Annotated in this window: 47 protein-coding genes, 2 tRNA genes and 1 pseudogene (2 of these 50 cut by a window edge); 29 read left to right on the top strand and 21 right to left on the bottom strand. The window is 71.4% G+C overall.

Annotation, left to right across the window (positions count from 1 at the left end; genetic code table 11):
* Together AC5WS8_RS06205 and AC5WS8_RS06200 are read right to left on the bottom strand one after the other, a co-directional pair.
* A protein-coding gene (locus AC5WS8_RS06205) for an ROK family transcriptional regulator (protein ID WP_496102257.1) crosses the window boundary here: on the bottom strand, positions 1-127 show its 5' portion. It extends 1085 nt beyond the left edge of the window; the window shows 127 of its 1212 coding nt (coding positions 1-127); its start codon is at positions 125-127; its stop codon lies off the left edge, out of view.
* A 267-nt stretch (positions 128-394) separates the two neighbouring features.
* On the bottom strand, positions 395-1492 hold the full coding sequence (locus AC5WS8_RS06200; protein ID WP_496102256.1) for a mechanosensitive ion channel family protein: 1098 nt from the start codon (positions 1490-1492) through the stop codon (positions 395-397).
* 322 nt (positions 1493-1814) lie between these two features.
* Between AC5WS8_RS06200 and AC5WS8_RS06195 the strand changes: the two genes are divergently transcribed.
* Complete coding sequence (locus AC5WS8_RS06195; protein ID WP_103845270.1) at positions 1815-2351, top strand: HNH endonuclease; 537 nt, start codon at positions 1815-1817, stop codon at positions 2349-2351.
* Positions 2352-2430: 79 nt separating this feature from the next.
* Here AC5WS8_RS06195 and AC5WS8_RS06190 read toward each other — a convergent pair whose 3' ends face one another.
* From AC5WS8_RS06190 to AC5WS8_RS06180, 3 genes are read right to left on the bottom strand one after another with little or no spacing between them, the layout of a single operon-like run.
* The gene (locus AC5WS8_RS06190; RefSeq protein WP_496102255.1) at positions 2431-3771 is read right to left on the bottom strand and encodes an FtsX-like permease family protein; all 1341 of its coding nucleotides are present in this window, start codon (positions 3769-3771) and stop codon (positions 2431-2433) included.
* Positions 3768-4454, bottom strand: a complete 687-nt coding sequence (locus AC5WS8_RS06185) for an ABC transporter ATP-binding protein (protein WP_496102254.1) — start codon at positions 4452-4454, stop codon at positions 3768-3770. Before AC5WS8_RS06185 ends, AC5WS8_RS06190 begins: the two co-directional genes overlap by 4 nt.
* On the bottom strand, positions 4451-4984 hold the full coding sequence (locus AC5WS8_RS06180; RefSeq protein WP_496102253.1) for a PadR family transcriptional regulator: 534 nt from the start codon (positions 4982-4984) through the stop codon (positions 4451-4453). The genes AC5WS8_RS06185 and AC5WS8_RS06180 overlap by 4 nt, the downstream gene beginning before the upstream one ends.
* Positions 4985-5218: 234 nt before the next feature.
* On the opposite strand from AC5WS8_RS06180, the gene AC5WS8_RS06175 reads away from it, so the two are divergent.
* The 3 genes from AC5WS8_RS06175 to AC5WS8_RS06165 all read left to right on the top strand — a co-directional run bounded on the left by AC5WS8_RS06175 (position 5219) and on the right by AC5WS8_RS06165 (position 7985).
* Positions 5219-5458, top strand: coding sequence for a hypothetical protein (locus tag AC5WS8_RS06175; protein ID WP_496102252.1), 240 nt, complete (start codon positions 5219-5221; stop codon positions 5456-5458).
* Positions 5459-7534 (top strand): 4-alpha-glucanotransferase, encoded by a 2076-nt coding sequence (gene malQ, locus AC5WS8_RS06170; RefSeq protein ID WP_496102251.1) that lies wholly within the window; start codon positions 5459-5461, stop codon positions 7532-7534.
* 211 nt (positions 7535-7745) lie between these two features.
* A complete protein-coding gene (locus tag AC5WS8_RS06165) occupies positions 7746-7985 on the top strand; it encodes a hypothetical protein (protein WP_496102250.1) in 240 nt (79 codons plus the stop codon).
* A gap of 110 nt (positions 7986-8095) precedes the next feature.
* Here AC5WS8_RS06165 and AC5WS8_RS06160 read toward each other — a convergent pair whose 3' ends face one another.
* A complete protein-coding gene (locus AC5WS8_RS06160) occupies positions 8096-8668 on the bottom strand; it encodes a TetR/AcrR family transcriptional regulator (RefSeq protein ID WP_496102249.1) in 573 nt (190 codons plus the stop codon).
* Between the two features lie 114 nt (positions 8669-8782).
* On the opposite strand from AC5WS8_RS06160, the gene AC5WS8_RS06155 reads away from it, so the two are divergent.
* Positions 8783-10258, top strand: a complete 1476-nt coding sequence (locus tag AC5WS8_RS06155; protein WP_496102248.1) for an FAD-dependent monooxygenase — start codon at positions 8783-8785, stop codon at positions 10256-10258.
* 76 nt (positions 10259-10334) lie between these two features.
* Here the strand turns inward: AC5WS8_RS06155 and pepN (AC5WS8_RS06150) are convergent, their stop codons facing one another.
* The 4 genes from pepN (AC5WS8_RS06150) to AC5WS8_RS06135 all read right to left on the bottom strand — a co-directional run bounded on the left by pepN (AC5WS8_RS06150) (position 10335) and on the right by AC5WS8_RS06135 (position 18735).
* Positions 10335-12950, bottom strand: coding sequence for an aminopeptidase N (gene pepN / locus AC5WS8_RS06150; protein ID WP_496102247.1), 2616 nt, complete (start codon positions 12948-12950; stop codon positions 10335-10337).
* Positions 12951-13088: 138 nt separating this feature from the next.
* Positions 13089-14105, bottom strand: a complete 1017-nt coding sequence (locus AC5WS8_RS06145) for an aspartate-semialdehyde dehydrogenase (RefSeq protein ID WP_496102246.1) — start codon at positions 14103-14105, stop codon at positions 13089-13091.
* Between the two features lie 333 nt (positions 14106-14438).
* Positions 14439-17738: a S8 family serine peptidase gene (locus AC5WS8_RS06140; RefSeq protein ID WP_496102245.1), complete on the bottom strand. Its 3300-nt coding sequence runs from the start codon at positions 17736-17738 to the stop codon at positions 14439-14441.
* A gap of 430 nt (positions 17739-18168) precedes the next feature.
* Positions 18169-18735, bottom strand: coding sequence for a GNAT family N-acetyltransferase (locus AC5WS8_RS06135; protein WP_496102244.1), 567 nt, complete (start codon positions 18733-18735; stop codon positions 18169-18171).
* Positions 18736-18970: 235 nt separating this feature from the next.
* Between AC5WS8_RS06135 and AC5WS8_RS06130 the strand changes: the two genes are divergently transcribed.
* Positions 18971-20200, top strand: a complete 1230-nt coding sequence (locus AC5WS8_RS06130; RefSeq protein ID WP_496102418.1) for a glycosyltransferase — start codon at positions 18971-18973, stop codon at positions 20198-20200.
* A gap of 87 nt (positions 20201-20287) precedes the next feature.
* Here the strand turns inward: AC5WS8_RS06130 and AC5WS8_RS06125 are convergent, their stop codons facing one another.
* Both AC5WS8_RS06125 and pepN (AC5WS8_RS06120) read right to left on the bottom strand, forming a co-directional pair.
* Positions 20288-21340, bottom strand: coding sequence for a hypothetical protein (locus AC5WS8_RS06125; protein ID WP_496102243.1), 1053 nt, complete (start codon positions 21338-21340; stop codon positions 20288-20290).
* Between the two features lie 202 nt (positions 21341-21542).
* Positions 21543-24128 carry an aminopeptidase N gene (pepN, locus tag AC5WS8_RS06120; RefSeq protein ID WP_496102242.1) on the bottom strand — a complete coding sequence of 862 codons (2586 nt, stop codon included), beginning with the start codon at positions 24126-24128 and terminating at the stop codon, positions 21543-21545.
* 160 nt (positions 24129-24288) lie between these two features.
* On the opposite strand from pepN (AC5WS8_RS06120), the gene AC5WS8_RS06115 reads away from it, so the two are divergent.
* The gene (locus tag AC5WS8_RS06115) at positions 24289-24951 is read left to right on the top strand and encodes a mycothiol-dependent nitroreductase Rv2466c family protein (protein ID WP_496102241.1); all 663 of its coding nucleotides are present in this window, start codon (positions 24289-24291) and stop codon (positions 24949-24951) included.
* Between the two features lie 83 nt (positions 24952-25034).
* Here AC5WS8_RS06115 and AC5WS8_RS06110 read toward each other — a convergent pair whose 3' ends face one another.
* From AC5WS8_RS06110 to AC5WS8_RS06100, 3 genes are all read right to left on the bottom strand, one after another.
* Positions 25035-25265, bottom strand: a complete 231-nt coding sequence (locus AC5WS8_RS06110) for a hypothetical protein (protein WP_496102240.1) — start codon at positions 25263-25265, stop codon at positions 25035-25037.
* Entirely contained in the window at positions 25262-26290 is a 1029-nt protein-coding gene (locus tag AC5WS8_RS06105) for an NAD(P)-dependent oxidoreductase (protein WP_496102239.1), read from the bottom strand. Before AC5WS8_RS06105 ends, AC5WS8_RS06110 begins: the two co-directional genes overlap by 4 nt.
* Before the next feature lie 137 nt (positions 26291-26427).
* Entirely contained in the window at positions 26428-27807 is a 1380-nt protein-coding gene (locus tag AC5WS8_RS06100) for an amino acid permease (protein WP_496102238.1), read from the bottom strand.
* 575 nt (positions 27808-28382) lie between these two features.
* Here AC5WS8_RS06100 and AC5WS8_RS06095 point away from each other — a divergent pair.
* Positions 28383-28961, top strand: coding sequence for a biotin transporter BioY (locus tag AC5WS8_RS06095; RefSeq protein WP_496102237.1), 579 nt, complete (start codon positions 28383-28385; stop codon positions 28959-28961).
* A gap of 275 nt (positions 28962-29236) precedes the next feature.
* On the opposite strand, the gene AC5WS8_RS06090 is transcribed toward AC5WS8_RS06095, so the two are convergent.
* The gene (locus AC5WS8_RS06090) at positions 29237-30706 is read right to left on the bottom strand and encodes an amino acid permease (protein ID WP_496102236.1); all 1470 of its coding nucleotides are present in this window, start codon (positions 30704-30706) and stop codon (positions 29237-29239) included.
* Between the two features lie 255 nt (positions 30707-30961).
* On the opposite strand from AC5WS8_RS06090, the gene AC5WS8_RS06085 reads away from it, so the two are divergent.
* Together AC5WS8_RS06085 and AC5WS8_RS06080 are read left to right on the top strand one after the other, a co-directional pair.
* Positions 30962-31447 carry a ribose-5-phosphate isomerase gene (locus AC5WS8_RS06085; protein ID WP_496102235.1) on the top strand — a complete coding sequence of 162 codons (486 nt, stop codon included), beginning with the start codon at positions 30962-30964 and terminating at the stop codon, positions 31445-31447.
* A 79-nt stretch (positions 31448-31526) separates the two neighbouring features.
* Positions 31527-32336 carry an Fpg/Nei family DNA glycosylase gene (locus AC5WS8_RS06080; RefSeq protein WP_496102234.1) on the top strand — a complete coding sequence of 270 codons (810 nt, stop codon included), beginning with the start codon at positions 31527-31529 and terminating at the stop codon, positions 32334-32336.
* Here the strand turns inward: AC5WS8_RS06080 and AC5WS8_RS06075 are convergent.
* Positions 32336-32644 (bottom strand): annotated as a pseudogene (locus AC5WS8_RS06075) (sterol carrier protein domain-containing protein); the annotation flags it as partial. The gene AC5WS8_RS06080 and the pseudogene AC5WS8_RS06075 sit on opposite strands and share 1 nt — an antisense overlap.
* A 288-nt stretch (positions 32645-32932) precedes the next feature.
* Between AC5WS8_RS06075 and AC5WS8_RS06070 the strand changes: the two are divergent.
* Both AC5WS8_RS06070 and AC5WS8_RS06065 read left to right on the top strand, forming a co-directional pair.
* Positions 32933-34111: a SpoIIE family protein phosphatase gene (locus AC5WS8_RS06070; protein ID WP_496102233.1), complete on the top strand. Its 1179-nt coding sequence runs from the start codon at positions 32933-32935 to the stop codon at positions 34109-34111.
* Between the two features lie 29 nt (positions 34112-34140).
* Positions 34141-34593, top strand: coding sequence for an HD domain-containing protein (locus tag AC5WS8_RS06065; RefSeq protein WP_496102232.1), 453 nt, complete (start codon positions 34141-34143; stop codon positions 34591-34593).
* A 147-nt stretch (positions 34594-34740) separates the two neighbouring features.
* On the opposite strand, the gene AC5WS8_RS06060 is transcribed toward AC5WS8_RS06065, so the two are convergent.
* The gene (locus AC5WS8_RS06060) at positions 34741-35163 is read right to left on the bottom strand and encodes a hypothetical protein (RefSeq protein ID WP_496102231.1); all 423 of its coding nucleotides are present in this window, start codon (positions 35161-35163) and stop codon (positions 34741-34743) included.
* A 449-nt stretch (positions 35164-35612) separates the two neighbouring features.
* Here AC5WS8_RS06060 and AC5WS8_RS06055 point away from each other — a divergent pair, with 449 nt between their 5' ends.
* Positions 35613-35807 (top strand): hypothetical protein, encoded by a 195-nt coding sequence (locus tag AC5WS8_RS06055; RefSeq protein WP_496102230.1) that lies wholly within the window; start codon positions 35613-35615, stop codon positions 35805-35807.
* 119 nt (positions 35808-35926) lie between these two features.
* Here AC5WS8_RS06055 and AC5WS8_RS06050 read toward each other — a convergent pair whose 3' ends face one another.
* Both AC5WS8_RS06050 and AC5WS8_RS06045 read right to left on the bottom strand, forming a co-directional pair.
* The gene (locus AC5WS8_RS06050; RefSeq protein ID WP_496102229.1) at positions 35927-36667 is read right to left on the bottom strand and encodes an SDR family NAD(P)-dependent oxidoreductase; all 741 of its coding nucleotides are present in this window, start codon (positions 36665-36667) and stop codon (positions 35927-35929) included.
* A gap of 194 nt (positions 36668-36861) precedes the next feature.
* A tRNA-Gly gene (locus tag AC5WS8_RS06045) sits at positions 36862-36932 on the bottom strand.
* Positions 36933-37084: 152 nt separating this feature from the next.
* Between AC5WS8_RS06045 and AC5WS8_RS06040 the strand changes: the two genes are divergently transcribed.
* From AC5WS8_RS06040 to clpX, 5 genes are all read left to right on the top strand, one after another.
* Positions 37085-37161, top strand: a tRNA-Pro gene (locus AC5WS8_RS06040).
* A 208-nt stretch (positions 37162-37369) separates the two neighbouring features.
* The gene (gene tig, locus AC5WS8_RS06035) at positions 37370-38758 is read left to right on the top strand and encodes a trigger factor (protein ID WP_496102228.1); all 1389 of its coding nucleotides are present in this window, start codon (positions 37370-37372) and stop codon (positions 38756-38758) included.
* Between the two features lie 471 nt (positions 38759-39229).
* Positions 39230-39841 (top strand): ATP-dependent Clp protease proteolytic subunit, encoded by a 612-nt coding sequence (locus tag AC5WS8_RS06030; protein WP_200417786.1) that lies wholly within the window; start codon positions 39230-39232, stop codon positions 39839-39841.
* Positions 39842-40176: 335 nt separating this feature from the next.
* A complete protein-coding gene (locus tag AC5WS8_RS06025) occupies positions 40177-40857 on the top strand; it encodes an ATP-dependent Clp protease proteolytic subunit (RefSeq protein ID WP_496102227.1) in 681 nt (226 codons plus the stop codon).
* Positions 40858-41049: 192 nt separating this feature from the next.
* The gene (gene clpX, locus AC5WS8_RS06020; RefSeq protein WP_496102226.1) at positions 41050-42336 is read left to right on the top strand and encodes an ATP-dependent Clp protease ATP-binding subunit ClpX; all 1287 of its coding nucleotides are present in this window, start codon (positions 41050-41052) and stop codon (positions 42334-42336) included.
* 74 nt (positions 42337-42410) lie between these two features.
* Here clpX and AC5WS8_RS06015 read toward each other — a convergent pair whose 3' ends face one another.
* Positions 42411-43469, bottom strand: a complete 1059-nt coding sequence (locus tag AC5WS8_RS06015) for a hypothetical protein (protein ID WP_496102225.1) — start codon at positions 43467-43469, stop codon at positions 42411-42413.
* A gap of 138 nt (positions 43470-43607) precedes the next feature.
* On the opposite strand from AC5WS8_RS06015, the gene AC5WS8_RS06010 reads away from it, so the two are divergent.
* The 11 genes from AC5WS8_RS06010 to AC5WS8_RS05960 all read left to right on the top strand — a co-directional run.
* Positions 43608-46232, top strand: coding sequence for a valine--tRNA ligase (locus AC5WS8_RS06010; protein WP_496102224.1), 2625 nt, complete (start codon positions 43608-43610; stop codon positions 46230-46232).
* A 208-nt stretch (positions 46233-46440) separates the two neighbouring features.
* Entirely contained in the window at positions 46441-47949 is a 1509-nt protein-coding gene (folC, locus tag AC5WS8_RS06005) for a bifunctional tetrahydrofolate synthase/dihydrofolate synthase (RefSeq protein WP_496102223.1), read from the top strand.
* A gap of 6 nt (positions 47950-47955) precedes the next feature.
* Positions 47956-48306: a DUF4233 domain-containing protein gene (locus AC5WS8_RS06000; RefSeq protein WP_496102222.1), complete on the top strand. Its 351-nt coding sequence runs from the start codon at positions 47956-47958 to the stop codon at positions 48304-48306.
* Between the two features lie 161 nt (positions 48307-48467).
* Complete coding sequence (gene ndk / locus AC5WS8_RS05995; protein WP_496102221.1) at positions 48468-48881, top strand: nucleoside-diphosphate kinase; 414 nt, start codon at positions 48468-48470, stop codon at positions 48879-48881.
* 342 nt (positions 48882-49223) lie between these two features.
* Positions 49224-50243, top strand: a complete 1020-nt coding sequence (locus AC5WS8_RS05990) for a rod shape-determining protein (RefSeq protein ID WP_234515679.1) — start codon at positions 49224-49226, stop codon at positions 50241-50243.
* Between the two features lie 155 nt (positions 50244-50398).
* Positions 50399-51337 carry a rod shape-determining protein MreC gene (gene mreC / locus AC5WS8_RS05985; RefSeq protein ID WP_496102220.1) on the top strand — a complete coding sequence of 313 codons (939 nt, stop codon included), beginning with the start codon at positions 50399-50401 and terminating at the stop codon, positions 51335-51337.
* A gap of 10 nt (positions 51338-51347) precedes the next feature.
* Positions 51348-52016, top strand: coding sequence for a rod shape-determining protein MreD (mreD, locus tag AC5WS8_RS05980; RefSeq protein ID WP_496102219.1), 669 nt, complete (start codon positions 51348-51350; stop codon positions 52014-52016).
* A 68-nt stretch (positions 52017-52084) separates the two neighbouring features.
* Positions 52085-54337 (top strand): penicillin-binding protein 2, encoded by a 2253-nt coding sequence (gene mrdA / locus AC5WS8_RS05975; protein ID WP_496102218.1) that lies wholly within the window; start codon positions 52085-52087, stop codon positions 54335-54337.
* On the top strand, positions 54334-55533 hold the full coding sequence (gene rodA, locus AC5WS8_RS05970) for a rod shape-determining protein RodA (protein ID WP_496102217.1): 1200 nt from the start codon (positions 54334-54336) through the stop codon (positions 55531-55533). The genes mrdA and rodA overlap by 4 nt, the downstream gene beginning before the upstream one ends.
* Before the next feature lie 204 nt (positions 55534-55737).
* Positions 55738-57237, top strand: coding sequence for a CYTH and CHAD domain-containing protein (locus AC5WS8_RS05965; protein ID WP_496102216.1), 1500 nt, complete (start codon positions 55738-55740; stop codon positions 57235-57237).
* Between the two features lie 130 nt (positions 57238-57367).
* Positions 57368-57671: the 5' portion of a TIGR03960 family B12-binding radical SAM protein gene (locus tag AC5WS8_RS05960; protein ID WP_496102215.1), read on the top strand. 1667 nt of this gene lie beyond the right edge of the window; only the first 304 of its 1971 coding nucleotides appear in the window; its start codon is at positions 57368-57370; the stop codon falls past the right edge of the window.

Genomic DNA, 57671 nt, shown 5'->3' with positions numbered 1-57671 from the left:
GGCCGGTGAGCTTGCCGATGCGGGTGCGGGTGAGCGGGCCGTGCTCCAGGAGCAGGTGCAGGGCGGCGCGGTCGTTCATGGCGCGCAGAACGCTCGGTGTGCCCGGCGTGCCGGCGGATCCTGCCATGCGTGTCGCCACCTGCCTTTCGACGGCCCAGCTTCGCAGCCGGGGCGCGGGGAAGTCCACCGACTGATCGCTCGACCCGCGATCTGTTAGGAAGGTTTCCTATCGATGGCAGGAAGGTAGGCCCGTGCCCACGTGGGCGTCAATACCGGCCACCGGCGGGCAACCGACTCGTTACCGGCGTCAGCCCTCCGGGAACGGGACGGTGTCCAGGGTGGGGGGCGGCGCCCGACACCCGGACGCCGCCTCCTCGTACGACCGCGGAACCCGCTACTTCGCTGCCGGACGCGGCGGCGAGACGGGGGACGCCGCCGCCGACTGCGGGGAGTCCGGGTTGGGGTGGGTCGAGGGGGGTGCCACCGGGGCCGCGAGGCCGGCTGGTTGCTCCTGCTGCGTGAGGGTGGTGGGCTGGCCGCCCACGATGCGGATGCCCGCCTGGTCGAAGGCCTGCTTGACGCGCCAGCGCAGCTCCCGCTCCACCGCCCGGGCCTTGCCCGGCATGGTCTTCGCCGAGAGGCGGACCACCATGGAGTCGATCAGCACGCTGTCCAGTCCGAGCACCTCGACCGGGCCCCAGAGGATCTCGTTCCAGGGCTCCTCCTTGCTCATCCGCTCGGCCGCCGCGTCCAGGACCGCCTTCACCCGGTCCAGGTTCTCGCTCGAGCGGACGGTGACGTCCACCCCGGCCGTCGCCCAGCCCTGCGAGAGGTTGCCGATGCGCTTGACCTCGCCGTTGCGGACGTACCAGATCTCGCCGTCGGCACCGCGCAGCTTCGTCACGCGCAGGCCCACCTCTATCACCTCGCCGGAGGCCACCCCCGCGTCGATGGTGTCGCCGACGCCGTACTGGTCCTCCAGGATCATGAAGACGCCGGAGAGGAAGTCCGTGACCAGGTTGCGGGCACCGAAACCGACCGCCACGCCGGCGACACCCGCCGAGGCCAGCAGCGGGGCCAGGTCGATCTGGAAGGTCGACAGCACCATCAGTGCCGCGGTGCCCATGATCAGGAAGCTCGCCGCCGAACGCAGCACCGATCCGATCGCCGCCGCACGCTGCCGGCGCCGCTCGGCGTTGACCAGCAGGCCGCCCAGTGCCATGCCGTTCGTCGACTCGGTGGTGCGGTTCATGCGGTCGATGAGCTGGGTGATCGCACGCCGTACCACCACTCTCAGCACCGCCGCGATCACCAGGATCAGGATGACCCTGAGGCCGATCGCGAGCCACGTGGACCAGTTCTTCTCGACCCAGCTCGCGGCGTGGTTCGCGCTCTCCTGGGCGTCCTGGAACGTGGGAACCGCCGGAGCCGTCGACTTCTTGGGGGACGGAGCCGGTGAGGCGCCGGCGGCCAGCAGGGCGGGCAGGGACACGTCGGGTTACCTCCTGTGCGTCCGCCTCCGGTGGAGCGGTCAAGGTCGTCGAGGTCACAGAAAGGTCACCGGACGGCAGAGGCACCACACTAACGGGGCATCGTGTGGGGATCATGGCGATGTTCCGTGGAGAGACCGTGTCACCTGGGGGTTCACCAGGTGAAGCAGGGGGGCGCGCGGCGGGCGGCGCACCGGGTGTGGTCGAAAACACTCCCAGCCCGTTACCGGGACATGGTGGCGCTTCCACCAGCCATGAGGGGAGACTGGCTCTCAGATCGTCCCGGCGCGAGCCACGCGCCGCCGGCGTACAAGGAGGGCATCCGTGCCGCACGTCCTGGTCCTCAACGCGTCGTACGAGCCGCTCGGCGTCGTACCGCTCCGCCGCGCGCTCATCCTCGTCCTCGAGAACAAGGCTGTCTGCCTCGAGGAGTCCGGCGCCTACATGCACAGCGCGACCGTCACTGTCCCCGCACCCAGCGTGGTCCGGCTCAAGCGATTCGTACGGGTTCCCTACCGGGGGCCCGTTCCTCTCACCCGTCGCGCGCTCTTCGCCCGCGACGGCGGCCGGTGCATGTACTGCGGTGGCGTCGCAACCAGCGTCGACCACGTCATCCCGCGCAGCCGCGGTGGTCAGCACGTCTGGGACAACGTGGTGGCCTCGTGCCGCCGTTGCAACCACGTCAAGGCCGACCGCCACCTCGTCGAGCTGGGCTGGCGGCTGCGCCACAAACCCGCCCCGCCGACCGGCCTGGCCTGGCGCATCATCGGCACCGGCCATAGGGACCCGCGCTGGCTGCCATACCTGCAGCCGTACGGCGCGGACGACGCCTTGGCCCGGATCGACGGCATCTCAGCCTGACGATCCGGGCCTTCGTGTTCCCCGAGGCGGCCGCTCGGGGCCCGGTTCCGGGAGTCCTCTGCGCCCCCGGGGCCGGCCGTCAGGCCTGCCGCAGTTCGCCCGGGTGCACCGAGCGGCGCAGCAGGGGCAGTGATGTCGCGGCCGACAGGAGGCACGCCGCGTAGACCGCCACCGGTACCAGCAGCGACGGCAGCGGGACGGACGCGCCCGACCCCGACACCAGTGCCGCGTACCAGGCGCCGATCGCCATGCCGCCCGCACCCGCGAGGACCACCGCCGGGGCCAGCGGCAGCGCGGTCTCCAGGAGCAGCGCTCGCGCCAGCACGGAGGCCGGCACTCCGGCGCCCACCTGTGCGGCCAGGCCCCGGCGCCGGGTGGCCACGGACTCGGCGGTGCCCACGGCCAGTGCGGACAGCGTGATCGCGAGGGCGACCAGCACGGCGGCACCCGTCAGGTCGATACCGGTGGTGTAGAAGGACAGGTCCTCGGCCGGGGTGATGTGGTGCAGGCTGTTCAAGAGCACCTGGCGCACGCCCACGAACCCGGTGCCCACGACGGTGACCAGCAGCACCGCCGCATGCGTACGGGCCGCGGCCCACGGGTCGTCGCGCAGCCGTTCCGCCGCGATCAGCACCGCCGGGCTACCGGTCCGCTCCGCCAGCAGCCGGCCCGTGCGCCGCGCGGTGGCGCCGCTGAGCCAGACGGCGCCCATACCGGTGAGCACCACCACGGCGAACACCAGTCCGGGAGCCGTGGCGAACCCGCCGGACTCGCCCGGTACCAGGAGCAGCCCCGCCACCAGCAGCACCACCAGCGCCGCCACCAGGTACGCCACGACCGGCCCCCGTGACGCGGGCGGGCGCACCCGCCGTACCCGGCCCAGCGGTTCGGCGACCACACGGCGCAGCGCGACCACGCTCACCAGCACACCCAGCACCGGCACGGCCGTCGCGACCACCAAGAACGCCGCCCAGACCACGGCCGGGGTCCCCCGCCACAGGCGCAGCAGGAGGAGGACGGAGAACAGCGTGGCCAGAGCCGAGCCCGCCACGCAGGCCGGTCCTGTCTCCAGGGCGGCGATCCGGCGCACCCGGTCCGGTTCGGCCCCCGCCAGCCGCAGTGCGGCCAGCCGCCGGTCGCGGTGCACGGCCCCGATGCGGGCGCACTGCCCGAGGAAGCCCAGCACCGGCACGAGCAGCAGGAGCAGCGTGAACACGATGCCCCTGCGCTCGCCGGGGCCGTTCAGCAGTCCGCTCGCGAGCGGGATCCGGTGGTACCCGCGCAGCGCGGCGACCGCGACGGCGGCCAGCGCGAAGGCGGTGGCGAGCCCGGCTCCCGCCGCGGTGAGCAGCACCCGCCGCCATTCCCGCCGGTCGGACCCACGGGTCAGCAGCCAGGCCAGTCGGAGGTCCACGCTCAACGCGCCACCTCCGCGGACTGCCCCTCGAAGGCCCCGTCCCGCAGGGTCGCCTCCCGGTCCGCGTACGCCGCGACCTGCGCGTCGTGCGTGATCAGCAGCACCGCCGTGCCCGACTCGCGGGCCGTGTGCACCAGGGCGGTCATCACCTGCTCCGCGGCCAGGGAGTCCAGCGCACCGGTCGGCTCGTCCGCGAAGACCACCTTCGGTGCGGTCACCAGTGCCCGTGCCAGCGCCACCCGCTGCGCCTGGCCTCCGCTCAACTCCCCCGGACGCAGCGCCTCCTGCGCCAGTACACCGAACCGCTCCAGCCACGCGCCGGCCCGCTCGCGCGCCGTGTGCCGGGGTGTGCCCGCGAGCAGCAGCGGCAGCGCCACGTTGTCGGCCGCGGTGAGCTCCGGGATCAGCTGCCCGAACTGGAACACCACCCCGAACTCCGTCCGCCGGAGCAGGCTCAGCCGTGCCTCCGGCAGCGTGTCGAGGCGCTCACCGGCGTACTCCACCGTGCCGGAGTCCGGGCGGACGATCCCCGCCAGGCAGTGCAGCAGCGTGGACTTTCCGCTGCCGCTGGCCCCGGTCACGGCGAGGATCTCGCCGGGGCGCAGCGCGAGGGAGGCGCCGCGCAGCGCCGGGGTGGGGCCGTGGGCCTTGTGCAGGCGGCGGCCCGTGAGGAGGGGGGTGCTCATGGTGAGTCGACCTCCGCGGTCAGAGTCGTGAGCCGGGCCGCCGTGGTGGTCATCCAGCGGAGGTCGGCGTCCAGGTGGTTGAGGGCGTAGTCGGCCGAGAGCACCGTCGCGAGAGAGGCGCCGGGGGCGGTCTTCACAGCCGTCAGTTCGCGCATCCGAGCCATGTGCGCGCCGCGCTGCGCCGCCAGGTAGGCGGCAGGGTCCGCCGACGCGAGGATGCAGACCACCACCTTGGCGAAGATCTCGTTCGCCACGAACGGTGCGGGTGGTGTGGTCTCCCCGGCCCAGCGGACCAGCTCGCGCGAGCCGGCGTCGGTCGAGCGGTACAGCGTGCGCTCCGGGCCGCCGTCGGAGTCGGTGCCTTCCACTTCGGCCAGGCCGTCGCGGACCAGGCGCTGCAGGGTCGTGTAGACCTGCCCGTAGGCCAGGGGCCGCGCCTGGGGGAACCGCTCGTCGTGCCGCCGCTTGAGGTCGTAGCCATGGCTCGGTCCCGCGGCGAGCAGCCCCAGGAGGATGTGGCGGGTGCTCATGGAGATCAGTATGCACTCGCTACATGTACTGAGTGAATAGCGAGCCGGGGGTGCGCCGGGAAATCTGCGGGAAGTCCGGAAGCTCCTCGGGGCGGTGGCGTGCCGCGGGGCGCCGCACCTGGATATGGTCTGTGAGCAACCCCACCTTGTTCACCCTCGTACGTCTGCGCACGCGCCCATTGGGTAGGCCTGCACTCACCCGCAGAACGTCGCACGACGACAAGGAGGCCCCCTGTGGCCGCACCGGCACACCATCCGCTCCCGACCCTGTCCAAACGCCATGCGGAACCCTGCGCCGCCCCCCGGACCCCGATCGGCGTCCTCAGCGCGGAGGGCGCCCGCACCCAGGTGCCCCTGACGAGTGAGCCGCCGCTGCCCGACGCCGAGCCCCTCACCAGCGAACCCCCGCTCGCCGACGTCGCCCCCCTGACCAGCGAGCCCCTGGCCGCCGGGCCGGACCCCATGGGGTACTAGATGGCACCGGCGGTCCCCGCGCGCGACGACACGCCCCTCGCCCGGCTCGCCGCGCTGCACGGCGTCGCCACCTCCTACCGCCCCTCGCCGGACCGTACGGTCACGGCCTCGGACACCGCGGTCACCGCCGCCCTCGCCGCGCTCGGCGTGGACGCGGGTACCCCGGACGCCCGATGCCAGGCCCTGGCCGCCCGTGAAACGGAGCTGCGGGAGCGGCTGCTGCCCCCGACCGTGGTCGGCTGGGGCGGTGAGCCGCCCGCCGCGCTCACCACCCTCCCGGACGGCACCCGGGTGCGCGTCGAGACCGAGCAGGGCGAGACACGCCCCTCTGCGGAAGGCCTCCCGCCCGGGGTTCACACCCTGTACATCGCCACCCCCGACGGCCGCACGGCCGAAGCCCACCTCGTCGCCGCCCCCACCCGGCTGCCCGAGCCGCCGGGGCGCTCGTACGGACTGCTCGTCCAGCTCTACTCCCTGCTCTCCCGCCGCTCCTGGGGCATGGGCGACCTCGGCGACCTGGCCGAGCTGACCGCCTGGGCCGGGCGCGCGCTCGGCGCGGGGTTCGTGCAGGTCAACCCGTTGCACGCGGCCGTACCCGGCGCTCCCGCCGACCCGTCTCCCTACCGCCCCTCCTCCCGCCGCTATCCGGACCCCGTGCATCTGCGCGTGGAGGACATCCCCGAGTTCCCGTACACCGAGGACCGCTCCCGCATCCGTACGCTGCTGGAGCGTGCCGCGCGGCTGCGTGCGTCCGTGCTCGACAAGGGCGAGCTGATCGACCGCGACGCCGTGTGGGAGCTCAAGCGCGAGGCGCTGCAACTCGTGCACACCGTCCCGCTCGGGCCCGGACGGCGCGCCGCCTACGCCGACTTCCTCGCCGAGCAGGGCCAGGAGCTGGAGGACCACGCCACCTGGTACGCGCTCGCCGAGCTCTACGGCTCCGACTGGCACACCTGGCCCACCCCGCTGCGCGACCCCCGCTCGGCCGCGACCGGCCGCGCCCGCGCCGAGCTGATGGACCGCGTCGACTTCCACAGCCGGCTCGCCTGGCTCACCGACGCCCAGCTCGCCACCGCCCAGCGCACCGCGCGCGACGCCGGAATGCCGATCGGGCTGATCCACGACCTCGCGGTCGGCGTGCACCCGGGCGGCGCCGACGCCTGGGCCCAGCAGGAGTACCTGGCGTCCGGGATGTCGGTGGGCGCCCCACCGGACGCCTTCAACCCCCGCGGCCAGGACTGGGGCCTGCCGCCCTGGCGGCCCGACCGGCTGGCCGCCTCCGGGTACGCCCCCTACCGCCGGTTGCTGCGCGCCCTGCTGCGGCACGCCGGTGCCCTGCGCATCGACCACGTCATGGGCCTGTTCCGGCTGTGGTGGGTGCCGCAGGGGCAGCCGCCCACAGAAGGCACCTACGTCCGCTACGACGCCGAGGCCATGCTCGCCGTCCTCGTCCTGGAGGCCTCGCGCGCCGGGGCCCTGGTCATCGGCGAGGACCTCGGGACCGTGGAGCCCGGGGTGCGCGAGGCGCTGCACGAGCGCGGGGTGCTCGGTACGTCCGTCCTGTGGTTCGAACGGGACTGGGAGGGCGACGGCCGGCCGCTGCCGCCCGAACGCTGGCGCGCCGACTGCCTGGCCACCGCCACCACCCACGACCTGCCGCCCACCGCCGCCCGGCTCAGCGGAGAGCACGTGGAACTCCGCGACCGGCTCGGCCTGCTCACCCGCCCCCTGGCCGAGGAACGCGCCGAAGCCGCCGCCGAGACCGGCCAGTGGCTCGCCCTGCTGTCCCGGCTCGGACTGCTCGAAGGGCTCACCGGCGCGAACTCGGCGGTGTCGCAGGAGCGGGAGATCCAGGCCGTGTACCGCTTCCTGCTGCGCACCCCCGCCCGGCTGGTCGGCGTCTGGCTGCCCGACGCGGTGGGCGACCGCCGCCCGCAGAACCTGCCGGGCACCTGGGACCAGTACCCGAACTGGCGCCTGCCGATCGCGGACGCGGAAGGGCGCCCGGTGACGCTGGAGGATCTGGCGGCCTCGCCGCGGCTGTACGCGCTGACGGACGTGGCGCGGGGCGGGTAGGCGCGGGTAGGACGCTCCCGCGCCCGGCCCCGGTGGGGCAACCCCGGCGGTTCGGGCCGGGTGCGTCGGCGGCCGGGTGGGGGGATCGGCGGCCGGGTGGGCACCCCAGCGGTTCGGGCCGGGTGCGTCGGCGGCCGGGTGGGGGCGGACCGGGGGCCAGGAAGGGCACCCCGGGCGCGCGCGCCGTTCGGGCGTTCGCTACTTTTGCAGGGTGGACAAGAAGAACGCCCTGCGCGCCGGCGCCCTGGCCGCCGGTACGACGCTGATGATGCTGCTCATGTCGTCCCCCGCGCTCGCGCTGACGCGCGACGACGGCGACGACCCCGGCAAGGGCCTGAGCGTCGCGGAGACGCTGGGGCTGTTCGTGGCGGCGCCGATCGTGTTGTTCCTGGTGATCGCGGGCCTGGTCGTGGTGACCGACAAGACCCGCAAGCGGGCCGAGCAGGGCTGACGCCGGCACTTCTCACACGTTTCCCCGAGGGAGTCCGCGCACCGGATGGGTGCGCGGACTCCCTCGGCGCGTTCGTACCGGGCTTTTGGTGCCGGACGCCGGTGCCGGGGTCACGGGTGCGGAGCGGTGAGGTAGCGCCGCAGGGTGGGAGCCAGCCAGGCCACCACCTCCTCGCGGGCCAGGGCGACGGCCGGCGGGATCTTCAGGACGTAGCGGGCGAACGCCATCCCGATGATCTGTGAGGAGACGAGCACGGCCCGGGCGGGCGCCTGCTCGGGGTCGGGGCAGGTCTGGCGCGCCACCGGCAGCAACTGGTCCCGGAAGATCGTCTGGAGCCGCCGGGACCCTGCCGGGTTGGTGACGCCGACGCGCAGCAGTGCGGTGAGGGCGTCGTGGTTCTCCTCCCAGAGGGTGAGGAAGTGGTTCACCAGCACCTCGCCCACGTCGTGGCGGGGCACTCCCCGGAGGTCGGGCAGCTGCAGATCGACGTCGAGGACCGCGTCGAACAGGCCCTCCTTGGAGCCGTAGTAGCGCATCACCATGGACGGGTCGATCCGTGCGTCCTTGGCGACGGCACGAATGGTGGTGCGCTCGTAGCCGTCGGAGGCGAAGCGCTCCCGAGCGGCGGCGAGGATGGCGCCGCGAGTGGCGTCGGAGCGGCGGGGTGGGGGCTTTTCGGACATGCCAACAAACGTAGGCCAACAACTGTTGACCGTCCAGTGGAAGTCAACGTACGTTGGCACACGAACGTTGGCCTACAGGTGTTGGCCAACAGATGTTGGCAGCAGGAGGCAGCCATGACAGAGACGCCCCGCACCACCGCTCCCGGCGACGGCACCGCCCCCACCGGCGTCCTCGTCGTCGGCTCCGGCCCCACCGGTCTGCTCCTCGCCGGTGACCTCGCCACCGCCGGCGTCCCCGTCACCCTCGTCGAGAAGCGCCCCCACAAGATCAGCAACCTCTCCCGCGCCTTCGTCCTGCACGCCCGCACCCTGGAGCAACTCGACGCCCGCGGTCTGAGCGACGACCTGGAGGCCAAGGGGCAGCCGCTCTCCGGCATCCGCCTCTTCGGCGGGCTCTCCATCCGGCTCGACACCCTCCCCTCCCGCTTCCGCCATGTGCTGGTCCTGCCCCAGTACGAGGTCGAGAAGGCGCTGGAGCGGCGCGCGGTCGACGCCGGGGTGCGCTTCCTGCACGAGACGGAGGTCACCGGCGTCAGCCAGGACGCCGACGGTGTGACGCTGCATGTGCGCCGCCCTGACGGCGAGCCCGGCGAGCTGCGCGCCGCCTACGCCGTGGGTGCCGACGGCCTCCACAGCGCCGTGCGCACCTCGATCGGCCTGACCTTCCCCGGGAAGTCGGTCATCCGTTCCGTCGTCCTCGCCGACGTCCTCCTCGACGAGCAGCCCGAGCGGACGCTGACCGCGAACGCCGTCGGTGACGCCTTCGCCTTCATCGCGCCCTTCGGCGACGGCTACCACCGGGTCATCGCCTGGCAGCGCGGCCGCGACGTCCCCGACAGCGCCCCGCTGGACCTCGACGAGGTCCGTGAGACCGTCCGACTCGCGCTCGGCCGCGACTACGGCATGCGCGAGGCGCGCTGGATGTCCCGCTTCCACAGCGACGAGCGGCAGGCGCCCGCCTACCGCGTCGGCCGTGTCTTCCTCGCCGGGGACGCCGCACATGTGCACACCCCGGCCGGCGGGCAGGGCATGAACACCGGTCTCCAGGACGCCGCGAACCTCTCCTGGAAACTCGCCGCAGTCCTGCGCGGCCACGCCGATGCCGCCCTCCTGGACACCTACCAGTCCGAGCGGCACCCCGTCGGCAGGGCGGTGCTGCGCAGCAGCGGCGGCATCGTGCGTCTCGCCATGGCCAAGCGTCCCTGGACCCTGGCGCTGCGCACCGCGCTCGCCACCGCCGTCACCCGCGTCGGCCCCCTTCGGCGGCGGGTGACGGGCCAGGTCACCGGCATCGGCTACGCCTACGCCGCTCCCCGCGGCGCCCACCCGCTGACCGGCAGGCGCATCCCGGACGTGGCGCTCACCGGCGGCCGGCTCCACGAGGCCCTGCGCGGCGGCCGGTTCGTGCTGATCACCCCCGGCCCCTGGGACGCGGACGGCCGCAAGGACCGGCTGGCCGTGGAGCAATGGGCGAGCGGACGGCGCACGACCGTGCTGGTACGGCCCGACGGCTATGTCGCCTGGGCTGCCGAGGCGCCCGACGCCGCGCAGATCCAGGCGGCCCTGCTCGCCTGGACGGGCCGGGGATGACCCCACCGGACAAGGCCAGTGGGAGAACCGGAGGAAGGGGTGTCCGGCACGTGCCGGACATCCCTCCCGCGTGCGGTCAGGCCGCGGCCGCGTCCGCCGCCTGCGCCTTCAGCGCCCGTTCCACGCCCGCGCGCGCCTCCGAGACCAGGCGCCGCAGCGCCGGGGGCGGCTCGGCGGAGGCCAGCCAGGTGTCGGTCTTCGCCAGCGTGTCCTCGGACACCTGGATCGACGGGTAGAGACCCACCACGATCTGCTGGGCCATCTCGTGCGAGCGGGAGTCCCAGATGTCCCTGACCACCTCGAAGTACTTCTCCGCGTACGGGGCGAGCAGCTCCCGCTGGTCGGTCTGGACGAAGCCCGCGATCACCGCCTCCTGCACGGCGTTCGGCAGCTTGTCGGACTCCACGACCGACGCCCAGGCCTCCGCCTTGGCCTCCGCGGTCGGGCGGGCGGCCCGGGCGGTGGCCGCGTGCCGCTCACCGGCCGCCGTCCTGTCGCCCTCCAGCTCGCCCGCGATCTCCGCCTCGTCGAAGCGGCCCACCGCCGCGAGCCGCTCCACGAACGCCCAGCGCAGCTCGGTGTCCACGACCAGGCCCTCCACCGACTGCGAACCGTCGAGCAGCGCCTCCAGCAGGTCCAGCTGCTCCGGGGTCCGGGCGGTCGCCGCGAAGGCACGCGCCCACGCCAGCTGGTGGTCGCTCCCCGGCTCTGCGGAGCGCAGATGGGCGAGGGTCGCATCCGTCCACCGGGTCAGCAGCGCCTCGCGTGCGGACGGGTCGGCGTACAGGTCGACCGCCAGCTTCACCTGGCGGTGCAGCGACTGCACGACACCGATGTCGGACTCCTTGGCGATACCGGACAGGACGAGCGAGAGGTAGTCGCGGGTCGCCAGCTCCGCGTCCCGGGTCATGTCCCAGGCCGACGCCCAGCACAGGGCGCGCGGCAGCGAGGACTCGAAGTCGCCCAGGTGCGCGGTGACGAAGGCCAGCGACGTCTCGTCCAGGCGGACCTTGGCGTAGGACAGGTCGTCGTCGTTGAGCAGGACCACGTCCGGGCGGCGCCGACCGGTCAGCTGCGGCACGGCGGTCAGCTCGCCGTCGACGTCCACCTCGATCCGGCCGTCCTCCTCGCGCAGCAGCTTGCCGCTGTCACCGTCGAGGCCGTACAGGCCGATGGCGATACGGTGCGGACGCAGCGTCGGCTCGCCCTTGGCGCCGACGGGCAGCGCGGGGGCCTCCTGGCGGATCGCGAAGGACGTGATGACCCCGTCCCCGTCCGTCTCGATCTCGGGCCGCAGGATGTTGATCCCCGCGGTCTGAAGCCACTTCTTCGACCATGTCTTCAGATCGCGCCCGGAGGTCTCCTCCAGGGCGCCCAGCAGGTCGGACAGGCGGGTGTTGCCGTAGGCGTGCTGCTTGAAGTACGCCTGCACCCCGCGGAAGAACTCGTCCATGCCGACATACGCGACGAGCTGCTTGAGGACGCTCGCGCCCTTGGCGTACGTGATGCCGTCGAAGTTGACCAGGACGTCGTCCAGGTCGTGGATCTCGGCCATGATCGGGTGCGTGGAGGGCAGCTGGTCCTGCCGGTACGCCCACGTCTTCATCTGGTTGGCGAACGTGGTCCAGGAGTGCGGCCACTTCGACTCGGGGTGCAGCGCCTGGCAGGCGGCCTCGGCATAGGTGGCGAACGACTCGTTCAGCCACAGGTCGTTCCACCACTCCATGGTCACCAGGTCGCCGAACCACATGTGGGCCAGCTCGTGCAGGATCGTGGCGGCCCGGGCCTCGTACGCCGCGTCCGTCACCTTGGAGCGGAACACGTACTGGTCGCGCAGGGTGACAGCGCCCGCGTTCTCCATCGCGCCCGCGTTGAACTCCGGCACGAAGAGCTGGTCGTACTTCCTGAACGGGTACGCGTAGTCGAACTTCTCCTGGAACCACTCGAAGCCCTGCCGGGTCACCTCGAAGATCGCGTCGGAGTCGAGGTACTCGGCGAGGGAGGGCCTGCAGTAGATGCCGAGCGGGATGCTCTGGCCGTCCTTCTCGTACACGCTGTGCACGGAGTGGTACGGGCCGACGATCAGCGCCGTGACGTACGTCGAGATCCGCGGCGTCGGCTCGAAGATCCAGACGTCGTCCTTGGGCTCGGGGGTGGGCGAGTTGGACACGACGGTCCAGCCGCTCGGCGCCTTCACGGTGAACTGGAAGGTGGCCTTCAGGTCCGGCTGCTCGAAGGAGGCGAACACCCGCCGGGCGTCGGGCACCTCGAACTGGGTGTAGAGGTAGGCCTGGTCGTCGACCGGGTCGACGAAGCGGTGCAGGCCCTCGCCGGTGTTGGTGTAGGCGCAGTCGGCGACGACACGCAGGATGTTGGGGCCCTCCAGCAGGCCGGGCAGGGCGATCCGCGAGTCCTTGAAGACCTCGGCGGGGTCGAGGGGGTCACCGTTGAGGGTGATCTCGTGGACGGTCGGGGCCACCAGGTCGATGAAGGACTCCGCGCCTCCCCCGGTCTCGGCTTCGCCCGACCGGGGGGTGACCCCACCGGCTACGTCGAAGCGCACCGTGGTCACGGACCGGTAGGTGCCGCCCTCCTGCGCGCCGGAGAGGTCGAGATCGATCTCGTACGAGTCAACGGTGAGCAGCTTCGCCCGCTGCTGCGCCTCTTCGCGAGTCAGGTTTGTGCCAGGCACGCGGTCATCTCCTCGTGATGGGTCGGTTCCGTCATCCTTCCACGTCACCGCCACGTTCGGCGATGATCAGGGCCTACAGCAAGGGGCGCGCACCGGCAGCGGTGCGCGCCCCCTGAACCTGAGGGTTTTCCCTATTCGCTATGCGCTCAGCTCGGCCGCCACCAGCTCCGCGATCTGCACGGCGTTGAGCGCCGCGCCCTTGCGGAGGTTGTCGTTGGAGACGAACAGGGCCAGACCGTTCTCCACCGTCTCGTCACGGCGGATGCGGCCCACGTACGACGGGTCCTTGCCGGCCGCCTGCAGCGGGGTGGGGATGTCGGAGAGGGCCACCCCCGGCGCGCCGGCCAGCAGCTCCGTGGCGCGCTCCACGGGCAGCGGACGCGCGAAGCGGGCGTTGACCTGGAGGGAGTGCCCGGAGAAGACCGGGACGCGGACGCAGGTGCCGGAGACCTTCAGACCGGGGATCTCCAGGATCTTGCGGGACTCGTTGCGGAGCTTCTGCTCCTCGTCGGTCTCGTTCAGTCCGTCGTCGACGAGGTTGCCCGCGAGGGGAACGACGTTGAAGGCGATCGGGCGCTTGTAGACCTGCGGCTCGGGGAAGTCGACCGCCTCGCCGTCGTGGGTCAGCCGGTCGGCCTCCGCGACCACCTTCTGCGCCTGGCCGTGCAGCTCCGCCACGCCCGCCAGCCCCGAACCGGACACCGCCTGGTAGGTGGCGACGACCAGTGCCTCCAGGCCCGCCTCCTCGTGCAGCGGCTTGAGCACCGGCATGGCGGCCATCGTCGTGCAGTTCGGGTTGGCGATGATGCCCTTGGGGCGGTTCACGACCGCGTGCGGGTTCACCTCGGAGACGACCAGCGGTACGTCCGGGTCCTTGCGCCAGGCGGAGGAGTTGTCGATCACGACGGCACCCTGCGAGGCGACCTTCTCGGCCAGCGCCCTGGAGGTCGCGCCGCCCGCCGAGAACAGCACGATGTCCAGGCCCGTGTAGTCGGCCGTCGCCGTGTCCTCCACGGTCACGCCGTCGAGGATCGTCCCCGCCGAACGGGCCGAGGCGAACAGGCGCAGCTCGGTGACCGGGAAGTCGCGCTCCGCGAGGATCCTGCGCATGACCGTGCCGACCTGACCGGTCGCTCCGACGATTCCGACCCTCACGGCGACTCCCTCTCGTGATCTTTACGTGCCTGTTGCCCGATCGAGGCTTTTCCATCATGCGGCCGACCCCGGCCCGCCTGTCCAATCCTTTGTACGGTGTGCCCGAGGAATGGGACGCGACGACGCGGCCGCCGATTGCGGAACTGCGGCGTCCACCCCGCTGAGCTGCAGAAATTCAGCCGCCAGACGTTCCGCACCGCAAGCTGTGCTGCCCCGCACCTGCCCCGCCCCCTTCCGGCGCACACGGCGGTGTGATGTACGCCCCATCGGCCCGGCGGACGAAGAAGGGGGGGGGCGCCCCCGAGGACGCCCGCCCCACAGCCGTACGGAGCCCTACGGCGTGACCTTCTCGATCTTGACGCTGCCGGTGCCCGCGACCGTGCCGCGCGCGTTCACCAGCTGGACCCGGCCGAAGAACTCCCGGCCCCCGGGTGCCGGAGCGGCGGCGGTGACCGTGCCGGACACCGTCACGGAGCCGCCCGTGCCGAGCTCGACCGGGGCCGAGCCGTCGACCGTGACGGAACCGAGCGCGGAGGAGAAGAACACGTCCCGGTAGTCGTAGGCCGTCGAGCCGGACGGCACCGAGTAGCCGGCGACCTCGATCGTGTACGTCCCGGCGGCCGGCCTGTCGATGTGCACCGCCTCCTCCGAGTCGCCGTCGGCGGACTGCGCGACCTGCTTGCCGCTCGCGTCGTAGACCGTCAGGTCCAGGTCGGCCGCCGTGTCGGACACGTTGCCGATCGCGACGTCCAGCGAGGCGGCACCCGCGGGCACCTCGACCGTGGTGGTCTGCGTCTCGCCGTTCTCGATGGTCGGCCGGTCCGTCTTCGACGAGCCGAGCGGGCCGCCGACCAGCCTGCCGTCGAGCGCGGCGTACTTGTTGGTGACGTTCCAGGAGGCGGCGGACGGGGTGCCCACCCTGGCCTCGGGCACGGTCACGGTCTCAGGGGCGAACGCCGCGCCGAGGGCGGTGACGTCCAGCGTGTACGGGTTGTCGAGCAGCGGCGAGGTGCGGCGCGACTCGACCTCGATCTCCCAGACACCGGCCTGCGGGTCCGCGTACGAGCGCACGTCGGGCCTGCAGCCGTTGCCGTCGAGGTAGTTGTTGTAGCAGTACGGCGTCGAGGTGTTGTCGACCGGAGTGCCGTACGGGTGGATCGCGACGAACCGCGTCTGGCTCCCGTCCTTGAGCCCGCCGATCGCGACCTCCAGCGACTTCGCACCCTCGGGCACGGTCAGGAAGTACGACTGCGAGCTGTTGCGCTGCACCGAGCCCGACACGGAGTAGGTGTACTTCACCGGGGCCGACACCACGACCGTGGTGAGGATCTGCTTGTCGACGCCCTCGGTGAACGGGTCGTCGACCTCCAGGATCGCGCTCTTGACGCCCGCGGAGCGCGGCGCCGCCTGCACCTTCACGGTCACCGGCTGGTTCAGCGGCAGTCGCACCAGGGGCGAGCCGAGGAGGCGGAAGGTGCCGCCCGCGTTGTCGGCGAAGCGCAGCGTGTGCCAGACCGCACGGTCGGGGCCGGAGGTGCGGGTGACGGTGATGTCGTACCTCTTCTTCTCACCCGCCTTGAGGCCGCCCTCGCGGTCGTAGAGGCCGGTGCCGAAGCCCGGGGTCTTCAGCGACTGGTCGAGCGCGGTGTCGACCGGGGCCCTGACGGTGTAGTCGTGGGCGGAGGCGCCGTCGCGGATCGCGTCCCAGGCGTCGACGACGTTGATGCGGCCCGCGCCCTCCTCGTATGCCTGCACACCCTTGATGTGGTCGGCGGTCGAGGTCAGGGCCGTGCGCAGCTTCGCGGGCGTGAGGGCGGTGCCCTGCCGCCTGGCAGCGCTCAGCAGCAGCGCGCCGGCGCCCGTGGCCTGCGGGGACGCCATCGAGGTGCCCTGGAGCATGGAGTAGCCGGCCGGCAGGGAGTAGCCCGCCTCGGGGACCGGGGAGCCCGGCAGCCAGGTCTGGGTGGTGTTGATCGCGGCGCCGGGCGCGACCAGGGTCGGCGTGAAGCCGCCGTCCTCGCGCGGGCCGCGGGAGGAGAAGGGCATCATCTGGTACTTCTTCTTCACCGCCGAGCCGTAGTTGGCGGCCCACGTCTCCTTGGAGATGGCCGCGCCGACCGAGATCACCTTGTCGGCGAGCCCGGGGTCGCCGATGGTGTTCGCGCCGGGGCCGGAGTTGCCCGCGGAGATCACCAGCTGGACGCCGTAGGTGTCGATGAGACGCGTGTACAGCTCGGCGCGCGCGTTGTTGCCGTCGTTGAGCGCCGGCAGGCCGCCGATGGACATGTTGACGATGTCGACGCCGCGGTTGACGACGAGGTCGATCATGCCCTCGGTGAGCGCGACGTTGGTGCAGCCGCCGGTCCAGGTGCAGGCGCGGGAGGAGACGATCCTCGCGCCGGGCGCGGCGCCGTTCATCCTCCCGCCGAACAGGCCGTTGGCGGCGGTGATGCCGGCGACGTGCGTGCCGTGCTCGGACTCGATGACGCCGATGTTGACGAAGTCGGCCTTCTTGCCGACCCAGGACCCGCCGTAGGGGTCCATCGGCACGTCCTTGCGGATCTGCACGACGAACGGCACCCGCTCGACGACGTCGGTCTTCGGGTCGTCGGTGCCGAAGTAGCCGACCTGGAAGCCGTCCTTGTACGGCTTCATCGGGGTGTCGTCCGTGAAGTCGTTGTTGTTGTTCAGGTCGAGCGTGACCGTGCCGGCCGCGGGGTCGTACAGGACGCCCCAGCTGTCGGTGGTGTCGCCGTCGCGGTCGAGGTCGCCCTTCTCGTCGCCGCCGGTGGTCGCGGACTCCTTGAAGGTGCTGATCCCGTACGAGCCCGCCGGGGCCTTCCAGCTCTGGCCGCCGTAGGTGAAGGAGGGCCCGGAGACCGCCGTCACCATCGGGCGCCAGGTCGCGTCGCTGTCGACGATCGGGTCGGTCGCGGTCACCCAGTCGACGATCTTCCGCTCGCCGGTGGTGGTCTTCTGCAGCGCCGGGTGGCCGAGGTCCACGCCCGAGTCGAGGATGCCGATGGTGATGCCGCGGCCGTCCGCCTTCGGATGCTCCTTGACGAAGTCGACGGCGCCCGTCTCGAAGGACGGGTTGTACGGGTTCTTCGCCGGGGTGTCCTTGCCCGGTGCCGGGTAAGTGATGCTCCTGGCACCGGACGTGGCGCCGTCCGCGCTCGGCGACGGGTCGTCGAGCGGTATCTCCCGCCTGAGGTCGATGGCGTGCACGGACGGCAGCTTCTCGGCGGCGGCGATGGTCGCGTCCGCCTTGGCCGTCGGCACGGTGGCGCGGACGTAGCCGAGCTTGTCGTAGGTGCGGCCCACGGAGCCGCCCTTGACCGCGTCCAGCTCCTTGGCGACCTGCTCGGTCTGCCCGGGCGCGGTCGCGACCATCATGGTGACGTTCTTGGCACCGTCGGCCTTCGCCTCGGCGAGGAGGCCGGCGTCGTCCGAACCGAGCTTGGCGCTCGCGGACTTCACGGCGGGGTCGGCGCCGGCCGGCTGCTGGTCCGAGGCGAAGGCCAGGGGTATCGGCCCGGCCGCGCAGAGCGCGGCCACCAGCCCCGCGGCCGCTGCTGTGCGCGCCACACGTCTCGTGCCCGTTTTCGGGCCGCGCTGGGGGGTGAAGGTCATCGGCATCCCTTGTAGGTAAAGGAGCGTGCAGGACCGACCGGGACGGATCGGTCCTGGTCGTGGTCGTCCGGTGGGCGACCCCGGACGATCGCACAGCTTTACCTAAGGAACGTGTGTTTGGGGAGTGTTGACCGAATCGAAATGGATGTATGGGGAAAACCCGCGACGGCCTTGGGGGAGTTCGGCCCGGAAGAACGACAACTCGCCTTCACTTCAGGCCTTCTTGGGGTCGTGCGTTGCGCTGGTCCGCGCCCTCACATTCCTTGCCGGTCCGGAGCCGGCGGGCCAACGTGCCCCGAGTGCGTACACGAGTGAGGGTGGCGGCCGACGCCGTCTGCGTTCACGACGGCCGGCTCCCGCCCGCCCGGGGGCGGGCCTTCGACGGCACCCCGAGCGGACCCCTCGGGCGGCGGCCCGGAGCGCGGCGCGCTCACTCCGAGCGCGGCAGCACCAGCTCCGCCCGCTCCACGACCGGCTCGCGTGGACCCGTCGAGCGGTTGGCGGTCGTCGGGCCCTGCGGGACCGGGCCCGTGAAGCGGAAGGAGAGCGCGGTGAGGAAGAGGCGGCCCCGCTCCCAACGCGTCGGGACCGTCGCGGTCACGCGGGCCGCACCCGATGCGGCCGTGCGGGCCAGCAGCGCGGTGGCCAGGGGCCGGGCCGCTCCGGTACCCCACAGCGAGGGATGCAGCAGGAACAGGCCCACCGCGCAGGTGTCCGGGTCCGGATGGTGCAGCACCGCGTCGACGATCCCCACCACCGGGCCGTCGCCGCCCTCGGTCACGGCCAGGATCCGCTTGTCCTGCCGGTCGGCCCCCGGCGGCAGGCTGTAATAGAGGCTCTGCAGGTCGGCGGGGCCCGAGGGCAGGCCGGTGGCCGCCTCGAAGTACTCCGTGCTCGCCTCGAACAGGGACGTCACACCCGGCTCGTCGTCGGGCGCGGCCTCGCGGACGGTGTACCGGCGCCCGTCCTCCGTGGTCACGGTGATCGGTTCGGTCATCCGGCCATCGTCACATCGGCCGTCGCCCGATGGCCATCGGATTGCGGTCCACCACTGGATCACGGTGTACAAGACTGACGATTACGGCGTAACCCAGCCGACCCGGACATGAGACCCCGTGTTCATCCGTCCGAAACATTTGTGGCGCCTCATAGCGACCAACCCGCTGTTCACGGGGATGCTTCGACACTTGTGCAAGGCGGGTGGTCACGTGCGCGTACGGCACGAGCTGCGCGTGCTGTCGGTCTACGACGGCTTCTTCTCCGGGGGCGCCCGGATCCTCCACAGCGACGTCGTCCTGGGGCTGCGCGAAGGCGGCCAGCACCACCGGGTGCTCAGCGTCCACGGGGAGGTGCTCCGTGAGGCCACCCGGCAGGCCATGCGGGACGACGCCTGCTACCGGTCGCTGACCGCGGCCGGGGTGGAGGTCACCTCCCTGGACCGCACCTTGGGGCTGACCGGGGCCCCGGCCGCCGATCCGGCCGTCTTCAGCGGCCCGGAGCTGGCGGAGACCGCACGGGCGATGGCCGGGGCCGATGTCGTGCTGTCGCTCAAGGAGCAGCCGCTCGGCCTGCTCAACCAGGCGGGCCTGCCGCGCCGCCCGGTGATCGTCTGTCTGCACCGCTCCGACCCGGAGAACCAGGGCGGGGCGCTCACCGAGCTCAAGGCCGCCATCGCCGACGGCACCGTGGTCGCCTGCGTCTGCTGCGCCGAGTCCACCCGGGAGGCGTACCGGGCCGCCGGGATTCCGGCCGAGCTGCTGCACGTCATCCCGAACGGGGTCGACCTGCTGCGCTTCCGCCCCGACCCGGGCCGGCGGCTGCGCATGCGGGAGGCGCTCGGCATCCCGGACACCGCACCGGTGGTCGTCTTCGCGGCCCGCTACGACGCCATGAAGAACGTTCCGCTGTTCCTGCGCGCCGCACACGCCTGGCTGCGCCGCGAGCCCGCCGGGCACGCGCTGATGTGCGGTGCGGGCATGACCGGGGACCAGCCCGGGCTGGCCGCCGACATCCGGGAGGCCTTCGGAGACGACACGCACCTCACCGGGCGGCTGCACGCGTTGGGCGTCCGCCGCGACATGGAGACCGTCTACGCCGCCTCCGACGTGGTGGCGCTGACCTCGTCCTGGGGCGAGGCGGCCCCGCTGTGCCTGATCGAGGGCATGATGTGCGGGGCCGTCCCGGTCGCCACGGACGTGGGGGACAGCGCGCTGATCGTCTCCGGGCACGGCCGGCTCACCCCGCCGGACCCCGACGCGATCGCCCGGGCGTGGACCGAGGCCGCCGCCGCCCGCACCGACCTCGCGCCCGTCCTCGTCCGCAGCCGCGAGCGTTTCAGCCGCACCCGGATGATCGCCTCGTACGCCGACCTCATCGACCGTGTCCACGCGGAGGCGATGCGGCCCGCCCCACCGGAGCCGGAGCCCGCGCTCCCCGAACCGCCCCTTCCGGACCCGTTCTGACGGCCGCCCTCCCGAACGGCACAGCAGGAGGGGCCGCCGGTAAGGCCGGCGGCCCCTCCTCCTCCCTCCTCGTGCCACCCCGGTCCGTCACCGGGGCAGCACCTCCACCGGCGCGGCCGGTTCGCGGTCCAGGGCCGCCATCAGCGCCGTGCGGACCACTGTCGCCTGCTGCTCCAGGCAGTCGCGCAGCTTCTTCGGCGTCAGGTACACGACCGTGATGCCGAGCCGCTCCAACTGCTCGCGCTTGCGGGCGTACTCCGACCACAGTGCGTCCTCGTCGTGGCGCGGGGCGCGGATGTCGAGTTCCAGCGCCACCGCCTGTTCGGGCCAGTACGCGTCCAGGCCGCCGAGGCAGGGGCCGCCGGGCAGCCTCAGGTCCACGTTCCAGACCGGGTCCGGGAGGCCGTGCTCGCGCACCATCCGGTACAGGCGGTCCTCCGCCACCGCCCGGCTCTCCGCCAGCAGCGCGTCCACGGCGTCCACCACGTGCGGGCGGCTCAGCAGCCGGGCCTGGTTCAACTCCTTCACCACCGCGGCGGGTTCGCAGTGCCCGCCGCGGACCGCCTCGGTCAGCAGCCGGCGCACCACAGCCGGGTCCGGCGCCGCGGCCACCGCGTCGGCCAGGGCGCGCGCGACCGGCGCGACGGGCGCGCCGGTCACCAGCCGCGGGTCGGGCAGCGAGGGGGTGCGGACCACATGGGCGCAGCCGGTGCTGCGCAGCCGGCGGGTCCGCGGCACCAGGACGTCGATCCTCTCCAGCGACGACAGCCCGGGTGCGGAGGCGAAGCCGTACAGCGCGAGGGCGGCCAGGCCCGTGACCACGGCGTCCGTGTACGGCAGCGGGCCGTGCGGGGAGCCCGCGCCCGGCTGGGCCGGGACCGCGGGAGCGGGGTCGGCGAGCGAGGAGCGGGCCGCGTAGAGCAGTACCGCGTGCAGACGTTCCTCGGGGGTCGGTGGGCCGGGGTGCAGCAGGTACACGCCGGGCAGGATCTGCTGCCAGGGGCCGCCGGACCGGCACTTCTCGGTGGTCTCGGCGGCGCCCACTCCGTGGGCGCGCAGCTGGGCGGTGGTCAGCACCCGGCGCTGCGCGTCGGACAGATGGCGCAGGGGGCGGGGGGAGAGCGGGGTGTTGTGGTTCATGATCCCGGATTTCCCGCCCCCGGTCCGCCCTCTAACCGCTGTTACACGCCTGTCGACAAATGCGGACAACACGGCGCTAAAGTACGTGCGTTCGACTGCCGAAAGAGGCTGGTCCGGACGGGGGACGGGCCAGGTTACGGGTTCGGATACTCGTATTTCGTCACCGCAGGCCCGCCGCGCCCGTCAACCACCGTCCCCGGCGTCAGCCCGCGGCCGCCGCGTCGCAGGACTGCCCCCGCAGGGAGCGCGCCAGATCGTCGCGCGCCTCCAGCACCAGCCGTCGCAGCGCCGGAGGGGCGTCCCGGTGCGCGGCGAGCCACGCGTCCGTCGCCTCCAACGTGCCGGGCGAGTCCTGCAGCGCGGGGAACAGGCCCCTGACCACGTGCATCCCGATCTGGATGGAACGGTCCGCCCACACCCGGCCGATCGCCTCGAAGTACTTCTCCGCGTACGGCGCGAGCAACTCCCGCTGGGAGGACTGCACGAAGCCCGCGATGGTCGCCTCCACGAGCGCGTTCGACAACGTGTCGGACTCGACGACCTGCGCCCACGCCTGCGCCTTGACCGCGGCCGAGGGGCGCGCGGCCAGGCAGCGGACCTGGTGGCGCTTGCCGGACGCCGTGTCGTCGCGGGCCAGTTCGGCCGCGAGCGCCGACTCGTCGGCGGCCCCGTGCGCGGCCAGCGGCTGCAGGAACGCCCAGCGCAGCTCCTGGTCCACGTCCAGACCGTCGATCTTGTCCGTGCCGTCCAGCAGACCCCGCAGCAGCCGCATATCGGCGTCGTCGGACGCCATCGCTGCGAAGAAACGCGCCCAGGTCAGCTGGTGCTGGCTGCCCGGCTCGGCCCCCCGCAGCTCGCGGAGCGCGCCCTCGGCGAGCAGCCGCCCGCCCGTCTCCCGCCACGCGGGCGCCGCGTAGTACGCCAGTGCGGAGCCGGCCCAGGCGTGCAGCATCTGCAGCACGCCGATGTCGGACTCCCGGCCGGCGAACCGCAGCACCAGGCCGACGAAGTCCCGCGCCGGCAGCAGCGCATCCCTTGTCAGGTTCCACAGCGCCGACCAGCACAGCGCTCGCGCGAGCGGGTCGCTGATGTCGCCGAGACGGCCCTTCAGGGTCTCCAGCGAGGTGTCGTCGAAGCGGATCTTGCAATAGGTGAGGTCGTCGTCGTTGACCAGGACCAGCTCGGGTGCCTCCGCGCCGGCGAGTCCACCGACGACCGTACGGGCGCCGTGCACGTCGACCTCGGCGCGCGCGTACCGCACCAGCGCGCCGCCCTCGGTGCGGTACAGGCCCACCGCCACCCGGTGCGGGCGCAGTTCCGGATGCGACTCGGGCGCTTCCTGGAGCACCGACAGCTCCGCGATCCGCCCGTCCTCGCCGAGGAGCACCTGGGGGGTCAGGGAGTTGACCCCGGCCGTCTGCAGCCAGGAGCGCGCCCAGGACGCCATGTCCCGGCCGCTCGTCTCCTCCAGCACCGACAGCAGGTCGGCCAGGCGGGTGTTTCCGTAGGCGTTCCGCTTGAAGTAGCGACGGGCGCCCTCCAGGAACGCCTCCCGCCCGACGTACGCCACCAGCTGCTTCAGCACGGACGCGCCCTTGGCGTACGTGATGCCGTCGAAGTTGAGCTTCGCGTCCTGGAGGTCGCGGATGTCCGCCGTGATCGGGTGCGTGGAGGGCAGCTGGTCGGCGCGGTACGCCCACGCCTTGCGGTTGTTGGCGAAGGTGATCCAGCCGCTGGTGAACCGGGTCGCCTCCACCAGCGAGAACGAGCCCATGAAGTCCGCGAAGGACTCCTTCAGCCACAGGTCGTCCCACCAGGCCATGGTCACCAGGTCGCCGAACCACATGTGGGCCATCTCGTGCAGGACCACATTGGCCCTGCGCTCGTACGACGCCCGGGTGACCTTGCCGCGGAAGACGAACTCCTCCGTGAAGGTGACGAGCCCCGGGTTCTCCATGGCGCCGAGGTTGTACTCGGGCACGAAGGCCTGGTCGTACTTCCCGAACGGGTACGGGTAGTCGAAGTGGTCGTGGAAGAAGTCCAGGCCCTGCTTGGTGACCAGGAAGACGTCGTCCGCGTCGAAGTGCCGGGCCAGACCCTTGCGGCACATCGCGCCGAGCGGGATCTCGAGGGTCGTGCCGTCGTCGAGGGTACGGGTGTAGCTGTCGGTGACGTGGTGGTACGGGCCCGCCACGACACACGTGATGTACGTGGAGATGGGCTTGGTCTCCGCGAAGCGCCACACCCCGTCCTGCTTCCGGCCGGCGCCGTTGCTCCACACCGTCCAGCCCTCCGGGGCGCGGACCTCGAAGCGGAAGGGCGCCTTGAGGTCGGGCTGTTCGAAGTTCGCGAAGACGCGGCGGGAGTCGGCGGGCTCGTACTGCGTGTACAGGTACACCTCGCCGTCCTCCGGGTCGACGAAGCGGTGCAGGCCCTCACCGGTGCGGGAGTACGCGCACCGGGCGTCGACCACCAGCTCGTTCTCCGCGGCCAGGTCCTCCAGCAGGATGCGGGCGCCGTCGAAGACCTCGCCGGGGTCGAGGTCCTTGCCGTTGAGGGAGACCGCGGTGACGCTCGGGGCGATCAGGTCGGCGAAACTGGACGCGCCCGGCTCGGCGCAGCGGAAGCGGATCGTGGTGACCGAGTGGAAGGTGCGCGGCTCGGCGTCCGCGCCGCCGGGTGCCTCGCCCACGGCGGAGCGCAGGTCGAGCGACACGTCGTACCCGTCGACGGACAGCAGGGCGGCCCTCTCCTGGGCCTCGTCGCGGGACAGGTTCTCACCGGGCACGGGCGGCACTCCTTCAGGGCTGCTGGGTGGCGGTCAGGACCGATCCTGCCATGCGCGCCTGACACGGGACAGCAGGGAATACGGCAGGCACGCGCGAGGGAATGAGGCGGGCGGTGCACCGGTTGTCGCCGGTTGAACGTCCACGTTTCCGAGGAGAGCCATGTCCGAGACCGCGACCGCTGCCGGTAAGACCCCCGTCGACTTCTGGTTCGACCCGCTGTGCCCCTGGGCCTGGATGACCTCCCGCTGGGTGCTGGAGGTGGAGAAGGTCCGGGACATCGAGGTCCGCTGGCACATCATGAGCCTGGCCGTGCTCAACGAGGACAAGATCGACCAGCTGCCCGAGGAGTACCGGGAGATGCTGGCGACCAAGGCGTGGCAGCCGGTGCGCGTGGTGACGGCGGCGTGGCAGAAGCACGGTGCGGACGTCCTCGGGCCGCTGTACACCGCGCTCGGTACGCGCTTCCACAACCAGGGCGAGGGGCCGACGCTCGAGGCGATCGCGGCCGCGCTGGAGGAGGTCGGTCTGCCCGCCGACCTCATCGACTACGCCGAGCAGGAGGACTTCGAGTTCGAGGCGGAACTGCGGGCCTCGCACAAGGAGGGCATCGAGAAGGTGGGCCAGGAGGTGGGCACGCCGGTGATCGCGGTGCCGGGCCCGGACGGGGAGCAGATCGCCTTCTTCGGGCCGGTGGTGACACCGGCGCCCAAGGGCGAGGAAGCGGCGAGGCTCTGGGACGGGACGCTGGCGGTCGCGTCGGTGCCGGGCTTCTACGAGATCAAGCGGACGCGGACGAAGGGGCCGGACTTCAGCAACCTGTAGTCCTCCTGCCGCCGGGTGACGACGAACCGGGCGGTCGGGGCGCCACAGCCGTGGCCGGTGCGGCGCCCCTTCCCCACGTGTCCCTACAACTCCTCCGGCAATGTGGCCCCGGTCCTCCAGTGGTCCTTGCGCTGGATGCGCCGGCAGCCGGGGCGGGCGCAGCGGTGGTACTCCCTGGCGACGAAGGAGCGGCCCTCCAGGACCGGCCGGAGGGCCTTCTCGGCCGCCGCCTTCTCGGCGTCTCCTTCCAGATCCCGGAAGTCCTGCATGCTGTCCCCGCAGTTGGGGCAGCGCCGGTAGGCCTGGTAGGTCATGAGCGCCACCCCCGCTTGCCGGTCTCCGCCAGGCAGTGCGCCGGGGACTGCCCGCGCGTCCAGCGGCCCACCTCCTCCGCCGCGAGCGTGGCCGCCTTCACGGCCGCCGCGCGGCTCGACCCGCCGAGGCGCGGGGTCAGCACCAGCCGCTCTGCCAGATCGAGCAGCCGGGAGTCCGGCGGCAGCGGCTCCCGCGCACAGGTGTCGAGGGCCGCCGCCGACAACTGCCCGCCCTCCAGCGCGTCGCACAGCGCGTCCACATCCAGCAGCGCCCCGTCCGCCGTGTTCACCACCACCGCGCCGCGCGGCAGCAGCGCCAGCTCACGGGCCCCGATCAGGCCCCGGGTCTCCGGGGTGAGCGGGGCGTGCAGGGTGACCACCCGGGAGCGGCGCAGGAGGTCGTCGAGCGAGCCGATGCGCAGCCCGTGCACCTCGCCGCGCACATACGGGTCGTGGACCATCACCCGCGCCCCGAACGCGCACAGCACCCGAGCGACCCGGCCGCCCACCGCTCCGTGACCGATCAGGCCCACGGGCAGGTCCTCCAGCTCCAGGCCGGCGTGCTCGTACGTGAGGGACGCGGGCCCCTGCCCCCTCCCGCGCCGGACCAGGAGTGCGTGGGCCTGCGGGATACGGCGCAGGGCGGCCAGCACCAGGCCCAGTGTGAACTCGGCGGCGGCCGCCGCGTCGCCGCCGGGCGTGCGGCACACGCGGACGCCGTGCGCCTGCGCCGCCTCCAGGTCGACGTCCGCGGGGCCGCCCCGGCACACCACCACGAGCCGCAGCTCCGGCGCGGCGGCCAGCACCCGTTCGGTGACCGGGCCCTGCCGGGTGACGAGGACCTCGGCGTCCACGAGCGCCTTGATCAGTTGCTCCTCGGCGTCGCCCGCCTCCTCGGCGAGCGTCAACTCCCCGACCTCGCAGGGACGTTCTCCCATCTCGCGGCGTACGGCCGTCGTGATCAGCGACGGCAGGACGAAGTGGTCACCCGCGGCCACCACACGTACCGGGTCGGTCGACTCCATCGGCTCCCCTTCCCGTTCCCGTCCCCTGGTGGGAACGGCTTGTCGACCGAGGGTGATCCCGCGCTGGCGGACCGTCAATCCCACGTGCGACGGAAAGGGGGGCACCGCGGGCGCCGGACCCCGCGGCGGTCCGGGCGTCAGCGCCCGGCGCGCGCCCTCTGCCAGGCGTAGCCGACGCCTGCCAGGAACAGGGTCATTCCGCCCGTCGAGTACAGCTGCACGCGGGTGTCCGGCTGCCGCGCCATCAGCACGAAGATCGCCACCATGCCGGCCAGCGCGACCCACGTCAGCAGGGGGAACGCCCACATCCGCACGGCCGGCTTCCCGGGCGCCTCCCGCTCCAGACGGCGGCGCAGGCGCAGCTGCGAGACCGCGATGAAGAGCCAGACGACCAGGATCACCGCGCCGATCATGTTCAGCAGCCAGGGGAAGACGTCGTCCGGCCGCCAGTAGCTCAGCACCACGCACACGAATCCGAAGACCGAGGAGGCCAGCACCGCGATCCGCGGGACACCGCCGGAGACCCTGCCCAGCGCCTTCGGGCCCTGGCCGCGCTCCACCAGCGAGTAGGCGATGCGCGAGGAGCCGTAGATGTTGGCGTTCATCGCGGACAGCAGCGCGACCAGCACCACCACGTTCATCAGCTGCCCGGCGGCCGGGATGCCCAGGTGGTCGAGGGTGGCCACGTACGGGCCCTTCTCGACGACCTCCTTCGCGTTCCAGGGGACGAGCGTGACGATGACCGCCATGGAACCGACGTAGAACACCGCGATGCGCCACATCGCCGTCCGCACCGCGCTCGCCACGCCCTTGACCGGGTCCTGCGACTCGGCCGCCGCGATGGTGACGGTCTCCAGGCCGCCGTACGCGAACACCGACGCGAGCAGGCCGACGACCAGGCCCTCGCTGCCGTGCGGCAGGAAGTCGGTCAGGTGCGAGGCGCCGGGGGAGTCGGTGCCGGGCAGCACGCCCGCGATCGCCAGCACACCGAGCACCAGGAACAGGGTGATCGCGCCGACCTTCAGCGCCGCGAACCAGAACTCGAACTCGCCGAAGTTCTTCACGGCGGCCAGGTTCGCCGCGCAGAAGACCAGCATGAACAGCGCCACCCACGCCCATTCCGGCGTGCCCGGCAGCCAGCCGGTGACGATCTTCGCGGCGCCGATGCCCTCCAGGCCGACCGCCGTGCACAGCAGCACCCAGAACGACCAGCCCGCGGTGAAGCCCGCCCAGGGGCCGATGGCCCGCTCGGCGTGCGCGGAGAAGGAACCCGACGAGGGATACGCGGCCGACATCTCGCCCAGCATCCGCATCACCAGCATGACGAGCAGGCCGGAGACGGCGTACGCGATCACGATCGACGGCCCGGCCGCGGCGATGCCCGCGCCGGACCCGACGAACAGGCCGGCGCCGATCACTCCGCCGAGGGCGATCATCGACAGATGGCGCTGCTTGAGGCCGTGGGAGAGGGAGACGTCGTCGGTCGGCGGTGTCCCGACGGTGGTGCTGCTGGGCATGGGGGCGGCTCGTCCCGGGGTGAGGTGGGCAAAACGCCCACAGTGTGGGCAGCCTCCCCGATCACACGGAGAGGATGCCCACTATCCGGACGCCGGATGTACGGGGCGTGATGCACCGGTTACGCGGTGAACGGTGCCCGGCTCCGGGGTTCCGGGCTCCAGGTGCGGCAGGCGCATGACGCCGGCTCTGGTGCGCCGCCGGTGGCCGTCGGCGGTGGGGAAAAGGGGGACCGGAGTGGGTGCGGTGCTACGGGGCGCGGAGGAGCCGTCCACGAAGCCGGCAAGAACGGGCCGCCGCTGGCCCACCGCTGGCCCGGACGGTGGCCGACGGGCGAGGCGGACCCGCGCGGGGCTTTGTTGAGTCTCCACAGTTTCCGGTGACCGGGGATGCGTCGACAGAACGTCTCCAGCTCGGTGACCGAAGTCACGTCCGGACGCGTGTAAGCAGCATCTTTTGTCGAAAGTGCATGAACTCGTCGTTCCAGCCTTTGTCGAGCACCGACGGTGATCGCCCGCAGGCCGCTGGGATAGCGTCGGGCTGTCCCGGCATGTCCACACCACCCCGCGGAGTCCCCATGAGCACCGCCACCGCCACCGCTCGCCCCGGCGCAGTCCTCGCCGACCTGCTGCCCGCGTCCCGCGTCCGCGACGCCGCCGTCGTGCTCGGCGGCGCCGTGCTCACCGGCCTCGCCGCCCAGCTGTCGGTCCCGGTGCCCGGGTCCCCGGTGCCGGTGACCGGCCAGACCTTCGCCGCGCTGCTCGTCGGCACCGCTCTCGGCGCCCGCCGCGGCTTCCTCTCGCTCGGCCTGTACGCGCTCGCCGGTGTGGCGGGTGTGCCGTGGTTCGCGGGCGGCGCCTCCGGCGCGGGTGCCGTCTCCTTCGGCTACGTCATCGGCATGCTGCTCGCCTCCGCGGCCGTGGGCGCCCTGGCCCGCCGCGGCGCCGACCGCTCCCCGCTGCGCATGGCGGGCACGATGGTCCTCGGCGAGGCGGTCATCTACGCGGTCGGAGTCCCCTACCTGGCGCTGGCCGCCCACATGTCCGCCTCCCAGGCGATCGCGGCCGGCCTCACCCCGTTCCTGATCGGCGACGCCCTCAAGGCGGCCCTGGCGATGGGCCTGCTGCCCGCCGCCTGGAAGCTCGTCAGGCGCTGACGCCCGTCGGGCCGCAGTTGCCGCCGAGGAGGTTCGCCGGGTCGACCGACCCTTCGGCCCGGCGAGCCTCTCGCACGTCTCGGCGTCGCTGCGCCGGCCCGTACGGTTCGGCCGCCGCGGCCACCTGAACGCGGCAGTTCGGCCTCGTGGCCGGCGTCCCCCGGGCCGGGCAGGGTGGGGTGGTGCGGTCGTCCGTCCCGGTCGTGCGACGCACGACGGCCGCATGACCTGACAGGTTCCGTCAGGTCATGCGGCCATGTCCGTGCGCGGCCGGATCAGCCGATGGAGACCTTGTCGGCCGGTGCCTCGGTGGCCGCGGCCGCGCGGTTGCCCCCGATCCGCTCCTTCACCACGGCGATCACCAGCACCACCGCCGCGACGAGCAGCGACAGCAGCACCGTCTCGCGTCCGTCGTGCTCCGTGTCGGTCAGCATGTAACCGAGGACGAACACGATCAGCGCGGCCGTCGCCCAGGTCAGGTACGGGTACAGCCACATCCTCACGACCAGCTTCTCCGGTGCCTCCCGCTGGATGATCTTCCGCATCCGCAGCTGGGAGAAGCAGATCACCAGCCAGACGAACAGGGCGACCGCACCGCTGGAGTTGACCAGGAAGAGGAAGACCGAGTCCGGGAACTTGTAGTTGAAGAAGACGGCCACGAAGCCGAACACGACCGACGCCACGATCGCAGCCATCGGCACGCCCCGGGACGTGGTCCGCGCGAACGCCTTCGGCGCGTCGCCCCGCGCGCCCAGCGAGAAGGCCATACGGGAGGCGGTGTAGAGGCCGGAGTTCAGACAGGACAGCACCGACGTCAGCACGATGACGTTCATGATCTGGCCGGCGTGCGCGATGCCGAGCGAGTCCAGGGCGGCGACGTAGGAGCCCTTGTCCTTGATCGACGGGTCGTTCCACGGCAGCAGCGAGACGACCACGAGGATCGAGCCCAGGTAGAAGACGGCGATGCGCCAGATGATGCTGTTCGTCGACTTGGTGACCGCCCGCTGCGGGTCCTCCGACTCACCGGCCGCCAGCGTGGCGATCTCGCTGCCCATGAAGGAGAACACGACCAGCAGCACCCCGGTGAGGATGGCGCCGGGGCCGTGCGGCAGGAAACCGCCGTGGTCGGTCAGGTTGCCGAAGCTCGCCTTGTCGGCGTGCGCGCCCGGCAGCACGCCGAAGACGGCGAGCAGACCGATGACGATGAACACGCCGATCGCCACGACCTTGATTCCGGCGAACCAGAACTCGAACTCACCGTAGGAGCCGACGGAGACCAGGTTGGTCGCGGTCAGCACGATCATGACGATGAGCGCCCAGCCCCACTGCGGCACGGCCGGGACCCACCCGGAGAGGATCTTGGCGCCCGCGGTGGCCTCCACGGCGAGGACGACCACCCAGAAGAACCAGTACAGCCAGCCGATCGAGAATCCGGCCCAGCGGCCGAGCGCCCGGTCCGCGTGCGCGGAGAAGGAGCCCGAGGTGGGGTTCGCGGCGGACATCTCGCCCAGCATCCGCATCACCAGCACCACGAGCGTGCCGACGAGGGCGTACGAGAGCAGGATGCCGGGGCCGGCGGTGGCGATGCCGGAGCTGGAACCGACGAACAGGCCGGCGCCGATGACACCGCCGATGGCGATCATCGACAGATGACGGTTCTTGAGTCCGGCCTGAAGGCCGCCGCCGGGTTCTCCGGGGCGGCCGGATGCGTTTCCGGCCTGGGTGGGGGTCGGCTGCGAAGTCATAAGCGGTGATTCCTTTGCGCCGGGTGTACGAGAAACAGGAGGGGACACACGTACGGACGGACACCTACTGCCCCGTACCAGGGGACGTACGAACGGTGTACGAGCCGGTCCAGTGAATCGGAGGCGAACAAAATCGGGAACCTTTGAATCCCGATTGTTACTTGAGGTTTTCTTGAGGTTCTATGGTGTGGCTCACATCTTTCCCGGCTGTCACCCCGCGAGGCCGGCCCGCGACGGACGTGACACACTCGGACCATGCGCGTGTACCTCGGCTCCGACCATGCCGGTTTCGAACTGAAGAACCACCTCGTCGAGTGGCTCAAGGCCGCCGGCCACGAGCCCGTCGACTGCGGGCCCCACATCTACGACGCCCAGGACGACTACCCGCCGTTCTGCCTCCGCGCCGCGGAGCGGACGGCCGCGGACACGGACTCCCTCGGCATCGTGATCGGCGGCTCCGGCAACGGCGAGCAGATCGCCGCGAACAAGGTGAAGGGCGTGCGGGCCGCCCTCGCCTGGAGCGAGGAGACGGCCTCCCTCGGCCGGCAGCACAACAACGCGAACGTCGTCGCCGTGGGTGCCCGGATGCACACGGGGGAGGAGGCGACGAAGTTCGTCGAGACGTTCCTGAAGACCCCGTTCTCGGGTGACGAGCGCCATGTGCGGCGCATCGACATGCTCTCCTCGTACGAGACCACGGGAGAGCTGCCGGCGATCCCGCCGCACCACCCGCAGGACTGAGAACCGGCAGTCAGGGTCGGGGCAGGGGGCGGTGTGCCCCCTGCCGGCGCCCCGGTGTTGTGAAAGGTCGTAAGAAGCCGTGCCAGAGGGGCACACCATCCACCGGCTGGCCCGGGACTACGCGGCCCGGTTCGCCGGCGGCGCCGTCACCGTCACCAGCCCCCAGGGCAAGTTCGCCGATGCCGCCGCCCTCCTCGACGGGGCCGAGCTGCGCACCGCCGACGCCCACGGCAAGCACCTCTTCCTCGGCTTCCGCGGCGCCGACTGGGTCCATGTCCACCTCGGCCTCTTCGGCAAGGTCACCTTCGGCGACGCCCCCGCGCCCCCGCCCGCGGACACGGTCCGCCTGCGCCTGGTGAACCCCATCGCGTACGTCGACCTGCGCGGCCCGACCACCTGCGCCCTGGTCACCGACGAGGAGAAGGCCGCCGTCCACGGCCGTCTCGGACCGGACCCGCTGCGCGCCGACGCCGATCCCGAGGTCGCCCACCGGCGCGTCCGTCGCAGCCGCACGAGCATCGCCGCCCTGCTCATGGACCAGAAGGTCATCGCGGGAGTCGGCAACGTCTACCGCGCCGAGGTCCTCTTCCGGCACGGCATCGACCCCTACCGGCCCGGCAGGGACATCACGGCCGCCGAGTGGGACGTGATCTGGACCGACCTCGTCGCCCTGATGCGCGAGGGGGTCCGCGCCAACCGGATCGACACGGTGCGGCCCGAACACACCCCCGAGGCCATGGGCCGCCCGCCCCGGGTCGACGACCACGGCGGCGAGGTGTACGTGTACCGCAGGGCCGGCCTGCCCTGTCACCTCTGCGGAGGCGGGATCCGCACCGCCTCCCTCGCCGCCCGCAACCTGTTCTGGTGCCCCGGCTGCCAGCGGTCGTAGAGCCACGCCGCCCCCAACTCCCGGACCGGCGACGCGGGATCGGCCGGGTCCGCCGTCCGCGCGCAGGAGGCGCCCTTCGCGTCGCCCGTCGGTCGCCACCGCCCCTCGTTCCACGGACAGAAGGCCCCCTCGACCTCGAACACCACATCCACCGGCGTCCGGTACGTCCGGGCCTCGAGGGCCGCGCCGACATCGACGGGACGCAGGTGGAGAACGTCCCGCAGCCGCGGCTTGCAGCGCCGGACGTCGGACACCAGGTGCCGCCGGGCGCCGTCGGCCGGCCGCGCCCGCACGACCGGCGCCGTCGTCGGGATCGGTCGAATCAGGTGAGTCCGCGGTCCGACGCACGCTCTTCGGGTGTCGGGTCCGTGCCGCCGAAGCCCGGACCGGGGCGTCGTACCAGGTGTCCGATTCGTCCTGCCGCGGCACCCGCATGTCCGTCGTCATATGCCATGCCTATCAGGGCAATACGGGACGAGCGAGGGAATTTCTCCCCCGTTGCAGGGCGCCGTTCCCTGTGAAGTTCAGCGCTCGGACGGGGGACAAGTGGGACCTCCCCTGCCAAGGGGCTGGTCCGATGGATAGGGTCCCGAGCAATGGCAGCAGGACGAGAGCGGCGCGCGGAAGCCGAGACGTTCACCGCCCGGTTGAGGAAACAGTGGCACCGGGCCCGCACCGGCGTGCGCCGATCCGCCGTGGACTACTTCCGCGGGGACGGCTCGGACTGGGTGGCGCTGGCCGGCCTGCTCCTGACGATCCCGCTGATCGCGGCGGTCACCCTGGCCGATCCGATCTGGTGCTCACCGGCCGTCCTCGTCCTCCCCATCGTCGCCGGCGGACTGCTGCTGCGCCCCTCCAGCCTGCTCGGCCTGTACGCCGCCGCGGCGACCGCGCTGATCGTCGAGTCCGTCAAACTCGGCCCCTACACGGAGGGGGCGTCCCGTGTCACCCCGGGCATCGTGCTCGTGGTCGCGGCCTGCGGCTTCTTCGGGCTGCTGATCGCCCAGTTCCGCAGCCGGGTCGGGGTGCCGTGGCGGCGCGGCGGCACCATGCTCTTCGACCTGCGCGAACGCATCCGGGTCCAGAGCAAGCTGCCGAAGCTGCCGCTGGGCTGGCACCGCGAGATGGCGCTCAGACCGGCCGGCGGCCAGTCCTTCTCCGGTGACTTCGTGGTGGCGGCCCGCACCAACGGGGGCCGCACACTGGAGGTCGTCCTCACCGACGTCTCCGGCAAGGGCATGGACGCCGGTTCGCGCGCCCTGCTGCTGTCCGGGGCGTTCGGCGGACTGCTGGGATCGCTCCCGCCGCATGCGTTCCTGCCCGCGGCGAACGGCTACCTCCTCCGCCAGGACTGGGACGAGGGTTTCGCCACCTCCATCCATCTGGTGCTGGACCTGGAGTCGGGCGACTACGAACTCTATTCCGCCGGGCACCCGCCGGGCCTGCAGCTGAGCGCGGGCAGCGGCCGGTGGGAGGAGAAGGCGGCCGAGGGACCGCTCCTCGGTGTGTACGAAGGCGCCCAGTTCGACTCCGTGAAGGGCACGCTGCGCCCCGGCGACGTGCTGATGCTCTTCACGGACGGCCTGGTGGAGACGTCCGACCGCGACATCGTGGAGGGCATGGACCGCCTCATGGGCGAGGCCGACCGCTATGTCTCCGGCGGCTTCCGCGGCGCGGCCTGGCACCTCATCGAGGCGGTCGCGAGGGACGTCAACGACGACCGGGCGCTGCTGCTGATCTGCCGGGAGGGACCGACGGCGCAGGCGATGCGCTGAGGACCCGCGACACCAGGGGGAGCCCGTCCATGCCGCTCATGACGCTGACCGAGGTCGAGGCCGTCGCCCGCGCCGCGCACTGCGCGCAGCGGGACAAGGCCGGACGGCCCTACGCGGAGCACCTCGCCGCCGTCGCCGAGGGCGTGCGCGCCCGTGGCGGGGGAGAGGAACTCGTGGCCGCCGCCTGGCTGCACGACTCCGTGGAGGACGGCGTCCTCAGTGAGGAGTGGCTCGACAACGCCCCGTTGTCCCCGACGACGAAGGCCGTCGTGCGGGCCGTCACCAAGCGGCCCGGCGAGGACCCCGAGGCGTACGCGCGGCGCATTCTCGCCACCCCCGGCGCCCGCCTGGTGAAGGCCGCCGACCTCGCCCACAACGCGGATCCCCGGCGGCTCGCCGTCCTCGACGCCCCCACCGCCGAGCGGCTCACCCGCAAGTACGCCGCCATGCGGGAGTACCTCGGTCTCACCGCCGCCGGCTGAGGGCCGTCGGCAGGACCGGTGCCTCGACCCGTTCGTGCCCCCGCCTCGCTCCTGAACGTCCGGTTCGTCTCCGGCTCCTCACCAACCGGAAAGCCCTGCGCACCGGTTCCGTGCACAGCAAGGTCACGACAACCCCCGCCGGCACCGTCACGAACGCCTCACCCGGCGGCCGGTGAGCCACCCCGCGTCGTACCGGCCACGGTGATCCGCCGCCTTCACGAGGAAACCGTGCAGCAGGTAGCCGGACAACGTGCCCGCGCCCAGCGAGGTGAACCACAGGGGCCGGCGCGGCACCCAGGAGAAGAGGCAGGCGCTGAGCACCGGCGAGCAGCCCGGCAGCGCCGGCAGCAGCACCGCGCCGCACCACCACGGCGCGCCCAACTCCTGTGCGCTGTCGCGGTGGTGGAACCAGGCCGGGTTCATCCGCGGCACCTCCCACCACGCGACGGCGGGCGCCCCGTCCGCGACGGGCACCGACAGCTTCCGGATCGGAGCCGTCAGCCGCCGGACGAACAGCGCACACGGGAACCAGGTCAGGTCCGGGGGTCGAGCAGAGGCGGCGTGGAACATCTGAGGCGCCCCGGCGTCGCCTTTGATTTCGTAAGACCCGCCGGGTGGACGGGCTTTACGTCGGAGCACATCTCCGATTCTGCCGACTCGCCTCCCGTACGCGGAAGTTATGTCCCTGTTCGTCCCGGTCAAAGGGTGCGTAACGCCTCGCCATCCGCTCTGCTGAAAAGCCGGTTCCGAATACCTGCGAATAACCTGAGCGCGTGGTGTGCGGGCGGGGAAACGAGCGGTGTGGATTTCCTGTACGGATACTGCGGGATTTCCTTGCCGCACCGCCGGGTCGACCATGGTGTCCCGCTCCCGGCCGTGACGAGTTGCCGCCAAGGAGGTCGACGATGCTTCAGCAGCCGCATAGGGCGGGCCGGTTGGTGGCACGATGGTTCTGGCGGGGTGTGCGGCGGACGGCGCCCCGGGCCGGGAGAGCGGACCGACCGAGGGTGTGATCAGTTGTGGCGATTTCGCTGTCAGTGGTGCTGCTGTTGGCGATCATCCTGGTGGTGATGATCCGAGGGGGCTCGATGAAGGCCGGACCGGCGATCGTGGCGATCCTCTTCGGCTTCTTCCTCGCCTCGACCGGCATGGCCCCGTCCATCAACCGCTTTCTGAACTCGATAGCGGACACGATCAACTCGATCCGCTTCTGAGCCGGACGGCACCCTCCCGGGCCCGCGTCGCCCCGCGTCGCCCCGCGTCGCCCCCGGGGCCGACGCGGCGGGTCCGGGGACCGGACGGCACGCCAGAGGCGCGGTGTCGGGAGGGCTTCTCACGTCAGGTTCAGCCCACCGTCGAGCACGATCACCTCGCCGGTGAGATAGGTGCTGGCGATCACCGACGCCACCAGGTCGGCCACGTCGGCGGGCCGGGCCGGACGGTGCATGGGCGCGCGCTCCCGCCAGAGCTGGTGCGCCTGCGCCCAGTCCTTCGTCATCGGCGTGTCCACCAGCCCCGGCGCCACCGCGTTGACCCGCACCTCGGGCCCGAGCGCGGCCGCGAGCAGCCGCGTCACGTGGTTCAGCGCGGCCTTGCTCGCCGCGTACGGCACCGATGAACCCTTGGGGCGCACCCCGGCGTGGCTGGTGATGTTCACGATGCTGCCGCCCGCGGGGGAGCTGCGCAGCGCCGGAAGTGCCGCCGTGCACAGCACCCACGGCGCGACCAGGTTGACCTCCAGCAGCTGCCGCCAGTCCGCCGGCGTCGCCGCGGCCAGGTCGTCGTGCGGGATCGGCCGGCTGATGCCCGCGTTGTTCACCAGCACGTCCAGCCGCCCATACCGGCCGAGCGCCGCCTCGACCAGTCCCCTGGTCTCCTCCTCCACCGCCAGATCCGCCCGCACGTACGTCCCGCCGAGCTCCGCCGCCAGCGCCTCCCCGGCCCGCACGCTGCGCCGCGAGTGCACGACGACCCGCATCCCGTCCGCCGCCAGTCTCCGCGCGACGGCCTCCCCGATCCCCGATGTGGACCCGCTGACCAGGGCGACGGGCCGATCCGCTTGTTCAGTCCCCATGCTCGCGGATCCTGCCACGGCTCTGGGGCGCGTCGGCCACGCGGTCGGCGGAACGGCTGCGCGGAAGACGGCTGTGCACGAAAGGAGAATGCGAGCCGAAGGGACGCGCGGGGGACACGCCGGACCGACCGGACCCCGCAAGTGATCAGGGCCAGGTCGGAGGAAGATCCTCCGACCTGGCCCTGAGCCATCGGAGCGGGCGACGGGAATCGAACCCGCGTAGCTAGTTTGGAAGACTAGGGCTCTACCATTGAGCTACGCCCGCAACATGACGCGCCGCAGGTCACCGACCGCGGCACAGAAGGCATCGTAGCGGGTCGTCCGCCTCGTAGGCCAACGCGTTGGTCCGCGCGCACACCAGTGCACAAAGCGGCGGACGGAGCCGGTTCGGGCATGTACCCTACGTGTCGCACCAGACGGGGTGTGGCGCAGCTTGGTAGCGCGTCCGCTTTGGGAGCGGAAGGCCGTGGGTTCAAATCCCGCCACCCCGACCACCGGCCCGGTACGACCCGGCGCCGACTCGCGTGATCGCCTTTGGGGGCGCTCCATGCCTGCGGTTACTATGCAAGCTGCGCGCCCGTGTGTCTGCACTGCCATGTCTCTCAGGCAGGGGCCCGCGAATCCGCCGAAGGCATGCCCGCCCCCTCCGGGTGGCGCAGGCCCGGCAGAACCCCAAGAAGTCAGCCACAAGGAGACCGAACCGTGAAGAGCGCCGTGGAGACCCTGAACCCGACCCGGGTTCGGCTCACTGTTGAGGTGCCCTTCGAGGAGCTCAAGGACAGCCTCGACGCGGCGTACAAGAAGATCAACCAGCAGGTCACGGTGAAGGGCTTCCGCAAGGGCAAGATCCCTGCCCGCGTCATCGACCAGCGGTTCGGCCGTGGCGCCGTGCTGGAGGAGGCCGTCAACGACGCGCTTCCCAAGCTCTACACCGAGGCGGTCAACGAGGCCGAGCTCAACCCGCTGGGCCAGCCCGAGGTCGACATCACCGAGCTGAAGGACAACGAGCTGCTGTCCTTCACCGCCGAGGTCGACGTCCGCCCGACCATCGAGATCCCGGACTACTCCGGCATCGAGGTCGAGGTCGACGCCGTCGAGGTCACCGACGAGGACGTGGAGAAGTCGGTCCAGCAGCTGCGCGACCGCTTCGCGTCCACGACCCCGGTCGAGCGCGCGGCCGAGGACGGCGACGTGGTGACGATCGACCTGGAGGCGAAGGTCGACGGCGAGGTGCTGGAGGACGGCGTCGCCAAGGACGTCTCCTACACGATCGGCTCCGGTGAGCTGCTGGAGGGTATCGACGACGCCGTGAAGGGCCTGTCGGCCGACGAGGAGGCCACCTTCACCTCCGAGCTGAAGGGCGGCTCGGCGGCCGGCAAGGAGGCCGAGGTGACCGTCAAGGTCACCCAGGTCGCCGCCCGGGAACTGCCCGAGCTGGACGACGAGTTCGCTCAGCTCGCGTCCGAGTTCGACACGCTGGAGGAGCTGAAGGCGGACAGCCGCAAGCGCCTCGAGAACATGAAGCAGTACGACCAGGCCACGCAGGCCCAGGAGCGGGTCCTGGACAAGCTGCTCGAGCTGGTCGAGGTCCCGGTCCCCGAGAAGCTCCTCGAGGACGAGATCAACACCCGCAAGCACAACCTCGAGCACCACCAGCTCGGCCAGATGGGTCTGACCCTCGACCGGTACCTGGAGATCCAGGGCAAGACCGCCGAGGAGTTCGAGACCGAGACGCGCGAGGCCGCGATCAAGGGCATCAAGACGCAGTTCGTCCTGGACGAGTTGGTCAACAAGGAGAAGCTCAACGTCAACCAGGAGGAGCTCACCGAGCACCTCATGCGGCGCGCGGCCTCCTCCGGCATGTCCCCCGACCAGTTCGCCCAGGCGGTCGTCGAGGGCGGCCAGGTCCCGATGCTGGTCGGCGAGGTCGCCCGCGGCAAGGCCCTGGCGCTGGTCGTCGAGGCCGCGACGGTCAAGGACACCAACGGCGAGATCGTCGACCTGGACGACGAGGAGGAGGCGGAGGAGGCTGAGGCCACCGCGGACGCCTCCGCCGAGGCCGAGGCCACCGAGGAGAAGCCGGAGGCGTAACCTCCACCGGCACGGCAGCACACGGGCCCCGGGACGCACAGCGCGCCCCGGGGCCCGTTTTGCCGTGCGGAGCAGGTCGGCCGAGGGCGGGGGAGCCCGGCAGGGACGCGGGGGAGCCGGGCGACCAGCCACCCACGGCCCGCACCGACGCGACGACAACACCCCCCACGGCGACAATGGACTCGGGTCCCGGGGCGGAGTCCCGCGACGGCCGCGGGGACGCCGGGTCGCGCGCGACCGTGCCCCGGCACCGCCCTCGGCCGACCCGAGCGGAGCGCATGCGCTCACAGCGAACAGTCCCCTGTGCGGGATTCCCCGACGGGACCCGCGCGTTAGGGTCCATGAATACGAGGGCAGGGGAGTCCCCGAAGCCGCCCCTCAGGGGGCAAGGAGGGGTCCCACGCCCCAGCAGGACACGTGAGACGGCCCCGTGCCGTCGTAAGACGAGCAGGTGGATACGTGACGAATCTGATGCCCTCCGCCGCCGGCGAGCCTTCCATCGGTGGCGGCCTCGGCGACCAGGTCTACAACCGGCTGCTCAACGAGCGGATCATCTTCCTCGGCCAGCCGGTGGACGACGACATCGCCAACAAGATCACCGCACAGCTGCTGCTCCTTGCCTCCGATCCGGACAAGGACATTTACCTGTACATCAACAGCCCGGGCGGTTCGATCACGGCCGGCATGGCGATCTACGACACCATGCAGTACATCAAGAACGACGTGGTGACGATCGCCATGGGCATGGCGGCCTCCATGGGGCAGTTCCTGCTCAGCGCGGGCACCCCGGGCAAGCGCTTCGCCCTGCCCAACGCCGAGATCCTGATCCACCAGCCCTCGGCCGGTCTCGCCGGCTCGGCGTCCGACATCAAGATCCACGCCGAGCGGCTGCTGCACACCAAGAAGCGCATGGCCGAGCTGACCGCCTTCCACACCGGCCAGTCGGTCGAGCAGATCACCCGGGACTCGGACCGCGACCGCTGGTTCGACGCCCAGGAGGCCAAGGAGTACGGCCTGATCGACGAGGTCATCACCACCGCTGTCGGCATGCCGGGCGGCGGAGGCACCGGGGCGGGCTCGTAAGGGCTCACCGGGCTCGCTCGAGGCTCGACGGCCGCCCAGGCGGACCGTGAGGCTCCGGCGAGGCCCCCACGGCCTGTGCAGCCGGGCAGCCGGCCCGGCCGGCCCTTCGGATCGGCCGAGCCCGACCCGGCCGGCCTGCCCGGGCCCCCGCGAGGGCTCACGGTCCCGGCACGGCCCCCGGGGTTCCCACGGCCCGGCCGCCGTCCACGCAGCCGCAGGCCGGTCCCAGGGCCCGGCGGCGGCCGCAGCGGCCGCACAGGACCCACAAGGACCCGAACAGCCCCCAGCGCCCCTTCAGCCCCCAGCCACCGCCCCAGCCCCCTTCAGGAGACACCGTGAACGACTTCCCCGGCAGCGGCCTCTACGACCGTGCGCGCGCCGAGTACACCGGCCCGACGGCCGAGTCCCGCTACGTCATCCCGCGCTTCGTCGAGCGCACCTCGCAGGGCATCCGCGAGTACGACCCGTACGCGAAGCTCTTCGAGGAGCGCGTGATCTTCCTCGGCGTCCAGATCGACGACGCCTCCGCCAACGACGTCATGGCGCAGTTGCTGTGCCTGGAGTCGATGGACCCCGACCGTGACATCTCGGTCTACATCAACAGCCCCGGCGGCTCCTTCACCGCGCTCACGGCCATCTACGACACGATGCAGTTCGTGAAGCCGGACATCCAGACGGTCTGCATGGGCCAGGCCGCCTCCGCCGCCGCGGTGCTGCTGGCCGCGGGCACCCCCGGCAAGCGCATGGCGCTGCCGAACGCCCGGGTGCTGATCCACCAGCCCTACAGCGAGACCGGCCGCGGCCAGGTCTCCGACCTGGAGATCGCCGCCAACGAGATCCTCCGGATGCGGACCCAGCTGGAGGAGATGCTGGCCAAGCACTCCACCCAGCCGATCGAGAAGATCCGCGAGGACATCGAGCGCGACAAGATCCTCACGGCCGAGGACGCGCTGCAGTACGGCCTGATCGACCAGATCATCTCGACCCGGAAGATGAACAACACCACGGTCCGCTGACGCGAATCCACGTGATTCGTCACCGGACCTGTATCGTCTGCCGCCCCTTGACACGGTTTGCCCCGGCCCACGTCGAAGCGAACCGTGCCAAGGGGGGCCCGAACGGGGGGCCCGGCAAGGTACCGTCGGACATAAGGCAGCACCAGGAGCCGCTGGACGTAAGGCGTCTCCCAGGCGAAGGGGAAGCACACCGTGGCACGCATCGGTGACGGCGGCGATCTGCTCAAGTGCTCGTTCTGCGGCAAGAGCCAGAAGCAGGTCAAGAAGCTCATCGCAGGCCCCGGTGTGTACATCTGCGACGAGTGCATCGATCTCTGCAACGAGATCATCGAGGAGGAGCTCGCCGAGACGAGCGAGGTGCGCTGGGAGGAGCTCCCGAAGCCCCGCGAGATCTACGAGTTCCTCGAGGGCTACGTGGTCGGCCAGGAGGCGGCCAAGAAGGCCCTGTCCGTCGCGGTGTACAACCACTACAAGCGGGTCCAGGCCGGTGAGAACGGCGGCGCCCAAGGCCGCGACGACGCCATCGAGTTGGCCAAGTCGAACATCCTGCTGCTGGGCCCCACGGGCTCCGGCAAGACGCTGCTCGCCCAGACCCTGGCCCGCATGCTCAACGTCCCGTTCGCCATCGCCGACGCCACGGCGCTGACCGAGGCGGGCTACGTCGGCGAGGACGTCGAGAACATCCTGCTGAAGCTCATCCAGGCGGCCGACTACGACGTCAAGAAGGCCGAGACCGGGATCATCTACATCGACGAGATCGACAAGGTGGCTCGCAAGAGCGAGAACCCGTCGATCACCCGGGACGTGAGCGGCGAGGGCGTCCAGCAGGCCCTGCTGAAGATCCTGGAGGGCACGACGGCCTCGGTCCCGCCGCAGGGCGGCCGCAAGCACCCGCACCAGGAGTTCATCCAGATCGACACGACGAACGTGCTGTTCATCGTGGGCGGCGCGTTCGCGGGCCTGGAGAAGATCATCGAGTCACGGGCCGGCGCCAAGGGCATCGGCTTCGGCGCGACGATCCGCTCGAAGCGCGAACTGGAGTCGAAGGACCAGTTCGAGGACGTCATGCCGGAGGACCTGGTGAAGTTCGGGATGATCCCCGAGTTCATCGGCCGTCTCCCGGTCATCACCTCGGTCCACAACCTCGACCGCAAGGCGCTCCTGCAGATCCTCGTCGAACCGCGTAACGCGCTGGTGAAGCAGTACCAACGCCTCTTCGAACTCGACGGTGTGGAACTGGACTTCGAGCGCGAGGCCCTGGAAGCGATCGCGGACCAGGCGATCCTGCGCCAGACGGGTGCCCGCGGTCTGCGCGCCATCATGGAGGAGGTCCTCCAGGCGGTGATGTACGAGGTCCCGTCCCGCAAGGACGTGGCCCGCGTCGTCATCACGGCCGACGTGGTGCTCCGCAACGTCAACCCGACCCTGATCCCGCGGGACGCCCGCGGCCGGGGGCCGGGGGAGCAGAAGACGGCGTAGCCGCCACCCCGTGCACACGGCGAAGGCGCCCCGGTCGACAGGCCGGGGCGCCTTCACTGTTGTGGCGTACGGCGTCAGGCCTTGACGCGCACGTCGTTGCGGAGCCTGGCGGCGAGGTCGGCGACGGTGTCGACGGAACTGCCGCCGGTGGCGAAGGCGGCGAGATCGACGGAGACCACGTCGACGACGGTGCTGTGGTCGCCCCAGATGCAGACCGGCATCTTCACGGTCTTCGCCGCGCCGGCCGCCGCCGAGGCGGAGGAGTCGCTGTTGTCGACCTCGACGACCTGGCACTTCATGATGCCGTTGGAGAAGCCCGAGGGTGACACGGTCTGCGGGCTGCCGATCAGCTTGCCCTTGTCGCTGCCGGTGTCCTTCTCCGACTCCGTCTTCATCTTGGCGAACATGGCGTCCACGACGGCCTCGGGGTCCGCGACGGTGCCGTAGACCCCGCCGAAGGAAATCGACTTCATGGTCAGCCCCGTGCCGTTCTGGTAGGCGGCGCTGACGTCCTTGGCGTTCTTCACGCCCCACTTCTCGAAGTCCGCGAGGTCGGAGTCGCTCATGGAGTTCGAACCGCCGGTGTCCGACTTCTTGTACGTCCCGCTGATCACCGTCGCCGGTGTCACGAGCTTGTGGGCGCCGTCGTCGGCGACCGAGCCGGACCCGCCGCCGCTGCCCCCGCCGATCACGAAGTACGCCGCCACGGCGACCGCCGCCACCGCCGCCACCGCGCCGATGACGATCCCCGTCTTCTTCTTCCCGCCCTCCGGGAGCGGCGGCTGGGGGACGGGGTACGGCTGCCGGCCGTAGGGGGCCTGGCCGTACGGCGGCTGCGGCTGCTGCGGCGGGTAGGGGTTCTGCTGGGGCGGGGCGCTCTGCGGGTTCTGCTGGGGGTGGCCGTAGCCGTAGCCGGGCGCGGGCGCGGGCGGGGTCTGCTGGGGGTGGCCGTAGCCGGGCGCGGGCGGGGTCTGCTGGGGGTAGCCGTAGCCGGGCTGGGGCTGGGGTGCCTGCGGCGGCGGGCCGTAGGGGCCCGGCCGGCCGTACGGCCCCGGCTGCCCCTGCCCCGGCTGACCGTACGGTCCGGGCTGCTGGGACTGCCCGCCGTACGGGCCCGGCTGGTTGTGGCTCATGTTCTGGGTTCCCCTCCAGACGCTCCTGTGGTTCTGACATCCTGGCGCAAGCCGGGGAACGCCGTGTCGCCGGGAGGCTTGCCGTTACGAAAGAATCGCGTTTCGGGACGAGGCCGTAACACCTCTAAACTGACCCCCGTGACCGAGAACGCTCAGCAGCAGCCAACAGCGCCCCACACCGAACTGCCGACCCAGTACGCGCCGGCCGACGTAGAGGGGCCGCTGTACGAGCGCTGGGTGGAGCGCGGTTACTTCGAGGCAGACGAGAAGAGCGACAAGCCGCCGTACACCATCGTCATCCCGCCTCCGAACGTCACCGGCTCCCTCCACCTCGGGCACGCCTTCGAGCACACCCTCATCGACGCCCTCACCCGCCGCAAGCGCATGCAGGGCTACGAGACGCTGTGGCAGCCCGGCATGGACCACGCCGGCATCGCCACGCAGAACGTCGTCGAGCGCGAGCTGGCCAAGGAGGGCAAGTCCCGCCACGACCTGGGCCGGGAAGCCTTCGTCGAGCGGGTCTGGCAGTGGAAGGCCGAGTCCGGCGGTCAGATCTCCGGCCAGATGCGCCGCCTCGGTGACGGCGTCGCCTGGTCGCGTGAGCGCTTCACCATGGACGAGGGCCTCTCGCAGGCCGTCCAGACCATCTTCAAGCGGCTCTACGACGACGAGCTCATCTACCGTGCCGAGCGCATCATCAACTGGTGCCCGCGCTGCCTGACCGCCATCTCGGACATCGAGGTGGAGTACCAGGACGACGACGGCGAGCTGGTCTCGATGAAGTACGGGGACGGGGACGACACCGTCGTCGTCGCCACCACCCGTGCCGAGACGATGCTCGGTGACACCGCCGTCGCCGTCCACCCCGACGACGAGCGCTACAAGCACCTGGTCGGCAAGCTCGTCAAGCTGCCGCTCACGGACCGCTCCATCCCGGTCGTCGCCGACGAGCACGTCGACCCCGAGTTCGGCACCGGCGCCGTCAAGGTCACCCCGGCCCACGACCCGAACGACTTCGAGATCGGCCGGCGTCACGGCCTGCCCGCCATCACCGTGATGGACGAGCACGCCGTCATCACCGCGCACGGCCCCTTCCAGGGCCTGGACCGCTTCGAGGCCCGCTCGGCGATCGTCGCCGCCCTGCGCGCCGAGGGCCGGATCGTCGCCGAGAAGCGCCCCTACGTCCACTCCGTCGGCCACTGCTCGCGCTGCAAGACCACCATCGAGCCGCGCCTGTCCATGCAGTGGTGGGTCAAGGTCGGCCCGCTGGCGAAGGCCGCCGGTGACGCCGTCCGCGACGGACGCGTCAAGATCCATCCGCAGGAGATGGAGAAGCGGTACTTCGACTGGGTCGACAACCTCCACGACTGGTGCATCTCGCGCCAGTTGTGGTGGGGCCACCGGATCCCCGTCTGGTACGGCCCGGACGGCGAGGCCGTGTGCGTGGGCCCCGACGAGGAGCCGCCGAGCGGTGAGGGCTGGCGTCAGGACACCGACGTCCTCGACACCTGGTTCTCCTCCGGCCTGTGGCCCTTCTCCACGCTGGGCTGGCCCGAGCAGACCGAGAGCCTCGCGAAGTTCTACCCGAACTCCGTCCTGGTCACCGGCTACGACATCCTCTTCTTCTGGGTCGCCCGGATGATGATGTTCGGGCTGTACGCGATGGACGGCACCCCGCCGTTCCACACCATCGCCCTGCACGGCATGGTCCGCGACCAGTTCGGCAAGAAGATGTCGAAGTCCTTCGGCAACGCGGTCAACCCGCTGGACTGGATGGACAAGTACGGCTCCGACGCGCTCCGGTTCACGCTGGCGCGCGGCGCCAACCCCGGTGTCGACGTGCCGATTGGCGAGGACTGGGTCCAGGGGTCCCGCAACTTCGCCAACAAGATCTGGAACGCGACCCGCTTCGCGCTGATGAACGGCGCCACGGTCGAGGGCCCGCTGCCCTCGCCCGAGCGGATGTCGGCCACCGACCGCTGGATCCTGTCCCGGCTGAACTCGGTCGTCGCGGAGGTCGACGCCTTCTACGACGACTACCAGTTCGCCAAGGTCAGCGACGCCCTCTTCCACTTCGCGTGGGACGAGGTCTTCGACTGGTACGTCGAGCTGTCCAAGACGACGTTCCAGGCGGGCGGTGGGGCGGCCGAGGTCAGCAAGCGCGTCCTGGGCGAGGTCCTCGACGTCACGCTGAAGCTGCTGCACCCGGTCGTCCCCTTCGTCACCGAGACGCTGTGGACCACCCTCACCGGCGGTGAGTCCGTCGTCATCGCCGACTGGCCGACGGACAGTGGCTTCCGGGACGCGGCGGCCGAGAAGGAGATCGAGACCCTCCAGTCGGTGATCACCGAGGTCCGCCGCTTCCGCGCCGACCAGGGCCTGCAGCCGGGCCAGCGGGTCCCGGCCCGACTGACCCTGGACGGCACGGCGCTGGCCCCGCACGAGGCCGCCATCCGCCAGCTGCTGCGCCTGCAGCCGGAGGGCGAGGGCTTCACGGCGACGGCGACCCTGCCGGTCGGGGGGGCCACGGTGGCGCTGGACCTGTCCGGCACCATCGACGTGGCCGCCGAGCGGAAGCGCCTCGCCAAGGACCTGGCCGCCGCCGAGAAGGAGAAGGCCCAGTCCACGGCGAAGCTGGGGAACGAGGCGTTCCTGGCGAAGGCGCCGGAGCCGGTGGTGGAGAAGATCCGTACGCGGCTGGCCAAGGCCGAGGAGGACATCGCGCGGATCCAGGCCCAGCTGGAGCGGTTGCCGTCGGCGTAGCCGGTGGGCAGAGCCGCGGGCAGTCGTGCCTTCCCCAGAGCCTTGACGGCCGTGACGGCCTGCGGACCCCGAGGGCAGCAGGGGTGGGCGCGGCGGCACCCGCCGGCGCGGGCAGGGGAGAACCGCCCGGCCACCCAGGGCCCCCGGAACCTCCAGGCTCCGGGGGCCTTGGCGTACGGCTGTCACTGCTCCTCCGTAGACTGGCCCCGTGAGTGACCTGCCCCCGCGTGACCCCAACGAGAGCGATCCCTTCGAGCAGATCGTCGAGGCCGAGACCGGCCGCGATCCCGATCTGGCGGTGATCGAGGCCGGCAGCCGTACCCTGCGCACGCAGGGCGGCCCGCCGCAGGCCGACGTGCCCGCGCGGCCCGAGGACCCCGAGGTCGACAAGGCGCTGCGTGAGGTCGAGGCCGAGCTGGCGACCCGCTGGGGCGAGACCAAGCTGGAGCCGTCCGTCAGCCGCATCTCGGCGCTGATGGACGTGCTGGGGGATCCGCAGCGGTCGTACCCCTCGATCCACATCACGGGGACGAACGGCAAGACCTCCACCGCGCGCATGATCGAGGCCCTCCTCGGCGCCTTCGAGCTGCGCACCGGCCGGTACACCAGCCCGCACGTCCAGTCGATCACCGAGCGCATCAGCCTGGACGGCGCCCCGATCCGGGCCGAGCGGTTCGTCGAGACGTACCACGACATCAAGCCGTACATCGAGATGGTCGACGCCTCGCAGGAGTACCGGCTGTCCTTCTTCGAGGTGCTCACGGGCATGGCGTACGCCGCGTTCGCGGACGCGCCGGTCGACGTCGCGGTCGTCGAGGTCGGCATGGGCGGCAGCTGGGACGCCACCAACGTCATCGACGGGGACGTCGCCGTCGTCACGCCCATCGACCTGGACCACACCGACCGGCTCGGCTCCACGCCCGGCGAGATCGCGGGGGAGAAGGCCGGGATCATCAAGGCCGACTCCACCGTCATCCTCGCCCAGCAGCCGGTCGACGCGGCCCAGGTGCTGCTGAAGAAGGCCGTGGAGGTGGACGCGACCGTGGCCCGCGAGGGCCTGGAGTTCGGGGTCGTCTCGCGGCAGGTGGCGGTCGGCGGGCAGCTCCTCACGCTGCGCGGCCTCGGCGGTGAGTACGGCGAGGTGTACCTGCCGCTGCACGGCGCCTACCAGGCCCACAACGCCGCCGTGGCGCTGGCCGCGGTCGAGGCGTTCTTCGGGGTCGGTTCCCAGCGTCCCGAGCCGCTGGACGCCGACACGGTCCGCAAGGCCTTCGCGTCGGTGTCGTCCCCGGGCCGCCTGGAGATCGTACGGCGCTCTCCGACGGTCGTCCTGGACGCCGCCCACAACCCGGCCGGCGCCCGGGCCACCGCGGAGGCGGTGAGCGAGGCGTTCGACTTCAGCCGGCTGATCGGGGTCGTCGGGGCGAGCGGCGACAAGAACGTGCGGGGGCTGCTCGAGGCCTTCGAGCCGATCTTCGCCGAGGTCGTCGTCACCCAGAACTCCAGCCACCGCGCGATGGACGCGGACGAGCTGGCCGCGATCGCCGTGGAGGTCTTCGGCGAGGAGCGCGTCCAGGTCGAGCCGAGGCTGCCGGACGCGCTGGAGGCCGCGATCACGCTGGCCGAGGAGGAGGGGGAGTACGCGGGCGCCGGCGTGCTCGTCACCGGTTCCGTCATCACCGTCGGCGAGGCCCGACTGCTGCTGGGGAAGGGCTGACGTCTCGTGCGTACGCTGTGTGCCTCCACCTTGATCGGCGAGTTCTTCGTCATCGGTTTCGCCGGGCTGGTCGCCATGAAGGACCCGGGTCTGTCCACGGGCACGGTGTGGACGGTCTGCGGGATCGCGATGGTGCTGAGCATCCTGCTGTGCGGAGTGATCACCCGGCCGGGCGGGGTCCAGCTGGGCTGGGCGCTGCAGATCGCGCTGATCGCCTCCGGCTTCTTCGTCCCGGCGATGTTCTTCATGGGCGCGGTCTTCGCCGCCCTGTGGTGGGCGTCGGTCCACTACGGGCGCAAGATCGACGAGGCCAAGGCCCGCTTCGCCGCCGGGAGCGGCGGAAACAGCCCGGCCTGATCCGAACGAGAGGCCCTGGTCCACGACAGGCCGAAGCGGCGGTCCGGGAGCGACGGTTCCCGGACGGCCATCCGCACGAGGGCACCTGACGCTGCGTAACGCCCGCCATCACCTGCCCTGTAACCTCTACGCACCGAAAACCTTGGTAAAGGAGCCCTCTCGTGACCTCGCGGACCCTCGTCCTCCTCAAGCCCGACGCCGTTCGTCGCGGGCTGATCGGCGAGATCATCGGCCGTATCGAGCGCAAGGCCGGATGGACCATCAGTGCGCTGGACATGCGCACCCTGGACCAGGACACGCTGGAGCAGCACTACGGCGAGCACAAGGGCAAGCCGTTCTACGAGCCGCTGGTGGAGTTCATGGCCTCCGGCCCGGTCGTGGCGCTCGTCGTCGAGGGTGAGCGGGTCGTCGAGGGCGTGCGCGCGCTCGCCGGCGCGACCGACCCGCTCGCCGCCACCGCGGGCTCCATCCGGGGCGACTTCGGCGTGATCGTCCGTGAGAACCTGATCCACGCCTCCGATTCCGAGGAGTCCGCCGAGCGCGAGCTGAAGATCTTCTTTCCCGGGCGCTTCTGAGCCCAAGAATGATGAACTTCCGAACCCGTCTTGTGGATGATTTCTGAGGGTTTGTCGCGTCACCCGGATGCCGGAACGGCCCCACCGCCCTTCCCGGCCCCAAAAACGCCGCCGACCCTTGGCATATGCGGCGCGTTCGGGGGAACGGCTACCTCCGATCGCCCGTCTCCAGAAGCGAGGCGACGCGTCATCTGCTGACAATGGCGGAGACCCTCGCGCAGTGTTTCGTGCAGGCGAGACTACGATGTAAGCCTTCACGTCACAGCACCCACTTCGCCGCCCCAACGAAAGCTGTCCAACGCTCCACTTGGGAAGGCCAGACGAATCCTGATGGGGAACTCAATGTCGTTCATCGGCCGTGACATGGCTGTCGACCTCGGGACCGCCAACACGCTGGTGTACGTCAGGGGTCGCGGGATCGTACTCAACGAGCCGTCCGTCGTCGCGATCAACACCAACACCGGTGGCATCCTCGCGGTCGGCGCGGAAGCGAAGAAGATGATCGGCCGGACGCCGGGCAACATCGTGGCCGTGCGCCCGCTGAAGGACGGCGTGATCGCCGACTTCGAGATCACCGAGCGGATGCTCCGCTACTTCATCCTGAAGATCCACAAGCGGCGGTATCTGGCTCGTCCCCGGGTCGTCGTCTGTGTGCCGTCGGGCATCACGGGCGTCGAGCGCCGGGCCGTCATCGAGGCGTCCTCCCAGGCCGGCGCCCGCCAGGTGCACATCATCGAGGAGCCCATGGCCGCCGCCATCGGCTCCGGCCTGCCCGTCCACGAGGCCACGGGCAACATGGTGGTGGACATCGGCGGCGGTACCACGGAGGTCGCGGTCATCTCGCTCGGCGGTATCGTCACCGCCCAGTCCATCCGCGTCGCCGGTGACGAACTGGACAACGCGATCATCCAGTACGTCAAGAAGGAGTACTCGCTCCTCCTCGGTGAGCGGACGGCCGAACAGATCAAGATCACGATCGGTTCGGCGTACGACCTCGACGCTGACGAGCACACCGAAATCCGTGGACGGGACCTGGTCTCCGGGCTGCCCAAGACCGTGGTCATCTCGGCGGCCGAGGTCCGCAAGGCCATCGAGGAACCGGTCAACGCGATCGTGGACGCGGTCAAGACGACCCTCGACAAGTGCCCGCCGGAACTGTCCGGCGACGTCATGGACCGCGGGATCGTCCTCACCGGCGGCGGCGCCCTGCTGCGCGGCCTCGACGAGCGGCTGCGCCGGGAGACCGGCATGCCGATCCACATCGCCGAGGATCCGCTGGACAGCGTGGCGCTCGGCTCCGGCAAGTGCGTCGAGGAGTTCGAGGCGCTCCAGCAGGTGCTGGACGCCCAGCCCCGCAGATGACGCGGCGCGCCGACTCCGCCGTACGAGACGATCTGTGCTCGTGCGGCGGATCGTTGATATAGAGGCATGAGCCCCTTGGCGCCCCCGACAGAACCCCCATCCCCAACCTCCCATCCCCCACCTCCCATCCGACGAGGAAGGCACGGCCGCCGCACGTGAGGGACACACGAGAGAGCCGGCTGCTCCTGGTGCTGCTGATCGCCATCGCGTTCGCTCTGATCACGGTGGACATCCGCGGTGGCCAGGACTCCCCGGTCGAAGGTGCCCGCCAGGCCGCCGCCACGGTCTTCGGCCCGATCGAGAACGGGGTGTCGTCCGCCGTCGGCCCCGTCGGCAACGCGATCTCGGCCGTACGCGACTCCGGCAGCCGGCACGACCGCATCGCCCAACTGGAGCGCGACAACGCCGCCTTGAAGGCGAAGCTGGGCAGCGACGACCGCAACCGCAGCCGCCTCAAGCAGCTCGACAAGATGATCCGCGTGGCGGGCGAGGGCCAGTACGGCATCAAGGGCGCGGAGGTCATCGGGATAGGAGCGGCCCAGGGATTCTCCTGGACCGTCACCATCGACGTGGGCGCCAACGACGGCATCAAGCGCGACATGACCGTCCTCAACGGCGACGGGCTGGTCGGCCGTGTCACCACCGTCGGCCCCGACGCCTCGACCGTGCTGCTCGCCAACGACCCGGACTTCACCGTCGGCACCCGAATGGAGGGCAGCGACGAACTCGGTTTCGCCTCCGGGCAGGGCGACCGTCCGCTGCGCGTGCAGCTCCTCAACGCCAAGGCGGACGTGAAGAAGGGCGACCGCCTCGTCACCTTCGGTTCCGAGGCCGACAGGCCGTTCGTGCCGGGCGTCCCGGTCGGGGTCGTCTCCCGGCTCGACCCGTCCGGCGGCGACCTGACCCGCACGATCTACGTGACCCCGTTCGTGTCCTTCACCAAGCTCGATGTCGTCGGCGTGGTCGTCCAGGCGCCGAAGAAGGACCCGCGCGACACCGTCCTGCCCCCGAAGCCCCAACCGACGCCCACGCCGACCGTGACCGTCACCGTCACCCCCTCGGCCTCCGCCGACGGCGGCCAGCAGACGCCCTAGGAGCCGAACGATGCGCCTCAACCGGATGCTGCTCGCCACCCCCCTCGTCCTCGTCGCCCTGGTGATCCAGGTGAGCGTCCTCGCCCGCCTGCACCTGCCCGGCGCCGTCCCGGACCTGGTGCTGCTGACCGTCGTCGGCCTCGCCCTGGTCTACGGCCACGTCGGCGGCTGCCTCGTCGGCTTCGGCGCGGGCCTGCTCTCCGACCTCGCCCCGCCCGCCGACCACGCCGCCGGCCGCTACGCCCTCGTGCTGTGCGTCATCGGCTACCTCGCCGGACTCGCCAAGCCGGAGAACGGCCGCCTGAAGTCCGCCAGCGGCCCCATGGTCGTGGTGGTCGCCGCCGCGATCGGCTCCACCCTGCTGTACGCGGGTGTGGGCGCCCTCGTCGGCGACACCGCCGCCCGTCATGTGGGCCTGCCCAGTCTGCTGCTCACCGCCGCGCTGTACGACCTGCTGCTCGCGCCCTTCGTGGTTCCCGGAATCATGGTCCTGGCCCGCCGTACCGAGAACGACCCGCTCGCCGAGACCAACTCCGCCAAGACGGCCGACGTCTCCTCCGGCTGGCTCTCCTCCGGCACGGGGCTGCGCATCGGCAGCCAGCGCAGCGGCCTGAGGGCCAGAGCCGCCAGGGCCCGGGTGTCCCGAGCGGGACGCATCAAGGGGGTCAAGCGGCTGTGACGAGCGGTGAACCGGCCGTCAGGGCCCTGTCCCATGCCGTGTACGTACGCTGAGAGGGGGCGGCAGCAGTGACCAACATCCCCGAGACCGGGCGGACTCCACGCGTCCAGATCCGGCTCGTCGTCATCCAGATCCTCGTCTTCTCCCTGCTCGGCACCCTTGGCGGCCGCCTGTGGTACCTGCAGATCCGTGAGGGCGCCCAATACCAGAAGGAGGCGTCCGGCAACCACGTCCAGCAGGTCGTCCAGCCCGCCGTGCGCGGCGAGATCCTGGACGCGCGCGGCGTCCCGCTCGCCGACAACGAGACCAAGCTCGTCGTCTCCGCCTCCCGCACCGACCTGCTGAAGATGAAGGACGACGGCAAGGCGGTGCTCACCAAGCTGGCCGGCGTGCTGGGCATGAAGCCCCAGGACGTGATGGACAAGGTCCGGCTGTGCGACGCCAAGACACCGCAGCCCTGCTGGAACGGCTCCCCGTACCAGCCCATCCCCATCACCGACGAGGCCACGCCCCGGCAGGCGATGCAGATCCGCGAGCGCTCCGAGGACTTCCCCGGCATCACCGCCGAGCCCGAGGCCGTGCGGCGCTACCCGAGCCCCGGCGACGCCAACGCCGCGCAGGTGCTCGGGTATCTCTCGCCGGTCACGGACGCGGAGATCCAGCAGGCCAAGACCACCGACTCCCCGTATCTGCGCTCCGACATGGTCGGGCGCTCCGGCCTCGAGCGCCAGTACGACAAGGAGCTGCGTGGCAAGGCCGGCGTCACCCGCTACGAGGTCGACAACCTCGGCCGTGTCATCGGCAAGGCCAGGTCGGACGCCGCCGAACCCGGCTCCAACCTGGTCACCAGCATCGACGCCCGGGTGCAGAGGGTCGCCGAGTACGAGCTGGACCGGGCGATGAAGGTCGCCCGCACCCAGTTCGACAAGATCACCGGCGAGAACTACAAGGCCGACTCCGGCGCCGTCGTCGTGATGGAGGCCAAGACCGGCCGCGTCGTCGCCATGGCGTCCGCCCCCACCTACGACCCGAACGTGTGGGTCGGCGGGATCTCCGCCAAGGACTACAAGAAGCTCACCGGCAAGGACTCCGACTACCCGCTGCTCAACCGGGCCATCCAGGGCCAGTCCCCGCCCGGCTCCACCTTCAAGGTGGTCTCCACGGCCGCCGCGGTGCAGGCCGGCTACGCCTTCGACGGCAACTACCCGTGCACCAGCTCCTACTCGGTCGGCGGCCAGGTCTTCAAGAACTTCGAGGGGGAGAACTTCGGCCCGATCTCCCTCGGCCGCGCCCTGGAGGTCTCCTGCGACACCGTCTTCTACGGCCTCGCGGACAACGAGTGGAAGAAGGACGGCGGGATCAACCCCAGGAAGGGCCAGCCCAAGGACTGGTTCTTCAAGACCGCCCACCAGTTCGGCCTCGGCAAGCCCACCGGCGTCGACCTGCCCAACGAGGTCTCCGGCCGCGTCCCCGACCGCCAGTGGAAGCAGAAGTACTGGGAGGCCAACAAGGACGCCTGGTGCAAGACCGGCAAGAAGGACGGCAGTTACGTCGAGAGGATCGCGTACGAGAACTGCCTCGAGGGCAACAAGATGCGCGAGGGCGACGAGATCAACTACTCGATCGGCCAGGGCGACACCCTCCTGACCCCGATCCAGGAGGCCGTCATGTACTCGGCGATCTCCAACGGCGGCACCCTGTGGGACCCGACCATCGGCAAGGCGATCGTCAGCCCCGACGGCAAGAAGGTCACCGAGATCAAGCCGAAGTCGCACGGCAGGCTGCCGATCGACGCCAAGACCCGGGACGTCATGGAGCAGGCCCTCGCGGGCGTCGTCACCCGCGGTACCGCCGCCTGGAAGTTCGGCGGCTGGCCGCAGGACAAGATTCCGCTGCACGCCAAGACCGGTACCGCCGAGGTCTACGGCAAGCAGACCACGTCGTGGCTGGCCACGTTCTCCAACGACTACGCGGTCGTGATGACGATCTCCCAGGCCGGTACCGGATCCGGCGCCTCCGGTGAGGCCGTCCACAACATCTACAACGCCCTGTACGGCGTCCAGTCCGACGGCTCGATCGACAAGAAGAAGGCTCTCCTGTACACCCCGCAACAGGGCCTGCCCAAGATCCGGCCCGACGGCTCGATCGTCGCCCCGAAGATCGAGAAGTACGACCCCAACGCCGACCAGGCGAGCCCCTCGCCCGGGCAGACGGCGCCCGGCGACAACCCGCCGGCCACCGCGCCGTCGCCGACCGCGAGCAACCGCAACACCCGACGGCGCACGGGCCGCCCCAAGAAGAGGCGGAGGATCCTCACGTGACCGGAGCGAACAACTTCTCCGTCTCCGGGTACGGACCCGAGCGGCCCGGCTGGACGCGCGTCTTCGCCCGCGACGGCCTGGCCCGCCGCCTCGACTGGCCGATACTGCTGTCGGCCCTGACCCTCTCCCTGATCGGCGCGGCCCTCGTCTACTCGGCCACCCGCAACCGCACCGAGATCAACCAGGGCGATCCCTACTACTTCCTGATCCGGCACCTGATGAACACCGGCATCGGGATCGCCCTGATGATCGGCACCATCTGGCTCGGCCACCGGACCCTGCGCACCGCCGTGCCGATCCTGTACGGCATCTCGCTGTTCATGGTGCTGCTGGTGCTCACCCCGCTCGGCGCCACCATCAACGGCAACCGCAACTGGATCGTCTTCGGCGGCGGCTTCTCCCTCCAGCCCTCCGAGTTCGTGAAGATCACGATCACCCTGGGCATGGCGATGCTGCTCGCGGCCCGGGTCGACGCGGGCGACAAGCCCTACCCCGACCACCGGACCGTGGCACAGTCCCTGGGCCTGGCCGCGGTGCCCATGATGATCGTCATGCTGATGCCGGACCTCGGCTCGACGATGGTCATGGTGGTCATCGTGCTGGGCGTACTGCTCGCCTCCGGCGCCTCCAACCGCTGGATCTTCGGCCTGCTCACCGCCGGCGCCGTCGGCGCGATCGCCGTCTGGCAGCTGCACATCCTGGACCAGTACCAGATCAACCGCTTCGCCGCCTTCGCCAACCCCGACCTCGACCCGGCCGGCGTCGGCTACAACACCAACCAGGCGCGCATCGCGATCGGTTCCGGCGGCCTGACCGGCGCGGGACTGTTCCACGGCTCCCAGACCACCGGCCAGTTCGTGCCCGAACAGCAGACCGACTTCGTCTTCACGGTCGCGGGGGAGGAGCTGGGCTTCCTCGGCGCCGGCCTGATCCTCCTCCTGCTCGGCGTCGTCCTGTGGCGGGCCTGCCGGATCGCCCGCGAGACGACCGAGCTGTACGGCACGATCGTCGCCGCCGGCATCATCGCCTGGTTCGCCTTCCAGGCCTTCGAGAACATCGGCATGACCCTCGGCATCATGCCCGTCGCAGGCCTGCCCCTGCCGTTCGTGTCCTACGGCGGCTCCTCGATGTTCGCCGTGTGGATAGCGGTCGGACTGCTGCAGTCGATCCGGGTGGAACGGCCGATGTCGGCCTGAGCCCCCGGCGCCGGGCCGATGCCGTGGTTCCGTTCGGCTGTGCCGCGCGGGTCGGTCGGCTGTGCCGCGCGGGTCGGTCGGGGTGACCGTCCCCGAGGGCTCCGCCCCCGGGCCCCCGATCGGCCCGAACGGCCTCGTCCTCCACGGCCGGACGGGCTCAGTGGCCCCCTGCCATCCCGCGCCGGTTCCTACTAGATTCGGGTCATGGCGGACACCAAGCGCGAGATCGAGCGCAAGTACGAGGCCGCAGCCGGAGACGAACTGCCCGACCTGACACGCGTCGCGGGCGTCGCGGCCGTCCTCGACAAGGGCATCGCCGAACTCGACGCCACCTACTACGACACTCCCGACGAACGCCTGGCCCGCGCCCGTCTGACCCTGCGCCGCCGCACCGGAGGCGACGACGCCGGCTGGCACCTCAAACTGCCGGTCGCCTACGGCGTCCGCGACGAGATCCGCGCCCCGCTCTCCGACACCGTCCCCCGGACCCTGACCGCCCTCGTCCACTCCCGCGTCCGCGACGTCCCCCTGATCCCCCTCGTACGCCTGCGCTCCGCCCGCCACGTCCGCCACCTCGTCGACGCCGACGGCGCCCTGCTCGCCGAGGTCAGCCTCGACCACGTCCGCGCCGAACGGATCGGCGCCGGCACCGGCGCCGCCGCCTGGACCGAGATCGAGGTCGAACTGGCGGACGACGGCGACCCCCGCTTCCTCGACAAGGTCGAGAAGCGACTCCGCAAGGCAGGGGTGCACCGCTCCGCGTCCCCCTCCAAGCTCGCCAGGGCACTGCAGGAGACCGGCGGGAGCACCGCCCCCGACGAGCAGCCGTCACCGGCCACCGCGGGCGACCACGTCCTCGCCTACCTCCGCGCCCAACGGGACGCGATCGTCGCCCTCGACCCCGCGGTACGCCGCGACGTCTTCGACTCCGTGCACGCCCTGCGCGTGGCCACCCGCCGGCTGCGCAGCACCCTCCGCTCCTACGGCAAGATCCTCGACCCCGCCGTCACCACCCCCGTCGCCGACGAGCTGAAGTGGCTGGCCGGCGAGCTCGGCGTGGACCGCGACCAGGAGGTGCTGACCGAACGCCTGACGGCCGCCGTCACCGCACTGCCCCGCCACCTGGTCGTCGGCCCGGTCCGCGGCCGGCTCCGCGCCTGGTCCGGCGCCCGGCGCGGCGGCTCCCGGCGCCGACTGATCGCGGTCCTGGACGGCGAGCGGTACCTGCGGCTGCTGGACGCGCTGGACGCCCTGGTCACCGACCCGCCGCTGCTGAAGGCAGCCGCCAGGGACCCGTCCAAGGCGATCGCCAAGGCCGTACGCAAGGACGTCCGGCAGGTCGCCGACCTGGTCGGCCGCGCCCAGGACCTGCCCCCGGGCGACGACCGCGACCTCGCCGTCCACGAAGCCCGCAAGAAGGCCAAGCGCACCCGGTACGCCGCCGAGGCCGCCGCACCCGCCCTGGGCCGACCCGCCGAAAGCCTGGCCAGGGCGATGAAGTCCCTGCAAACCCTGCTCGGCGACCACCAGGACAGCGTGATGGCCCGGCTCGCCCTGCGGGAGCTGGCGGCACAGGCGCACACGGCGGGGGAGAACGCGTTCACCTACGGCGTCCTGTACGGCCGAGAGGAACAGCGGGCGGCAGCGGCGGAGGCGGCACTGCCGGAGCTGTGGCGGGCGGTGCAGGCGGAGGCGGGGGTCTGAGGCGGGGGCCGTGGCTCCGCCGCCCCCCGCGGCGGGCCGGCCGCCCGTCGGACGTCCGAAGGGACGCCACGGCCGCGTTAGGCTAGATGGTCACCCCTGACAGTTCCGTCCAGCTCACGAAAGTCGCGAGATGTCTGCCGAAGCCGCTGTATCGGTGTTCCCGCAGCTCGAAGCTCTGCTCCCGCACGTGCAGAAGCCGATCCAGTACGTGGGCGGCGAGCTGAACTCCACCGTCAAGACGTGGGACGAGTGCGACGTCCGCTGGGCGCTCATGTACCCCGACGCCTACGAGGTCGGCCTGCCCAACCAGGGCGTCCAGATCCTCTACGAGGTCCTCAACGAGCAGCAGGGCGTCCTCGCCGAGCGCACCTACAGCGTGTGGCCGGACCTGGAGGCGCTGATGCGCGAGCACGGCGTCCCGCAGTTCACCGTCG

This window comes from Streptomyces sp. PTL18 (genome assembly GCF_059510295.1).
The sequence above is the reverse complement of the archived record's forward strand: the minus strand, read 5'-3'. Positions and strand labels throughout refer to the sequence as shown.

Excerpts from the sequence above, each read along its gene's own strand:
- AC5WS8_RS06185 (WP_496102254.1), bottom strand. The coding sequence starts at position 4,454 with ATGAGCACCCCCCTCCTCACGGGCCGCCGCCTGCACAAGGCCCACGGC.
- AC5WS8_RS06180 (WP_496102253.1), bottom strand. The coding sequence starts at position 4,984 with ATGAGCACCCGCCACATCCTCCTGGGGCTGCTCGCCGCGGGACCGAGC.
- malQ (WP_496102251.1), top strand. The coding sequence starts at position 5,459 with ATGGCACCGGCGGTCCCCGCGCGCGACGACACGCCCCTCGCCCGGCTC.
- AC5WS8_RS06160 (WP_496102249.1), bottom strand. The coding sequence starts at position 8,668 with ATGTCCGAAAAGCCCCCACCCCGCCGCTCCGACGCCACTCGCGGCGCC.
- AC5WS8_RS06155 (WP_496102248.1), top strand. The coding sequence starts at position 8,783 with ATGACAGAGACGCCCCGCACCACCGCTCCCGGCGACGGCACCGCCCCC.
- AC5WS8_RS06140 (WP_496102245.1), bottom strand. The coding sequence starts at position 17,738 with ATGACCTTCACCCCCCAGCGCGGCCCGAAAACGGGCACGAGACGTGTG.
- AC5WS8_RS06135 (WP_496102244.1), bottom strand. The coding sequence starts at position 18,735 with ATGACCGAACCGATCACCGTGACCACGGAGGACGGGCGCCGGTACACC.
- AC5WS8_RS06125 (WP_496102243.1), bottom strand. The coding sequence starts at position 21,340 with ATGAACCACAACACCCCGCTCTCCCCCCGCCCCCTGCGCCATCTGTCC.
- AC5WS8_RS06115 (WP_496102241.1), top strand. The coding sequence starts at position 24,289 with ATGTCCGAGACCGCGACCGCTGCCGGTAAGACCCCCGTCGACTTCTGG.
- AC5WS8_RS06110 (WP_496102240.1), bottom strand. The coding sequence starts at position 25,265 with ATGACCTACCAGGCCTACCGGCGCTGCCCCAACTGCGGGGACAGCATG.
- AC5WS8_RS06105 (WP_496102239.1), bottom strand. The coding sequence starts at position 26,290 with ATGGAGTCGACCGACCCGGTACGTGTGGTGGCCGCGGGTGACCACTTC.
- AC5WS8_RS06100 (WP_496102238.1), bottom strand. The coding sequence starts at position 27,807 with ATGCCCAGCAGCACCACCGTCGGGACACCGCCGACCGACGACGTCTCC.
- AC5WS8_RS06095 (WP_496102237.1), top strand. The coding sequence starts at position 28,383 with ATGAGCACCGCCACCGCCACCGCTCGCCCCGGCGCAGTCCTCGCCGAC.
- AC5WS8_RS06090 (WP_496102236.1), bottom strand. The coding sequence starts at position 30,706 with ATGACTTCGCAGCCGACCCCCACCCAGGCCGGAAACGCATCCGGCCGC.
- AC5WS8_RS06085 (WP_496102235.1), top strand. The coding sequence starts at position 30,962 with ATGCGCGTGTACCTCGGCTCCGACCATGCCGGTTTCGAACTGAAGAAC.
- AC5WS8_RS06070 (WP_496102233.1), top strand. The coding sequence starts at position 32,933 with ATGGCAGCAGGACGAGAGCGGCGCGCGGAAGCCGAGACGTTCACCGCC.
- AC5WS8_RS06065 (WP_496102232.1), top strand. The coding sequence starts at position 34,141 with ATGCCGCTCATGACGCTGACCGAGGTCGAGGCCGTCGCCCGCGCCGCG.
- AC5WS8_RS06060 (WP_496102231.1), bottom strand. The coding sequence starts at position 35,163 with ATGTTCCACGCCGCCTCTGCTCGACCCCCGGACCTGACCTGGTTCCCG.
- AC5WS8_RS06050 (WP_496102229.1), bottom strand. The coding sequence starts at position 36,667 with ATGGGGACTGAACAAGCGGATCGGCCCGTCGCCCTGGTCAGCGGGTCC.
- AC5WS8_RS06030 (WP_200417786.1), top strand. The coding sequence starts at position 39,230 with ATGCCCTCCGCCGCCGGCGAGCCTTCCATCGGTGGCGGCCTCGGCGAC.
- AC5WS8_RS06015 (WP_496102225.1), bottom strand. The coding sequence starts at position 43,469 with ATGAGCCACAACCAGCCGGGCCCGTACGGCGGGCAGTCCCAGCAGCCC.
- AC5WS8_RS05990 (WP_234515679.1), top strand. The coding sequence starts at position 49,224 with ATGTCGTTCATCGGCCGTGACATGGCTGTCGACCTCGGGACCGCCAAC.
- mreD (WP_496102219.1), top strand. The coding sequence starts at position 51,348 with ATGCGCCTCAACCGGATGCTGCTCGCCACCCCCCTCGTCCTCGTCGCC.
- AC5WS8_RS05965 (WP_496102216.1), top strand. The coding sequence starts at position 55,738 with ATGGCGGACACCAAGCGCGAGATCGAGCGCAAGTACGAGGCCGCAGCC.